This is a genomic window from Gemmiger gallinarum (genome assembly GCF_014982805.1).
In the GTDB taxonomy this organism is placed as follows: domain Bacteria; phylum Bacillota; class Clostridia; order Oscillospirales; family Ruminococcaceae; genus Gemmiger; species Gemmiger gallinarum.
The window spans coordinates 226,718-284,022 of sequence record NZ_JADCKC010000002.1 but is presented as its reverse complement, the minus strand read 5'-3'; the positions used below and the strand labels follow the sequence as shown (position 1 = coordinate 284,022).

The window sequence follows — 57,305 nt, the reverse complement described above, 5'->3', positions numbered from 1 at the left end:
GCAGCGGCAGGGGAGCCGCCTCTCGATCACACCATGACGGGACAGGTCAAGCTGGACCTGTCGGCGGGCCTGGACAACGAGCATACCATGACGGGACAGGTGCGCCTGAACGATGCGCCTCCCGAGAGCGATACCAAGGATTTTGACCTGGATCTCGGCCCCGAGATCGAGGAAAAGCCCAATACCGCCCAGTTTGTGCGGGGGATCGAGCAGACCCTCAACGCCGGGCTGGACGATACCGGCGATACGTCCGCCGACAGCGGCCGCTTTGCCGAGGCTGCCGCCCGCCTGACTCAGCAGGAGCCGGACGACGGGGAGGAGGAGCCTGCCCGCAAAAAGCGCAGCCGCATGCGGTTTGCGGGCCGTCCCGACGATGAGCGGGATACCCCCGAGACCGAGGGGCCCTTTGCCGCCGCCGTGCACCACCACAAGGTGGACTATGAATCGGCGGAGGATGCCCCCAAGGTCCGGCAGGAGCTGGACCGCCAGAATCTGATCGCCACCATCACCACCATTGTGTCGGGGGCGGCGGCTCTGGTCATGCTTTACCTGGGCACTGCGGCCATCGGCGGCCTGCCCATGCCCGGAGCCCTCAACCCCGATGTTTCCTCCGGCCCCCTGATGGTGGTCATGCTGGTGCTGCTGCTCATCACCTGCGGCCTCAACTGGCGTACCCTGCTGGAAGGCGGCCTGGGCCTGGCCCGGTCGCCCTCCCCCGACACCATGCCCACCCTGGCCGCTGCCGGCGCTCTCATCCAGCTGCTGGTCTTTCTGATCCAGCCCGAGTGGTACGATGCCTCCAAGTTCTGCCTGATGGCGGGCCCGGCGGCGCTGCTGCTCTGCTTCAACGCCGCGGGCAAGATGCTGGACGCCCGCACCGTGCGCGCCAACTTTGATCTGGTCAGCGCCGGGGTGGACCACGCCGTGGCCTACCGCCTGCGGGATGCCGCCGTGCTGCGCACCGTCACCCGGGGTCTGGGCGAGACCAAGCCCTGCCTGCTGGTCAGCCGTCCCACCGTGCTGCTCAAGGGCTTTTTGGCGGGCAGCGGCGCTCACCGCACCTCCGACAAGAGCCAGCAGCAGTTCAGCTGGGCGCTGGGGGCCTGCGGCCTCATCAGCCTGGTGTTTACCCTGCTTTACCGCGGCGACGCCGGAATGGCCTTCTCTGCCATGGCGGCGGTGCTCTGCCTGGGCACCCCCCTCTCCGGCACCCTGATCTCGGCCCTGCCTGCCCAGCTCATGCAGCGCAGCGCGGCCCGGGTGGGCGCCGTCATTCCCGGCTGGAAGGACATCCGCCAGCTGGGCCGTACCAACATCATCCAGATCACCGCCCGGGATCTCTTCCCCACGGGATGCGTCACGCTGGCGGGCATCCGTCCCATCGGCAAGGAGCGCATCGATCTGGCCATTCCTCTGGCGGCCTCCATCCTGTCGGAAGGCAGCGCCACCCTGCGGGATGTCTTTCTGGGCATGATCGGCAACGACCGCAAACTGCTGTTCAAGGTGGACGACCTCAAGACCGTCTACGGCAAAGGCTACGTGGGCTGGATCAACGGCGGCCGTGTGCTGGTGGGCAACCGTTCCCTCATGGAGGAATACGGCGTCAACGTCCCCAGCGCGGAGTTTGAGCGCCGCCACTCGGTCAATCAGCGCCGGGTCATCTATCTGGCCGTGTCGGGCAACCTGATCGCCATGTTCCAGGTGGCCTACCAGCGCGACCCCGATACCGCCGCCGTGCTGGAAAGCCTGCGCCGTGCGGGCATGTCCATCATTGTGGACTGCGACGATTTCAACTGTGACGTTAACCTGGTGGAGGCTGTTTACGGCCTGCCGGGGGATTCGGTCAAAGTGCTCAACGCCCAGGAGCGGGAGGCTCTGGCCCCCGCCACCGCCTGGCTGCCCGAGAGCGAGGGCAACATGCTGCATCTGGGCAGCTTTGCCAGCTTTGTGGGCGGTCTGGAGGCTGCCGCCGGTGCCGCCGAGGGCGAGCACAAAGCCAGCATCGTGCTGGCCGCCTCGGTGCTGATCAGCTGCGTGCTGGCGGTCATCATGTCGCTGGCGGGGGGCATCGTGTCCCTGCCGCTGCCCGCCATGGTGCTGTACCAGGCCGGCTGGGCGGTGCTGGCACTGGTGTTCCCCATGACCCAGCGCTACTGAGCCATTTGGGGCTTTGCGCCCTTGGATACTATGTGAAGGAGGGCCTTGCCCTGTGTACCGAGCCAAAGACAGCCAGATGAGCGTTTACGATTATATCCCGCCCTTCCACGGGGAACTGTCGCACTCCAATCGCTGGGTGCGGCTGGCCGCCGCGGTGGACTGGGACGCCTTTGAGCGGGAGTACAGCGCTCTGTTTGCCCGGGGCGGCAAGGTGGCCATTCCGGCACGGGTGGCGCTGGGCAGTCTCATCATCCGGGAAGCCTGCGGCGTCTCCGACCGGGAGACGGTGGCTCTGGTACGGGAAAGTCCCTACCTGCAGTATTTTCTGGGCCTCAAGTCCTTTGAGGACGAGGCTCCCTTCTCGGCCCGCAGCATGGAAATGTTCCGGCGCCGCATTCCCCGCGCCGTGGTGCGCGACGCCGTGCGGCTTCTGCGCGGCTTTGAACGTGAGGACCGCCCGGACTGACAACCGTCCCAACGTCCCGACCAATCTGATGATATAGAGGGTGTATATGGAAATTATTTTGCATTCTGTCATCCACGCGCTGGAGGACAGCGTGCGGATGCTGCCGTTTTTGTACCTTGCCTACCTGCTGATCGAGTGGCTGGAACGCCACCACGGGGAGCGCATTGAAAGGGCGCTGGCCGGCGGCGGCCGTTGGGGCTTTGCCCCCGGCGCACTGCTGGGCTGTGTGCCCCAGTGCGGATTTTCCGCCGTAGCCTCCAACCTGTATGCCAGCCGGGTCATTACCCCCGGCACGCTGCTGGCGGTGTTTCTGGCCACCTCCGACGAGGCTATCCCCCTGCTGGCTGCCGAACCCGGCCAGTGGCCGTCCCTGCTGGCCCTGCTGGTGTTGAAGGTGCTGTTTGCCATGGGGGCCGGCTTTGTGCTGGATGTGCCTCTGCGCCGGTTTCTGCCCAAGTCGCTGTACGGCGGCTACTCCGGCAGCTCGGAGGAGATCGACTGCCACGAGGAACACGAGCCCCACAGCGGCATCTGGCTGGCCGCCCTGCGCCACACGCTGGAGATCTTTGCCTTTATCCTGATCTTCAGCTTTGCCATCGGCCTGATCTTTGAGCTGATGGGAGAGGAAAACGTGGCTGCCGCCTTCACCGGGCTGGGCATCTTCCAGCCCATGGTGGCCGCTCTGCTGGGCCTGGTGCCCAACTGCGCCGCCAGCGTGCTGCTGACCCAGCTGTATGTGGAGGGGGTCATCTCCTTCGGCAGCCTGTTCGGCGGCCTGTGCGCCGGTGCGGGCATCGGCCTGGCCGTGCTGTGGCGGGTCAACCGCAGCGTCAAGCAGAATCTCTTCATGACGGGCCTGTTGTGGGCTGTGGGTGCGGTGTGCGGCATCGTGCTGCAGTTCTTGCCCCTGTGACCCGCGCCCAAGGAGGCCACATCTATGCTGGAAGCACTGAAACAACAGGTCTGCGCCGCCAACCTGGACCTGCCCCGGCTGGGCCTTGTGACCCATACCTGGGGCAATGTGTCGGGCATTGACCGGCAGACCGGACTGTTTGTCATCAAGCCGTCGGGGGTGCCCTACGACGCCCTGACCCCTGAGACCATGGTGGTCATGGACCTGGAGGGCAACCGGGTGGAGGGAACCCTCAACCCCTCCTCCGACACCAAGACCCACCTGGAACTCTACCGGGCCTTCCCCCAGATCGGGGGCATCGTGCACACCCACAGCCCCTACGCCACCGCCTGGGCCCAGGCCGGGCGGGACATTCCCTGCTACGGCACCACCCACGCCGATTACTTCTACGGCCCGGTGCCCTGCGCCCGCATGCTCACCCAGGCCGAGCTGGACCTGGATTACGAGAAGAGCACCGGCCTTGTCATCGCCGAGCTCTTCCGGGAGCGGAAACTGGACCCCGTGGCTGTGCCCGGGGCCCTCTGCCGCTGCCACGGGCCCTTTGCCTGGGGCAAGGACCCGGCCCAGGCCGTCTATCATGCCTCGGTGCTGGAGGAATGCGCCAAAATGGCGATGTGGACCCTTCAGCTGAACCCGGAGGCCCAGCCGGTCCCCCAGTATCTGCTGGACAAGCACTATTTCCGCAAACACGGGCCGGGGGCCTACTACGGCCAGAAATGACCCGTCTGTCTGAACGAACTGAAAACGAACTGAAAACCGCCGCAAGGTGCCCGGGGCCGCAAGGCCGGCCGGGAGAATAGGGAAGCGGGTGCAAAGCCCGCGCGGGACCGCCGCCGTAAGGGAGCAGCCCCGGCCAGCACAGCCACTGCCCACGGGCGGGAAGGCGGGCCGGGACGCCGATGCCCGAGCCGGAAGACCTGCCCTGCGGTGCACACTGCCGGAAAACCGGGCAGACTCCGCGCCGCGGACGGACCAAACGCAGGCACGGCACGCATGCTGTGGGCGGGTACCTCTGTGCCTTGCCGCCAGACCATGCCTCCCGGCCCTTTTCCGCAAACCCTGCGGAAAGGGGCCTTTTTTCTGCCCTTTCCCCTCAGCACAACAGGAGGATTCCCAACCCATGAAACAGGCACTTTTGCTGGTCAGCTTCGGCACCGCAGCCCCCGGCGCACAGAACAGCATCACGGCGGTGGAAAACGCCCTCATTGCCGCGGCCCCCGACAGGGCGGTGTTCCGGGCCTACACCAGCCCCACCATCCGGCGGATTCTGGCCCGGCGGGGCGTGGAAATGCCCGACCTGACCACCGCCCTGGAAACTCTGGCCGCCCAGGGGTACGAGGATGTGGCCCTCCAGACCACCCATGTCATCCCCGGTTTTGAGTACGACCGCATCAAGGCCGAGGCCGACCGCTTTGCCCCGAAGTTTGCCCGCCTGCGGCTGGGTACGCCCCTTTTGTATGAGGTGGCGGACCTCACCCAGCTGGCCGAACATGCGGCACAGTGCTGGCTGCCGGAGGAGGGGGCCCTGGTGCTCCTGGGCCACGGCACCGAGCACCGGGCCGACCTGATCTACCCGGCTCTTGCCGGTGCTCTGCGCTGTGCCGGGGCGGACAATGCCCTGGTAGGCACGGTGGAGGGCTGGCCCGGCTTCGACGCCGTGCTGGCCATGCTGCGCCGGGGTGGCTGGAAGCAGGTCTGCCTGCGGCCGCTGCTGCTCACCGCCGGGGAGCACGCCCGCAGCGATATGGCGGGAGAGCACCCCGAAAGCTGGAAAAGCCGTCTGGAGGCGGCAGGCTTTGGGGTCAGCTGCTGCCTGGAGGGCATGGGCTCCGACGAGGCGGTGCAGGAAATGTACTGCCGCCACCTGCGGGCCATTCTGTGAGGATACATCCCCGCAAAAGGAGGAGTCAGCGCCATGTTTGAGCATTACATCCAGTCGGGCGGGCGGCGGCTGCGCTGCGGCTACACCACCGGCACCTGCGCGGCCCTGGCGGCCTGGGGGGCGGCCACATTGCTGCTCACCGGGCACGCCCCGGCCCAGGCCTCGCTGATTACCCCCAAGGGCTTGCCCGTCACTGTGCCCCTGCTGGACTGCCGCGCCGACGGTCATACCGCCCGGTGCTCGGTGACGAAAGACGCCGGGGACGACGCCGACGTGACCGACGGCATGCCCGTCACCGCCGCAGTGGAACGGACGGATGCCCCCGGTATTGCCATCGACGGCGGGGAAGGGGTGGGCCGGGTGACGCTGCCGGGCCTGGACCAGCCGGTGGGGGCTGCCGCCATCAACTCGGTGCCCCGGAAAATGATCGCCGAGGCCGTTGGCCGCGCTGCCAAGGATGCGGGATATGCGGGCGGATTGAAGGTTGTTATCTCGGTGGCCGGGGGAGAGCAGGCCGCAGCAAAAACCTTTAACCCCCGGCTGGGCATTGTGGGGGGCATCTCCATTTTGGGCACCTCCGGCATTGTGGAGCCCATGAGCGAGCAGGCTCTCATCGACACCATCGCCCTGGAACTGCGCCAGGCCGCCGCAAGGGGGGCGAAGCGGGTCATCTTGACCCCCGGCAACTACGGCATGGACTTTTTGCAGGCGGAGGGGCTGGACCGGCTGGCCCCGGTGGTCAAATGCTCCAACTACATCGGGGACGCCCTGGACGCCGCCGCAGCGGCAGGGTTTGAGGAGATCTTGCTGGTGGGCCATGCGGGCAAGTTGGTCAAGCTGGCGGCGGGGGTCATGAACACCCACAGCCGGGTGGCCGACGCCCGGGCGGAGGTCTTCTGCGCCCACGCGGCCCTCTGCGGCGGGGAGAGAGAACTCTGCCGCGCCCTCATGGATGCCCCCACCAGCGATGCCTGCCTGGACCTGCTGGACGCCGCCCATCTGCGGCAAGAGGTCATGGAGAGCATCCTCAAGTCAATCGATACAAAACTCACCGCTCGCCTTTGTGCAGGATGCCGGGCCGGGGCGGTGCTGTTCACCAATCAACACGGACTTCTGGGGCAGACCCCCCAGGCAAAGGAGATTTTGAAGGCATGGCAATAACTGGCGTTTTTTACGGCGTGGGCATCGGCCCCGGCGACCCCGAACTCATCACTGTCAAGGCGGTGCATACCCTGCAGCGCTGTCCGGTCATCGCCGCGCCGCGCACTGCAAAGGGCAACATGCTGGCCCTGGACATTGCCCGGCAGGCCGTGGACCTGGGGGGCAAGACCATTCTGCCCCTGGACTTCACCATGGCCCCCGACCCCGCCGACCGGGAGGATTCCCACCGCGCTGCCGCCGATGCCATCGCCCGGGAGCTGGCGGCAGGTCGGGACGTGGCCATGCTCAACCTGGGGGATGTGGCGCTGTTTTCCACCTTCGGACACCTGAAAAAGCTGCTGGCTGCCCAGGGCTTTGACACCGTCATGGTGCCCGGGGTGCCCAGCTTCTGCGCCATCGCCGCCCGGCTGGGGGAGCCCCTCACCGACGGCGACACCCCCCTCCATGTGCTCACCGCCGCCGATGCCGACCTGGACAAGGCCCTGCGCCTGCCCGGCACCAAGGTCCTGATGAAGAGCGGCCGCACGGCCAAGGTCCGGAAGGCGCTGGAGGAGCAGGGGCTTCTGGATCACGCAGCCCTGGTCACCAACTGCGGCCTGCCCGGGGAGACCATCTGCCCCGGCCTGGAGGGTGCCCCCGACCGGGCGGGCTATTTCTCCACCATTGTGGTAAAGGAGTGAGCAAAATGGTGCATTTTGTGGGCGCCGGACCCGGTGCCACCGATCTCATCACGGTGCGGGGGGCTGAGCTGCTGCGCAACGCAGACGTGGTCATTTACGCGGGCAGCCTGGTCAACCCGGCCCTGCTGGGGCTCTGCCGCCCCGGGGCAGTCCTCTACAACAGCGCTCAGCTGACGCTGGAACAGGTGCTGGACATCACCCAAAAGGCCGACGCCGCCGGGCAGCAGATCGTCCGCCTGCACACCGGCGACCCCTGCCTGTACGGGGCCATCCGGGAGCAGATGGATGCTTTGCAAAAGCGGGGCATCTCCTTTGACCTGACCCCCGGGGTGTCCAGCTTCTGCGGGGCAGCGGCGGCCGCCCAGGCGGAGTACACCCTCCCCGGCGTCAGCCAGACGGTCATCATCACCCGCATGGCGGGGCGCACCCCCGTGCCTGAGGGGGAGAACATTGCCTCCCTGGCTGCCCACGGCGCCACCATGGTGATCTTTCTGTCGGCGGGGCTTTTGGACGGCTTGCAGGTGGAGCTTCTCAAAGGCGCCTACACCGCACAGACCCCCGCGGCCCTCGTCTACAAGGCTACCTGGCCGGAGGAAAAGGTCCTGCGCTGCCCCCTGGGCGAACTGGCCGAGACCGGCCGCCGCCACGGCATCAGAAACACGGCCCTGGTGCTGGTGGGGGACTTTCTGGCGGCGGGGTATGACCGCAGCCGCCTGTACGACCCCACCTTCACCACCGGCTTCCGGGAGGCATCCCAATGACCGGCCTGCGGTGTATCGCCTTCACAGACAAGGGCTTTGCCCTGGCCCAACGCCTGGCCCATGCCCTGGACGGCACCGCCCTGCGCTGCGGCGGGGACATCACTCTGGCGGGCTGGACGGCGGAAGGCTTTGCCCAGGCTAGGGCGCTGGTCTTTGTGGGGGCGGCGGGCATCGCGGTGCGGGCCTGCGCGCCCTATCTGAAAGGTAAGGACACCGACCCGGCGGTGGTGGCGATGGACGAGTGCGCCCACTTTGCTGTGCCCCTGGTGTCGGGGCATCTGGGCGGCGCCAACGACCTGGCCCGGCAGATCGCTGCCCTGTGCGGGGCCCAGGCGGTCATCACCACCGCTACCGATGCCAACGGCGTCTTTGCAGTGGACAGCTGGGCGGTGCATCAGGGCTGTACCGTCAGTCCGGTAATGGGCATCAAGACCGTCAGCGCAAAACTCCTGGCGGGGGAACCCATCCGCTTGCGCAGCGACTGGCCCATCCCGGGCACACCCCCGGCGGGCGTCCTACCGATGACGGACGGTCCCTGTGATGTTGCCCTCACCCTTGCCGCCCCGGCGGAGGGAGAGAAAGCACCCTTGCGGGTCATCCCCAGGATTCTGCTGGCGGGGATCGGCTGCCGCAAAGGTACCCCCATGGCGGACATCGAAGCCGCGGTGCTGGCAGCTTTGCAAAAGGCGGGGGCCGATCCTCTGGCGGTGCGGGGGGTGACCTCCATCCACTGCAAGGGGCAGGAACCCGGGCTTGTGGAACTCTGCTGGGTTCATGGGTGGAGCTTTACCACCTTCTCCCCGGAGGTTCTGGCGGCCCAGCAGGGCAATTTTACCGACTCGGAATTTGTGCGCAAAACCGTCGGCGCCGGCAACGTCTGCGAGCGCAGCGCCGTGGCGGCGGGGGGCACACTGATCTTACAAAAACAGGCGGGAAAGGGCGTCACCGTGGCATTGGCCCGGATGCCCTTCTCGCCGGACTGGCGGTGGCAATATGAGTAAACTGTTTGTGGTGGGCCTCGGCCCTGGGGAGGCATCCCAGCTCACCGGCGCGGCCCGGGCGGCGCTGGAGCAGGCCGACCTGCTGTGCGGCTATACCACCTATATCCAGCTGACCCGGGCGGTCTGCCCGGATACCCCCACCCTCTCCACTCCTATGACGAAGGAGATCCAGCGCTGCCGCATGGCGCTGGATGCGGCGTCGGAAGGTAAGACGGTGGTCATGGTGTGCAGCGGCGACGCAGGGGTTTACGGCATGGCGGGGCCCATTTTGCAGCTGGCCCCGGAGTATCCCGGCGTGGACATCGAGGTCATCCCCGGCGTGACGGCGGCCCTCTCGGGGGCGGCGGTGCTGGGCGCGCCCTTGGCCAACGACTTCTGCGTCATCTCTCTCTCCGACCTGCTCACCCCCTGGCCGGTCATCGAGCGCCGCCTGGACGCCGCCGCAAAAGGGGACTTTTCCATCTGCCTGTATAACCCGGCTTCCCGGCGGCGCACCGGCCATCTGCGCCGGGCCTGCGACATTCTGCTCGGGACCCGCCGCCCGGATACCGTCTGCGGCTGGGTGAAAAACATCGGCCGGGAGGGCCAGCAAAGCCGGGTCCTCACCCTGGCCGAGCTGCGGGAGGAAACTCTCGATATGTTCACCACTGTGTTCATCGGCGCCGATTCGACGCAGGTCATCGACGGCCGCATGGTCACTCCCAGAGGATACGAGGCCAAACAATGAAACTGCTGATTTTCGGCGGCACCACCGAGGGCCGCGTGCTGGCCCGGCGGCTGGCGGAGGCGGGGGCGCAGGTCACCGTCAGCGTGGCCACCCCCATGGGGGCGGAGGAACTGGCGGGTATTCCCAACCTTACCGTGCTCACCGGGCGGCGGGATGCCGCTGCCATGCAGGCCCTTTTGCAGGAGTTCGACCTCTGCATCGACGCCACCCACCCCTATGCAGCCGAGGCCAGCGCAAACATCCGCACCGCCTGCACCGCTGCCGGGGTATCTCTGCGCCGGGCTGCCCGCCCTGCCTCCGCCGTCACAGAGGCTGCTTTTACAGCGGATACCACGGCGGAAGCGGCGGCTTTTCTGGCCAGGACAGAGGGCAACATCCTGCTCACCACCGGAGCCAAGGAGCTGCCCGCCTTTGCCGCCCTGGACAAAAACCGCCTGTTTGCCCGGGTGCTGCCCACCCACGAGGGCATCTCCGCCTGCGAGGCCCTGGGCATCCCTCACCGTAACATCATCGCCATGCAGGGGCCCTTCGGCACCGCCCTCAACTGCGCCTTGATGGAGCAGTACCAGATCGCCTGGCTGGTGACCAAGGACGGCGGTCGGGCGGGAGGCTTTGCCGAAAAGCTGGAGGCCGCCCGTCGCACCGGGGCCAAGGTGGTTCTCATCCGCCGTCCCGCCGACGCGGGGGAGGCCCCGGAACAGCTGTTGCAGCAGCTGCTGGCCGATCTGGCCGACCAAAATCCTGAGAGGAGGACATCCCAATGACCGTGACCCTTGCGGGAATGGGCGGCGGCACCGCCGCCACCATGACGGAAGAACTGCGCCGGGCCATGCAGGACGCCCAGCTGATCGTGGGAGCCCAGCGCCTGCTGGATGCCCTGCCCCGGGGCCTTTCCTCCGCCACGGCCGCTGCCGTCGCACCGGGGGAGATCCTGCGCCTGGTCAAGGCCGCGGCCTGTGAGGAGGTCCTCGTGCTGTACAGCGGGGACAGTGGGTTCTACTCGGGGGCCCGGGGACTGCTGGCTCTTTTGAATGAGGAACACATCCCCGCCCGGGTACTGCCGGGGCTTTCCAGCGTACAGCTGCTGGCCGCCAGACTGGGCCGCCCCTGGCAGGACTGGACCCTCTGCTCCGCCCACGGGGTGGACTGTGACCCGGTGGCCGAGGTCTGTGCCGCCGGAGGGCCCGTCTGCTTCCTCACTGGCGGGGCGGGGAACAACGCCGCGGACCTCTGCCGCCGCCTGGCCGAGGCGGGACTGGGGGAGCTGCCCGTCACAGTGGGGGAAAACCTCTCCTACCCCGGGGAACGCCTCACCACCGGCACCGCCGCCCAGCTGGCCGAGGAACAGTTTGCCTCTCTGGCCCTGCTGCTGACCGGGGCAGTCAAGCGTCCCCGCCGTGTGCCGGGCATTCCGGACGGGGAGTTCATCCGGGGCAAGACCCCCATGACCAAGCAGGAGGTGCGCTGCGCCGTGCTGTCCAAGCTGGCCCTGCGCCCCGGGGATACCTGCTGGGACGTGGGCGCCGGGACAGGCAGTGTCTCAGTGGAGATGGCTCTCTTTGCCAAAAAGGTCTGCGCCGTGGAGCGGGACGCCGACGCCTGCCAGCTGATCGAGCAGAACCGGGCGGCCTTCGGGGCGTGGAATCTGACTTTGGTGCAGGGCACCGCCCCCGAGGCCTTGGGCGGCCTGCCTGCCCCCGACGCTGTCTTTGTGGGGGGCAGCGGGGGAGAGCTGGAAGCCATCCTGAAGGCCGCAGTGGCCGCCAACCCCCAGGTGCGGCTGTGCGTGTCCGCCATTGCCCTGGAAACGCTGGACGCCGCCCGCCATGCCTTTGAGGCGTTGGGCATCGACTGGGAGGTCACACAGATTTCAGTAGCCCGGTCCAAAGCTGCGGGCAAACTCCACCTGATGATGGCTCAGAACCCGGTCTTTCTCATTTCGGGAGGCGGGAGATGAAGGCGCTGATGCTGGCCGCTATGCAGAGCGGCAGCGGCAAGACCGCCGTGACCTGTGCCCTGCTGGCGGCGGCCCGGCGGCGGGGGCTGGAGGTCCACCCCTTCAAGACGGGCCCCGACTACATTGACCCCATGTTCCACACAAAGGCGGCGGGGCGGCCCAGCCGTAACCTCGACCTGTTCTTGCAGGGGGAGGCGGGCGTCCGCCGGACATTGGCCACTGCGGGGGCCACCGCCGGGGAGGGCCTTGCCCTCATCGAGGGGGCCATGGGCTACTACGACGGCATGGCAGGGGGCACCGACGCCGGGGCCTGGGCGGTGGCGGATGCTTTGGGCATTCCCGCCGTTCTGGTGCTACGCCCGGAGGGGCAAGGCGTGACCCTGGCAGCGCAGCTGTACGGCATGCTGCACTTCCGCAGCCCCAGCCACATTGCCGGGGTGCTGTTCAGCGGCTGCAAAGCCTCCCTGGCCGACTACCTGGCCCCCATCGTGACCCGGGAGACAAGCCTGCCGGTGCTGGGCACCCTGCCCCCCTGTGACGCCGCAAAGTTTGACAGCCGCCATCTGGGCCTGCAGACCCCCGGGGAGATCGCCGACTTGGACGCCCGCTTTGCCGCCCTGGCCGAACTGTTTGAGCAAAATTCCGACCTGGACAAGCTGCTGGCCCTGGCCGCCGACCTGCCGGCGGAGCACCCCGCCCAGACCCGGACAGACAGCCCGGCCTGCCGCATTGCCGTGGCACGGGACGAGGCCTTCTGCTTTACCTATGCCGACAACCTAGATGCCCTGCAAGAGGCGGGGGCGGAACTCTGCTTTTTCAGCCCGCTGCACGACGAGGCATTGCCCAAAGATTGCGGCGCCCTCTATCTCTGCGGCGGCTACCCGGAACTCCACGCCGAAGCACTGGCCCGAAACGCCCCCATGCGTCAGGCGGTGCGGCAGGCGGTCACCTCCGGTATGCCCACCGTGGCCGAGTGCGGAGGCTTTCTCTACCTGGGCCAGGCGCTGGAGGATACCGGCGGCAAAAGCTTTGCCATGGCGGGGGCGCTGCCGGGGGAAGGCTACCGCACCGACCGTCTGCGGCGGTTCGGCTACCTGAAATTGACGGCGGACACCGACAGCCTGCTTCTCCGCAAGGGGGAGACTCTGCCCGCCCATGAGTTCCACTACTGGGAGGCCCGGCAGCCCGGCGGCGACCTGACGGCCCACAAACCCGGCCGGGACAAAAGCTGGCAGTGCTGTTTTGCGGGGCCGACGCTTTACGCCGGGTTCCCGCACCTGCATTTCGGGGGCAGCCTGCCCCTGGCAGAACGCTTCGTGGCGGCGGCCGCCACTTACCGCCAAAGAAAGGCTGAATGACCATGTATTTTTCGTCGATTTCCTCCCTGCTGGATGCCATCCCCGCCCCGGACGAAACCGCCCGGGCCGCGGCCCTGGCCCACTGGGATGCCCTGGCAAAGCCGCTGGGGAGCCTGGGGACCCTGGAGGAGGACATCGCCCGCATTGCCGCCGTCACCGGTGACCCTGATGTCCGCCTGCAAAGCCGCACCCTGCTGGTGCTCTGCGCCGACAACGGCGTGGTGGCAAGGGGCGTCACCCAGACCGACAGCAGCGTCACCGCCGTGGTGGCCAAAGCCCTGGCGGAGGGCAACAGCACCGTCTGCCACATGGCACGGCAGGCAAGCTGCCGGGTAGTGCCGGTGGATATGGGCATGCTGCCCCACGAGCCCATCCCCGGCCTTGTGCACTGCTGTGTCCGCCCGGGGACCGACGACATCACCAAAGGCCCCGCTATGACCCGCCCCCAGTGCGAGCAGGCAGTGCTGGCCGGGGCCAACTTGGCTGCCCGGGCGGCGGAACAAGGGGCGGATATCCTTGCCACCGGGGAGATGGGTATCGGCAACACCACCACCTCGGCGGCGGTGGCCTGCGCCCTGCTGGGCCTTGTCCCCGAGGAGGCCGTGGGCCGTGGGGCGGGCCTTTCCGACGCAGGCCTTGCCCGCAAGCGGACCGCCGTGAAAGAAGCCCTCGCCCTCAACCGCCCCGACCCCGCCGACCCGCTGGACGTGCTGGCTAAAGTAGGCGGACTGGACATTGCCGGGCTGTGCGGCGTCTTTCTGGGGACGGCGGCCTGCCGGATGCCGGTGCTCATCGACGGCGTCATCAGTGCGGTGGCGGCTCTCTGCGCGGCAAGGCTCTGCCCCAATGCCCGGGAGGGTATGCTGGCCAGCCATGTCTCGGCGGAACCCTGCGGCCGGCGGCTGCTGGAAGCGCTCAAACTCCATCCCCTCATCTGCGCCGGCATGCGGCTGGGGGAGGGCAGCGGCGCGGTGGCGGCTTTGCCACTTTTGGATTTGGCCCTGGCCGTCTACCACGGCGGGCGGACCTTCGGCGCTCTGGGCATGGAGGCCTACACCCCCCAGGAGGATAAGCCATGATGACACTGGTGATCGGCGGCGCGGCCTCGGGCAAGAGCGAGTTCGCCGAGGTGATGGCCCGGCAGTTTGCTGCCCCCCGGGTCTATATTGCCACCATGCAGCCCTTCGGGGAGGAGGCCCTGGCCCGCATCCAAAAGCACCGGGACCGCCGCGCCCGCATGGGCTTTGAAACACTGGAATGCTACACCGGCCTGTCTGTCGCCTGTGAGGCTCTGCCGGAGAATGCGTCGGTGATGCTGGAATGCTTGGGCAATCTGGTGGCCAACGAGCGATACAGCCCCGACGGCGGCGGGAAAGGCGTCGCTCTGGCTGGGGTGCTGCGCCTGGCCGACTGCTGCCGTGACCTGGTGGTGGTGACCAACGAGGTCTTTTCCGGCGGGTCGGACTATGAAGGGGACACTCTCGGCTATCTGCGGGAGCTGGCGCAAGCCAACCGCGCTCTGGCTGCCCGGGCCGATCGGGTGGTGGAACTGACGGCGGGCCTGCCCAACTGGCTCAAGGGCGGGCCGACGCAATCGGAGGAGGCAACACGTTGAAACAGGCTCTGCGCGCGGTGGCCGCCGCGTTTTCCATGTTTTCGGCCATTCCCATGCCCCAGGTGGACTGGGACAAGGGCGGGCTTAAATATATGCTGTGGGCCTTCCCCCTCATTGGGGCGGTGATGGGCGGGCTGTGCACCCTGTGGGCGCTGGCGGCGGATGCCCTGGCGCTACCTGCTGTGCTGCGGGGGGCGGGCTTCTGCCTGATTCCCCTGGCGGTGACAGGCGGGGTGCATCTGGACGGCTTTGCCGACACCTGCGACGCTCTGGCCAGCTACGCCCCGCCGGAGAAGCGCCGCCAGATCCTCAAGGACCCCCACATGGGCGCCTTTGCAGCCATCCGGCTGTGCGGGTGGTTCGTGGCGGACTTTGCCCTGTGGGCGGCCCTGCCTCAGTTTCCCGCCATTGCCGTGACGCTGGGATTCTGCCTGTCCCGGGCACTGTCCGGGCTGGCGGTGGCCCGATGGCCTCTGGCCAGCGATACGGGACTGGTCCATACCTTTGCCGCAGCCAGCGACCGCACCGCCACCGGGCGGTTTTTGACTGTCATTGCCCTGCTGCTCACGGCAGGGCTGGCGGCCTGCGGGGCGCAGGGCATTGCTATGGCGGTGGCTGCCTACGGGGTGTGGCTCTATTACCGGCGGATGGCCCGGGTGCAGTTCGGAGGCATCTCGGGGGATCTGGCCGGATGGTTTGTGCAGACCTGCGAGGTCTGGATGCTGGGGGCGTTGTGTGCGGTGCAGTATCTTGTAGCTGCATGGCATTGACAGGGAGGAAAAAGAAGCTATGATGTTTGTGACGGGTCCGCTGTTTGCAGGCAAGCGGGACTATGTCTGCCGCGCCCTGGGCTGGACGCAGGAAGAACTGGCCGCCCGGGCGGTGTGGGACGTGCAGAATCTGGCCGCCGATGCCCCGGACGCCGGGACGCTGGCCCGGCTGGCCGACCGCCTGGCCGGGTATGAGGTGGTCATCGCCACCGAGGTGGGCGGCGGGGTGGTGCCTGTGGACGCCAAGGAGCGCGCCGCCCGGGAAGCCGCCGGACGCCTTGCCTGCCTGCTGGCCGAACGCGCCGAGACTGTTGTGAGGGTCGTCTGCGGACTGCCGCAGACCCTGAAAGGAGATTCATCATGCTGGTCTATCTGATCCGCCATGGACAAACCGTATACAATGCCGAGAAACGCTACCAGGGTACCCGGGACATCCCCCTGTCCGACGCAGGCCGGGCCGGGCTGCACAAGGCCGATTTCACCCCCGATGCCCTTTATGTTTCCCCCCTGACCCGGGCCCGCCAGACGGCGGAGATCCTCTTCCCCGGGGTGCCCCAGATTCCGGTGCAGGACCTGCGGGAGATGTGCTTCGGCAGCTTTGAGGGCCGCAACTACGTGGAGATGGAGCACGACGCTGAGTATCTGGCCTGGGTGGCCTCCAACAGCGAGACCGCCTGCCCCGACGGCGAGCGCAAGGCGGATTTCTGTGAGCGCACCTGCAAGGCCTTTGCGGGGGTCATCGACGAAGCCCTGGCCAAAGGGGTAGAGCGTCTGGCCATTGTGGCCCACGGCGGCACCCAGATGGCCTCCCTGGAACGGTTTGCCCGTCCCGCCCGGGGCTACTACGACTGGTGTGCGGGCAACGGCGGCGGCTTTGTGCTGGATGCCGCCCGCTGGAACACCGACCGGGTGCTGGACCTGGTGGGAACCGTGGATTACGGCAGCACTCCCGTCAAGGAGGCAAAGTGACGGTGGTATATGCCGCGCTCTGCGGCTTTGTCATCGACCTTTTGCTGGGGGACCCGGCCTGGATGCCCCATCCTGTGGTGTTCATGGGGCGGTGCATCTCGGCGCTGGAAAAACTTCTGCGCCGCATCTTCCCCAAAACGCCAAAAGGAGAACTGGCCGGTGGTGTCATTCTGGCGGCGGTGCTGCCTCTGGGCACCCTGGCCCTTACCGGGCTCTGCGTGTGGGGGCTGGGCCTTATTCACCCGGCTCTAAGCTTTGCTTTGCAGGTGCTCTGGTGCTGGCAGGCGTTGGCCGCCAAAGGGCTGCGTCAGGAGAGTGACAACGTCCGCCGCGCTCTGGTCACCGGTACCCTGGACGATGCCCGAAAGGCCGTCAGCCGCATTGTGGGGCGGGATACTGCCGCCTTGAGCCGTGAGGGAGTCATCCGCGCCGCAGTGGAGACGGTGGCGGAAAACTTCTCCGACGGCGTGGTGGCGCCCCTGTTCTGGATGCTCCTCGGCGGGGCGCCCCTGGCCCTGGCTTACAAGGCAGTCAATACCATGGACAGCATGGTGGGCTACAAAAACGACCGCTATCTCTACTTCGGCCGGGCGGCGGCAAAGCTGGACGATGCTGCCAACTGGCTGCCGTCCCGGCTGGCGGCGCTTCTGCTGGTGGCGGCGGCTCCCCTCATCGGACAGAACGCCGGAAGGGCTTTTGCTATCTGGCGCCGGGACCGCCGCAAACACGCCAGCCCCAACTCCGCCCAGACCGAATCCGCCATGGCGGGGGCGCTGGGGGTGCGGCTGGCGGGGCCTGCCAGCTATTTCGGCAAGATTCACCAAAAGCCCTGGATCGGGGACGACACCCGGCCCATTGAGCCGGAGGACATCACCCGGGCGGGGCGGATGCTCTACGCGGGCAGCGTGCTGGCCCTGTTGCTTTTGTGCGGGGCACGGCTGGGCATCCTGGCCCTGATTCTGTAATGTTATAAGGACACCACACCTGGAAAGGAGACCGCCATGCAGCTGACCCACGGAGGAGACTGGGAGGGCTATCGCCGGGAGTACGGCGGGATGCCGCTGGATTTTTCGGCCAATGTCAGCCCCCTGGGCATGCCGGAAGCCGTGTGCCAAGCCGCCGCAGATGCCCTTGCCGACGCCTGGCGCTACCCGGACCCCCTCTGCCGGGAACTGCGGGATGCTCTGGCCGCCTATCATCAGGTAGATGCCGGGCAGATCGTCTGCGGGGCGGGGGCGGCGGACCTGATCTTCCGACTGGTGCTGGCCCGGCAGCCCCGGCGAGCGCTTGTCACTGCCCCTACCTTTGCCGAGTATGAGCAGGCCCTGGCCTTGGCGGGCTGTGAGGTGGAGCACCTGACCTTGCGGGAGGAAACCGGCTTTGTGCCGGGACAGGACCTCCTGGACGCCGTGCGCCCCGGCATGGACATGGTCTTTCTGTGTGAGCCCAACAATCCCACCGGCCGCACCTCCCCCAAGGCGCTTTTGCAGCAGGTTCTGACCCGCTGTGCCGGATGCGGGGCGCTGCTGGTGGTGGACGAATGCTTCAACGAGTTCCTGTCCGACCCGGCGGGGCATACTTTACTGGGAGAGTTGTCCGGGCCATACGGCAAAAACCTGGCGGTGCTGCGGGCTTTCACCAAGAGCTTTGCCATGGCCGGGCTGCGCCTGGGCTATGTGCTGTGCGGGGACGCTGCCCTGGCGGAACGACTCTATCACTGTGGCCCGCCCTGGGCGGTGTCCGGGCCTGCCCAGGCGGCAGGCGTAGCGGCTTTGGAGACTGCCCCCGACTGCCTGCCAAAACTTCGGGCGGTCATCGGGGAGGAGCGCCCCAAGCTGGCCGCGGCCCTGGAAGAAATGGGCTGCAAGGTCATCCCCGGGGAGGCAAACTACCTGCTCTTTTATCACGCCCGGTCCGACGGCCGCCCGGACGGAACGCTGTCCGCCCGCCTGCGGACAAAGGGCGTTCTGCTGCGGGACTGCTCCAACTATGCAGGACTCGGTCCCGGCTGGTACCGCACGGCGGTGCGCGGGGCGGAGGAAAATAAGGAAATGCTCAGACGGCTGAGGGAGGTTCTGTGATGGTAAAGTGCATCATGGTGCAGGGCACCATGTCCGGGGCGGGCAAAAGCCTGCTGGTGACGGGTCTTTGCCGGGCCTTTCTCCGCCGGGGGCTGCGGGTGGCGCCCTTCAAGAGCCAGAACATGGCCCTCAACAGCTATATCACCAAGGACGGGCTGGAGATCGGCCGTGCCCAGGCTGCCCAGGCTGAGGCCGCCGGGGTGGAGCCGGATGTGCGCATGAACCCCATCCTCCTCAAGCCCAGCAGCGACACCGGCAGCCAGCTCATCGTCAACGGGGAGGTCCGGGGCGACTACCGGGCCGCCGACTATTTCAAGCTGAAAAAAACATTGATCCCGGACATTCTCGCCGCCTACCGGAGCCTTGCCGCCGAGAACGATGTTATCGTCATTGAGGGGGCAGGCAGCCCGGCGGAGATCAATCTGCGGGAGGGCGACATCGTCAACATGGGGCTGGCCCAGCTGGTGGACGCCCCCGTGCTGCTGGCCGGGGACATCGACCGGGGCGGGGTGTTTGCCCAGCTTTACGGCACGGTAGCCCTGCTGGCTCCCGAGGAAAAAGCCCGGCTCATCGGCACCGTCATCAACAAATTCCGGGGGGATGTGTCCCTTTTGCAGCCGGGCCTGACCCAGCTGGAAGCCCTCACCGGCCTGCCGGTACTGGGGGTGATCCCCTGGCTGGATGTGGACATCGACGATGAGGACAGCCTCTCCCAGCGCCTGACCCGGCGGGAGGGCGGCCGCCCGGTGGACATTGCGGTCATCCGCCTGCCCCGCATCTCCAACTTTACCGACTTTTCCCCTCTGGAGGAACACCCGGCCCTGGGAGTGCGGTATGTGGGGGCGGTGAAAGACCTGGGCCGCCCCGACCTGGTCATCCTGCCCGGGACCAAGAGCACCATGGCCGATCTGGCCTGGATGCGGCAGAACGGGCTGGAAGCCGCCGTCCGCAAGCTGGCAGCCTCCGGCGTGCCGGTGCTGGGGGTCTGCGGCGGCTATCAGATGCTGGGGCAGACTCTCGACGATCCCGACGGTGTGGAGGGCGGCGGCAGCATGGCGGGCATGGGGCTTTTGCCCTGTTCCACCGTCTTTGCGGGCAGCAAGACCCGCACCCGGGTCACCGCGGCGGTGGAGGGCGGCCCCTTTGCCGGGGCAAAGCTGGACGGCTACGAGATCCACATGGGCCGCACCCGCCCCCTGACCGCAGATGCCGCCCCCTTTGCCCGCCTGGCCGACGGCCGGGAGGAGGGGGCTATGTCCGGGCAGGTGTTCGGCACCTACCTGCACGGGCTCTTTGATACGGGGGCGCTCACCGCCGCTCTGGCAGACTGGCTTTTGCGCCGCAAGGGCCTGGACCCGGCGGCCATGCCGAAACCCGTCGACCGCAACACCTACCGTCAGCAGCAGTATGACCGGCTGGCGGAGGCGCTGGAACAACATCTGGACCTGTCTGCCATCTGGCGGGCAATGGAGGAACGCTGCCATGGATAAAGGACTCATCCATCTCTACACCGGGGACGGCAAGGGCAAGACCACGGCCGCCATGGGTCTGGCCCTGCGGGCACTGGGCAACGGTCTGCGGGTGACGGTGGTGCAGTTTCTGAAAGATGGCCGCAGCGGGGAGCTGGAACCCCTGCGCCAGTTGGGGGCAACGGTCTACACCGGCCGCCCGGGAACGAAATTCGTCTTTCAGATGAACGAGGCCGAAAAGGCCCAGGTCCGCGCCCTGCAAAACGCCCAGCTGGCCGAGGCCCTGGAAACGGATTGCGACCTGCTGGTGCTGGACGAGGCCTGTGCCGCCCTGCGGCTGGGCATGGTGGAGGAGGACCTTCTCCGCCGTGCGGTGCTGGACCGCCCCGAGACCCGGGAAGTGGTCCTGACCGGGCGGGACCCGGCCCCCTGGCTGATGGAAGCAGCCGACTATATCACCGAGATGCGCTGCGAGCGGCACCCCTACCAGAAGGGCATCCCGGCCAGAAAGGGCGTGGAATACTGATGGTACAGCACAAAACCCCCGGTGACATCGAGCGCACCAGCATGGGCATCATTCTGGAGGAGCTGGCCGGGCTGGGGCTGACCCCGCCCCCGGAGCACCAGGCTGTCGTCTGCCGGGTGGTGCACGCCACGGCGGATTTTGACTATGCCCGCAACCTGGTCTTCACCCCCGACGCGGTACAGAAGGGAATCGATGCCCTGCTGGCGGGGGCGCCTGTCATCACCGACACCAACATGGCCAAGGCGGGAGTCAGCCGCCCCTGCCTGCAAAAGCTGGGGGGAGAGGCCCTCTGCTTCATGGCGGACGCCGAGGTGGCTGCCGTCGCCCGGGAGAAAGGCACCACCCGGGCCGTGGCAGCGGTAGACAAGGCCGCTGCCCAGCATCCCGGCGCGGTGCTGGCCTTCGGCAACGCCCCCACAGGCTTGCTGCGTCTGGCGGACTGGATCGAGCAGGGCTACCGGCCTGCTCTGGTCATTGGGGCGCCGGTGGGCTTTGTCAATGTGGTGGAAAGCAAGGAGCACGCCCTGGAGGTCTGCCGCAGGGCGGGGGTCCCCGCCATTCTGGCCATGGGCCGTAAGGGCGGCAGCGGTGTGGCGGCGGCCATCTGCAATGCCCTGCTCTATACCGCCTGCGGCACTCTCGACCCCGCCGCCCGGGGCTGGAACTGAACCAAAAACAAATACAACAATACCCCGTAACGGGCCGTAACCGGCAAACCGTTCCGGGGTATTGTTTTGTTCAGGAGAGGGATTCAGGCAGGGGCGGGGGCAGATGCCGGGCCTTGCGGTAGAGGACAAGGCCCACCGCCGAGACAATGGCTTCGGTGACGGGGAAGGCGCACCAGACGCCGGTCAGTCCAAAGGCCGCCGCCAGGGCAAAGGCCATGGGCAGAATCACCAAAAAGCCCCGCAGCAGGGCAATGACCTGGCCGGGAACCGGCTGCTCGATGGAGGCAAAGTACACCGACAAAATGATGTTGACCCCCGCAAAGGGGCAGCCGATGAAATACAGCCGCAGACCTGCCTCGGCGATCTCCTGGAGCCGGGCGTTGCCCTCGCTGTTGAACAGGGTGGTCACCGGCCCCGCCCAGAGGAAGGTGACGACGTAGACCGCCGCCGCAATCATCACGGCGGATACCAGGGCATAGCGCAGAATAGCCCCCAGCTCCCGGCGTTGGCCGGAACCATAGCGGCGGCTGAGCAAAGGCTGGATGCCCTGGGAAATGCCGGTGAAGATGGCAATGACCACCAGGGACAGGTTGGCAATGACGCCGTAAGCCGCCACCCCCACACTGCCGCAGATGGAGAGCAAAATGGCGTTGAAGGCGATCATGACCACGCCGGAGGAAAGCTCCGTGATGAGGGAGGGCACCCCCGCCGAGCAGATGCCCCCCAGCAGCCGGGCTTTGGGCAAAAACCGCCGCAGATGAAAACGGCAGCGTCTCCGGATTCGGTGGGCGGACAAAATCATCATGCTGACGATGGGGGCCACGCCGGTGGCAAGCGCCGCGCCGAAGATGCCCAGCCCCAAGGGGAAGATGAACACATAGTCCAGCACCACATTGGACAGACTGCCCAGCACCATGGCGGTCATGGCCAGCTGGGGTGCGCCGTCGTTGCGGACAAAGCAGAGAAACAGGTTGTTGAACAAAAACATGGGGGCAAACAGCAGGATGACCCGCAGATAGGTGGCGGTCATTTCAAACACGGCGCCGTCGGCGCCCAGCAGCCGGGCCAGCGTGCCGGGCAGCAGCAGTCCTGCTGTGAAAAACACCACCGCAAACCCCGCAGCCAGCAGCACCGAGGCGGAAAAAGCCCGGTCAGCCTCCTCCGGCTCCCCCTGGTTTTGGCGGATGGAATACTTGGTGCCGCCGCCCATGCCCACCATCAGGCCGCTGCCGTGGATAAAGCTGTACACCGGAATGGCCAGATTGAGGGCGGCCAGACCGTCGGCCCCCATGCCCAGGGAGATAAAGTAAGTGTCTGCCAGAATATAGCAGGACAGGCCGATCATGCCCAGTACGTTGAGGGACGCATAGCGTGCAAACTCCCGAAAACAGGACGGTTGTTTCACAGGCCGAACCTCCTTTGATTTTTTGAAAAACCGCAGACTGCCGCACAAAAAAACGCCTTGTCCCTCTCTCTTCTAAAGGCCTGCGAGAGAGGGAAAAGGCGTTTGCCCGGCGGCAAATGATTTCAATGCCACGATTGTACCAGCCGGGGAACAGTCTGTCAACCCCGGGGAGAGCGGCAAGTATTTACAGAGAATACAGTTCGGAATATTTCTTCGTCAAATACTCAATGTAATATTTGGGATCGAAGGTGCCGCCGCACAGGTTTTCGATGAGCCAGGCGGGCTCCTTCATGCAGCCGTACTGCCACAGACGATTGGTCAGGGCGGTCTTGAGCGGGGTCAGGTCGCCCTTTGCCAGCATGGCGTCCAGGTCCATCTCGGCGGCAAGGCTGGCCATGGCCTGGGCCGCGTAGGCACTGCCCAGGGCGTAGCTGGGGAAGTAGCCGAACTCGCCCCAGGACCAGTGGATGTCCTGCAGTACGCCGTGGGCGTCGTCGGGCACATCCACGCCCAGGTATTCCTTGTACTTGGCGTTCCAGGCGGCGGGCAGCTCGGAGACCGACAGCTCCCCGTGGAACAGGGCTTTTTCCAGCTCATAGCGGACCATGATGTGCAGCCCGTAGGTCAGCTCGTCTGCCTCGGTGCGGATCAGGCTGGGCTCGGCACGGCTGGCGGCGCGGTAGAGCTCCTCCTCGCTGACGCCGGACAGCTGGGCGGGGAAGAGGGTGCGCAGCGTCGGCCAGATCAGATGGATGAAGCCCCGGCTGCGGCCCACCATGTTCTCAAACAGACGGCTCTGGCTCTCGTGCAGGCCCATGGTGGAGCCGCCCGCCAGCACGGTATAATTGAGGGACGGGTCCACGTTCAGCTCATACAAGGCATGACCGCCCTCATGGGCCACCGAGTAGAGGCTGGACAGCATATCCCGGGGCATGTAATGGGTGGTGATGCGCACGTCCTTGCTGTTGAAGCCGTTGGTGAAGGGATGTTCGCTCTCGGCCAGAGAGCAGTGAGCGGGGTCCAACCCCCACAGGGACATGATCTTGTTGGCCAGAACGCGCTGACCCTCGATGGGCCAGTCCTGATCCAGAAAATCAGTGCGCACGGGGGTGCCGTGGTCGGCGATGGCCTGGAGCAGGGGCACGATGGCAGCCCGCAGCTGGGCAAAGAAAGCATCGCAGCGCTCAATGGTCAGGCCGCGCTCAAACTGGTCCAGCAGCACCTCGTAAGGGTCCCGGTCGGGTGCGATCTGGGAGGCCTGACGGCGGCGGGCAGCGATGAGCTTTTCCAGATAGGGAGCGAACAGGGAAAAGTCGTTGCTGCGCTTGGCCTTGCCCCATACCGACACCGATTCCTGGGTCAGGCGGGTGAAGGCGGCGTACTCATCGGCGGGGATGGGACGGATGCGGTCAAGGCTGATGCGCAGCTCCCGCACCTCGGCCTTTTCCTGTTCGGTGTCGGCCTCGGCTTCGGCGGCGTCCAGCAGGGCGTCAGTGGAGGGCTGGACCAGAGTGTTGAACTGGGCACGGCTCAAAACCTCGGCGGCTTCGGCCCGGCCCTCGGCACTCTCGGCGGGGGCGGCGGTGGCCTCGTCATAGGTCATGAGCCCCAGGGCATAATTATAGGCGTAGAGGTTGCGCTCCAGCGTGCGCAGCTCGGCAATATGTTCTTTCATAGATGATCTCCTGTGCTGCCGGCAGAACCGGCTTCGGGCGGTGAAAACCGCGGTAAATGAATGACGAATAGAATCAGTATACCACGTTGTTTTTTTCAGAGCAATGCGATATGATAGAAAACAGGAATGAACAAGGAAACACCGGACATTGTGTTCCGGCCGGATTTTGTGGGAGGAGGAGCCCTATGGCACAGCAGCCCCTTGTCAGTGTGATCGTGCCCATTTACAACGCCCAAAATCATATTGCACGCTGCGTCGAGAGTATCCGCAAGCAGAGCTATTCCAATCTGGAGATCCTGCTGGTCAACGACGGGTCCAAGGATGTCAGCCTGCAGGTATGTGAGATGTATGCCAAAGTGGACCCGCGCATTCTGCTGGTGGACAAGCCCAACAGCGGCGTGGCGGCCACCCGCAATCTGGGACTGCGGCTGGCGTCGGGCAAGTATCTGCAGTTTGTAGACGCCGACGATACCCTGCAGCCCGACGCTACCCGGCTCATGGTGGAAAAGGCGGAGGAGCACCAGGCCGACCTGGTCATTGCCCACTACAACCGGGTCACACCCCCGCCGGAAAAGCCCAGCCTGCCCAAGGCGGTGCGGGACACCGCCCTGGGGGAAAAGTTCGACGAAACCATGGAGCGGCTCATGCCCTCCGACGACCGGGTCAAGACCTTCGGCTTTCTGCCCGAGGGCTTCATGACCAAGGCGGAGTTCGCCAGGGGCCTGATGCAGGAGCCGGCCTCCTTCTACTACGGCGTCATGTGGAACAAGCTCTACTGCGCCGACATCGTGCGGGAGCATGAGGACGTTATCTGCAGTGAGGAACTGAACTGGAGCGAGGACCTCTACTTTAACCTCAGCTTCATCCGCTATGCCCAGCGGTTCTACGCTCTGGCGGTGCCGGTGTACAACTATCTGCAAAATAAAGAGAGCATCTGCCATACCGCCCTCAACCCCATCAATGTGGTGACCACCCGGGCCTCGCTGTTCAAGTATTACAAGGACCTGTACGAGTCCATGGGCCTGTATGAACAGTACAAACCCCAGATCTACAAGTATCTGGTTTCCACGGCGGAAAGCTGACCTCCGCCCCGCATACGTGCATACGATATAAACAAACCGCCCCGGCGGCCTGTGTGTTCAGGCTGCCGGGGCGGCATTTTTTGTTTTGTGCGGGGAAAAGGCCGTTACCGGGCGATGGGGGCGGTCTTGGCGGCCAGCCAGCTGCGCTCGGCGTCGGTCAGGCGGGGAGACAGCACCTCATAGACGTTCTTGTGGTAGGCGTTGATCCAGTCGATCTCGCTGCGGGTCAGCTCGTCCACCAGCACGGGGGACAGATCGATGGGCACAAAGGTCATGGGCTCAAAGCCCAGCCAGTGACCGTACTGGTTCTCACCCTTGTCCACGCAGACCAGCTCGTTTTCAATACGGATGCCCACCTCGTCGGTCTCGTAGACGCCGGGTTCGTCGGTGATGGTCATGCCGGGACGGAAGATGACCGGGTTGTTGGGACGCAGGCTCTGGGGGCCCTCATGGACGCTGGACATAAAGCCCACGCTGTGGCCGGTGCCGCAGCGGTAGTTGATCCTGTGCTTCCACAAAGGACCCCGGGCAAAGCTGTCCAGAGCAAAGCCGGTGCAGTAATCCAGCCAAACCGCCTGAGCAATGCCGATGTGGCTCTGCAGCGTCCAGGTGTAGTAGCGGCGCTCGTTGTCGGTGAGGGGGCCCACCGGGTAGGTGCGGGTGATGTCGGTGGTACCGCAGTCATACTGGCCGCCGCAGTCCACCAGCAAAAAGCCGTGGGGCTCGATGGGGCTGTCGGCGCCGGGCCTGGCCTGATAGTGCATCATGGCCGCGTTGGGGCCGTAGGCTGCGATGGTGCCGAAGCTCTCCTCATCAAAGCCGGGCTGTTCGGCACGGCGGCGGTGCAGCATGGTGTCGATGTCGCACTCCCGCAGGGGCTTGCCCTCGGCCAGAGCCTGCTCCAGGTCCATCTCAAAGCGGACCATGGCCACGCCGTCCCGGATGTGGCACTCCCGCAGGTTGGCCAGCTCCACCTCGTTCTTGACACCCTTGAGGGCGGTGATGGGGTCGGTGCCGGGCAGTACGGTGAGGGCGGGGTTGGCCTCCAGGGCAGCGTAGAGGTCGTAGTTGGTGGCTTCGGGGGCGATGAGCACCGTCTCCTTGCCGGTCAGGCCGCGGACAAAGTCCAGCAGCGAGTTGTAGGGGCGGATCTCCACACCCTGAGCGGTGAGTACGTCGGCGTCATCGTCGCACAGACGGCCGGGGGCCAGAAAGAGGGTGCAGCTGTCCATGGTCACGAAAGCGTAGGCGATGGCCAGGGGGGTGCAGGGCAGGTCGTGGGCCCGCAGGTTGAGCAGCCAGCCCACGCAGTCCAGCTGGGTCACGGCCAGGGCGGTGGCCCCTGCCTTTTTCAGCTCGGCGCGCACGGCGGTGAGCTTTTCCGACGCAGTGGCGCCGGTCTGTTCCCGGCTCAGCAAAAAGCAGGGCGTGTCGGGCAGGGCGGGGCGGACATCGGCCCAGAGGGGGCTGACCACGTCCTGGCTCTTGAGGGCTGCGCCGCAGGAGGCCAGGGTATTCCGGTACTGTTCAAACACCTTGGTGGGCATGCAGGAGCCGTCGGTGACGAAGGTCTGGCCCGCCTGAACGTTGGCCTTGAGGTATTCCTCCACGGTGGGGACACCCGCCGCGCCGGCATGCATGGACTGGATTTCGGTACCGGCCAGCTGCTTGTCCGCCTGGACATAGAAGCGGCCGTCCACCCACAGGGCGCTGCCGGTCCCGGTGACCACCAGGGTGGAATTCTCGCCGGTAAAGCCGGAGAAATGGGTCAGGCTGCAGTAATGCGCGGGCAGATACTCCCCCGAATGGGGGTCGCTGGTCATGAGGATGACGCCGTCGGCGCCTGCCGCCTGAGCAGCGGCGCGCAGGGCGGCAATCTTTTCGTTGGTCGTCAAGGGAAACCCTTCCTTTCTGAAACAGGGCCGCAAGGGGGCCCCGGCTGATTTTCTGTCTGTATTGTAGCACGTTTTGCCAAAAGGTCAAATGGAGGGCCGGGCAAAGGAAAGGGGCGGGCCTGCCTGGACAGGTCCGCCCCTTCCGGACGGGAAAACGGGGATTCAGCGCTTGACGATGCTGTAATATTTGCGGGATGTCATGGCGTAGACCGCCACATAGCACAGGGCAAAGCCTGCCAGGGTGATGAGGCAGCAGAGGAGGAACAGTCTGGTGTTGGTCACGCCGAAGGCCGACACCATGCGCATGAGAATGGGGAAGGCCGCGGCCAGATGCACCGCCGCCATGACCAGGGGCAGGAAAAAGACCATGAGCACCTGCACCCGGATGGTGCTGCGGACCTCGTCGGCGCTCATGCCCACCTGCTGCAGGATGACGAAGCGGTCACGGTCCTCGTAGCCCTCGCTGAGCTGCTTGTAGTAGATAATGAGCACGGTGGCCATGGTGAACATGATGGCCAGGAAGATGCCCAGAAAGACAAAGCTGCCGTTCATGTTGTAGAGCTCCGCCCGCATACCCTCCCGGGAGTAGACGTAGGACCGGGAGGTGAGCCAGTCGGGGGAGGGGGCGGGGTTGGCGGCGGCCTCCAGAGCGTTGGCACACTCGTCTATAGCAGCGGCGTCCAGTTTGTCGGTGTTGAGGTTGAGGTAGCGCCGCACGGTGGGAGCATATTCACTGTCCTGCACAAGCATTTCCCGCAGGTTGACCAGGGTGTTGGTGCCGGGCACCACAATGCAGACAGTGCAGGGACTGTAGCCGCCGTTGACAGCGGGAAACTCCTCCGCCTCCCCGACCACATGGTAGGTGGTATCCCCGATGGTAAGGCTGTCGGTGGAATCGTAGAGCCCCCGGGCCAGGATTTCCCCCTCGGCCAGAGTGACAGTCTGCCCGGTGAGACGGCTGTAATCGTCGGCGGTCATGAAGAGCAGGTTGGGGGTGTCCGCGGTCTGGGACTCGGCGGAAAGGGCAGGGGTGTAGACGTTGCCCGCCGCAGCCTGAGCGCCGAAGGCAAAGAGGTAGAAGCTCTCCATCTCTCCGTCGGTGACGCCGTGGTCGGCGGCAGCCTGGCGGATGGGAGCCTCCCAGGCGTCCGCGTTTTCCTGGGTCAGACCGTCGTCGGAAAAGTTGACCGACAGGGTCAGGTCGTTGGGGTACATTTTCTCGATGGTTTCCCCGGTGCCGGCATAGAGGCAGACGGTGGTGGCCACGCTGACCAGCACGGTGGTGGCCAGAATGCAGATGTTGGCCAGGCCCCGGGCGTTCTGGTTCATGCGGTAGATGAGGCCCGAGATGGCGGTGAAATTCCGGGGCCGGTAGTAGAGGGCCTTGTTTTTGCGCAGGGCCTTGAGCACCACCACGCTGCCTGCCCCGAACAGGCAGTGAGTGCCCACAATGACCAGGGCCACCGCCGCAAAAAAGAGCAGGATGACAAAGAGGAAGTTGGTGGTGAAGAAGGAAATAGCATAGCCTCCCGCCAGGGTCAGCAGCCCGAAGAGGGCCAGCAGAATGCGGCTTTTGGGCTCCCGTTCACCCATGGAACCGGTGTGGAGCAGCTCGATGGGGCTGGTTTTGCGCACCACACGGAGGTTGCGCAGATAGAGAAAGAGAAACAGCAGGGCAAAGGCGGCAAAAGTCTCGGCGGCCCCCGCCGTGCTGAAGGAAAAGCCCATGGTCACCTCAAAGCGGACCAGCCGCAGCAGCAAAAGTAGCACCAGCTTGGAGAGCAGCGCCCCGCCGAAGACCCCCAGGGCGGTGCCGGCCAGATAGAGAAACAAAGTCTCCAGCCCCAGCACGGCGCCCACATTGCGCTTTTCCATGCCCAGAATGCCGTAGAGGGCCAGCTCCTTGGTGCGGCGCCGGATGACAAAGCCGTTGGCGTAGGACATGATCCAGACCACCAGAAACACCATGATGAAGCTGCCCAGCCCCAGCATCAGCTGGACATAGGCGGAGCCCCGCATGGTGGACACCAGATCGTTGTAGCCGAGGAACCGCATGATGTAGCACATGGCAGCGCACCCGGCGGCAGTGAGGAAGAACGGCCCGTAATACTGCCGGTTTTTGAAGAGGTTGCGGGTGGCAAGGCGCAGGTACAGCCCCAGCTTATTCATCCTGCTCACCTCCCGAAAGGGCGGTCAGGGTGTCGGAGATGCGGGCAAACATGGACTCGGTGCTCATGCCGCCGCGGTAGAGCTGGTGGTAGACCTGGCCGTCCCGGAGAAAGAGCACCCGTCCCGCATGGCTGGCGGCCCTGACGCTGTGGGTGACCATGACGATGGTTTGCCCGGCCTCGTTGATCTTGCCGAAGAGGTGGAGCAGACTCTCGGAGGAGCGGGAGTCGAGGGCACCGGTGGGCTCGTCGGCCAGCACCAGCTCCGGCCGGGTGATGAGGGCCCGGGCCACGGCGGCACGCTGCTTCTGGCCGCCGGAGACCTCATAGGGGTATTTGTCCAGCAGTTCGGCAATGCCCAGCTGCCGGGCGATGGGCCCCAGCCGCAGGGACATCTCCCGGTAGGGGGTGCCTGCCAGCACCAGGGGGAGGAAGATGTTGTCCTTCAAAGAAAAGGTGTCCAGCAGGTTGAAGTCCTGAAAGACAAAGCCCAGGTGATCCCGGCGGAAGGCGGACAGCTCCCGGTCGCTGATTTTGGTGATGTCCCGGCCGCTCAGGCAGACCGAGCCGCCGGTGGGACGGTCCAGGGCGGCCAGAATGTTCAACAGGGTGGTTTTGCCTGCCCCCGACTCGCCCATGATGGCCAGGTACTCGCCCTGTTCCACCGTGAAGCTCACATCGGACAGCGCCTCCACCTTGACCCCGCCGAAGCGGGTGGAATAGATTTTTTGCAGATGGCTGATCTCCAGCAATGACATGGTACATGCTCCTTTTGCAAAGGCCCCGCGGGAAACGAAAGGCGGGGCGGTATCCTTTGTTCGGCGGACGGAGGGGACCCTGTTCCTCCATCCTGCCATCCAGTGTACCGCCCGGCGGGGGTCTGCCGCCATGGATGTACCTTACAAAGCCCGGGGCGTACCTAACAGTTTTGTCACATTGGCTGTCAGAGAGGCGGGACCGTCACTCGTAGAGCGGCGGCTCAGGGGGAAAGAGCAGCTCCACCCGGGTGCCCTGCCCCGGCGTGCTGGAGGCGTGGATGGTGCAGCCCAGCTTTTTGGCTGCCTGGGCGCAGAGGTAGAGCCCCAGCCCCGAGGAGGTCTGCTCCACACGGCCGTTGCAGCCGGTGTAGCCCTTCTCAAAGATGCGGGGCAGGTCCTCCGGCCGGATGCCCATGCCGGTATCGGTCACCGACAGACAGCGCCCGTCGGCGGCGATGGTGACCCGGCCGCCCGCGGGGGTGTACTTGACCGCGTTGGAGAGCAGCTGTTCCAGAATGAACCCCACCCACTTAGCATCGGTGACGGGGCGGGCGTCGGTGCCCTCGTAGCAGAGGGTCAGTTTTTTCAGAATGAACATCCGGGCAAAGCGCCGGGCTCCCGCCCGGATCACCGGGTCCAGGGCGGTGGGGCGCAGCACCAGGTCGTTCTGATCGCTGCCCAGGCGCAGATAGCCCAGCACCATGCCCACGTAGCCCTCGGTGGCAAAGAGCTCCCGCTCCAGCTCCGCCCTAGGCGGGGCTTCCTCCCCCTGCAACAGCAGCCGCATGGCCGCCAGGGGCGTCTTGACCTGATGGGCCCACATGGTAAAGTAGTCTAGCAGGTCGTCCCGCTGCTCCCGGGCCAGGTGGTCCCGCCGGGCGTGGGAGTCGGCCAGGGCGCGCAGGCTCTGCTGGTAGGCGGCCTCCAGGCCGTCGGGGCCGCCCTCGGGCGGGGCAAGGTCGGGGCAGGCGCCGGGGGTCTCGGCGGCCAGTTCAGCGTCCCGGCAGCGCCGGGCATAGGCAGGATAGCCCGCCCCCAGCAGGATGATGCCCGCCACCCCCGACAGCGCCATGGCGTAGCCGAAGGGCTCAAAGGGCAGGCCGTAGAGGTTGGTGACGGCGCCGGTCACCGCCGCCGTCACCGCCCACAGGATCACCGCCCGCCGCTGGGTATACAGATAGGCAGCAAATCGGCTCATGGGATGCAGTAACCCTCCCCTTTTCTGGTATGGATCAGCCCCGGCAGCCCGGCGGCCTCCAGCTTTTTGCGTAGCCGCCCCACATTGACGGTGAGGGTGTTTTCGTCTACAAAACAGTCGGTGGCCCACAGCGCCGTCATCAGGGTGTCCCGGGAGACGGTGTGTCCCCGGCGGGCCAGCAGCGTCTGTAAAATGCGCAGCTCGTTCTTGGTCAGCTCGGCGGAGAGCTCCCCGTTTTTCACCACGCCGGTGCCCAGGTCCAGCACCGCCCCGCCGCCGCAGTCCACCAGATCGGCGGGTTTGGCGTAGGCGTAGGCCCGGCGCAGAATGGCCTGCACCTTGGCGGCCAATACTTCCAGGTCGAAGGGCTTGGGAATGTAGTCATCGGCCCCCAGGTCCATGGCGGTGACGATGTTCAGGTTGTCCGCCGCCGAGGAGAGAAAGAGGATGGGCAGGTCGGAGACCTCCCGCAGACGCCGGCACCAATAATAGCCGTTGTGGTAGGGGAGCGACAGGTCCAGAAGCACCAGCTGGGGGGCAAAGGCGGTGAACTGGGGCAGAATGTCCTGCAACTGTTCGGCACAGGCGGTCTCGTAGCCCAAGGCGATGAGATGGCGGCTCACCTCCCGGGCAATGACGGGATCGTCCTCCACAACAAAGATACGGTACACGGCGGTCGGCTCCTTTCCGGCTGTCCCGCTGCAAAAGGCGGGGCGGGAATTTCTGCAAACAGTATATTATCTCATACGCGCGGGCCGGGAAAAATTTTGCAAAAAGTTCAAAAATACGCCCGAAAAAGCCCCCCGGACCCCCTTGACGACTTTGTTATAATGGTATTAGCAGTTCAAAACCAAGATTGCTAATCCACGGGGAAGCATCCCCAACGTTGAGAAATAGAGGTAGACAACCATGGCACAGACCAAAACCAAAATTGATATTTTCTCCGGCTTTCTGGGCGCCGGCAAGACGACCCTCATCAAGAAGCTGATCCAGGAGGCCTTCGGCGGCGAGAAGCTGGTCCTCATCGAGAACGAGTTCGGTGAGATCGGCATCGACGGCGGCTTCATGCGGGAGGCGGGCATTCAGGTCAACGAGCTCAACTCCGGCTGCATCTGCTGCTCCCTGGTGGGCGACTTCCGGGAGGCCCTCAAGAAGGTGGTGGAGACCTACCATCCCGACCGCATCCTCATTGAGCCTTCCGGTGTGGGCAAGCTGTCCGATGTCACTCGCGCCGTGGAGGGCGTGGCCGAGACCCTGCCCGTGGAGCTCAACAGCTTTGTCACTGTGGCCGATGTCAACAAGGTCAAGCTGTATATGAAGAACTTCGGCGAGTTCTACAACGATCAGGTCAGCCACGCTTCCTGCCTGATCCTCAGCCGCACCGGCAAGGCATCCCAGGACAAGATCGCCGCTGCCGTGGCCATGCTGCAGGAGAAGAACCCCACCGCCACCATCGTCACCACCGACTGGATGGCCCTCAACGGCAAGCAGATCGTGGCCGTCATGGACGGCAAGCGCGACCTGGTGGCCGAGCTGCTGGCCGAGGCCGCTGCCTCCAACCAGGCCCATGCCGGTGAGGAGGAGCACCACCATCATCACCATCACCACGACCATGACGGCGAGGAGTGCTGCTGCCACCACGATCATGACCATGAAGACCATGATCACGAGGACCACGACGAGCACGACCACTGCCATCATGACCACGACGACCATGATCACGAGTGCTGCCACCATGACCACGATCATGAGGAGCACGAGCATCATCATGAGCATCACTACGATGAGCACGGCGTCTGCAGCTGCGGCCACCATCATCACGACCACGACGCCGACGAAGTGTTCACCAGCTGGGGCCGGGAGACGGCCCGTCGCTTCACCCGCGAGGACCTGGAAAATGCCCTCACCGCCCTGGACAGCGGCGAGTACGGTCAGATCCTGCGCGCCAAGGGCATTGTGGACGGTGGCAATACCTGGTATGAGTTCGACATGGTCCCCGGCGAGCACGAGATCCGCCAGACCACCCCGGATGTCACCGGCAAGCTGTGCGTCATCGGCTCCGAACTGAAGGAGGACGCCGTGGCTCAGCTGTTCGGTGTCTGATGGAATCACACAGAAAAGATACAGGAGGCTGCTATGGCGGCAAAACAAATCCCGGTATACCTGTTTGTAGGCATGCTGGAAAGCGGCAAGACCCGCTTTATCCAGGAAACCATGGAGGACCCCCAATTTGACTCGGGGGACAAGACGCTGCTGCTGGTCTGCGAGGAAGGCGAGGAGGAGTATGACTCCGACAAGTTCGGCTTCGGCGGCGTGACGGTGGCCACGCTGGAGGACAAGAGCGAACTCACCCGCGAGAATCTGGAAAAACTGGCCGCCCAGAGCGGCTGCGGCCGTGTGGTCGTGGAATACAACGGTATGTGGCTGATCCAGGACCTGGTGGATGCCATGCCGGACAACTGGCTGATCTATCAGTGCCTGGCCACGGCGGACGGCACCACCATCAAGACCTACGCCGGCGACAACGCCATGCGCTCGCTGCTGCTGGACAAGCTGCGGGTCAGCGAGCTGCTGGTGGTCAACCGTGCCGAGCAGGTCAACGACGACGAGAGCCGCCAGCTCATCCACAAGCTGGTGCGTCAGGCCAGCCGCCGCTGCGACATTGCCTACGAGTTCGCCAACGGCTCGGTGGCCTACGACGACATCCCCGACCCGCTGCCCTTCGATGTCAACGCCCCGGTCATCGACATCCCGGAAGAATGCTTCGGCGTCTGGTATATGGACTGCATGGACGACATGCAGAAGTATGACGGCAAGACGGTGAAGTTTTTGGCCCAGGTCTGCCAGACTTCCCGGGCGGGCAAGAACAGCTTTGTCCCCGGCCGGTTCGCCATGACCTGCTGCGTGCAGGATATCCAGTTCGTCGGCTTCCCCTGCCGGTATGACGCCTACAAGGCGCTGAAGCAGCGGGACTGGATCACCGTGACCGCCAAGGTCAACGTCAAGTTCCACCCCATCTATAAGGGCCAGACCCCCGACGCCACCGGCCCGGTGCTCACCGCCCTGTCTGTGGAGCCCGCCAAGGCACCGGTGCAGGACGTGGTCATGTTCAGCTGAAAAAGTTGATTTCTATGGAGAAAAGCGCGGCTGTGTTTCGTACTATGAACGGGATACAGCCGCGTTTCTCTGTTGTTAGGACAAAATAAAAATGGTATAATAAATAAACCAGTTTTGCGGTCGGTATCAGACTGTGTGCAGAAAAGTACTTCAGAATATTACGGGACCAGATTCCCGAAACCGGAGGAAACGCAATGTATGTATGCTATGCAGCTGATAATAACTTCAGCATGCTGACGGGAGTCAGTATGCTGTCGGTGCTGCAGTCGACACGGGAACGGCCCATCTGCTTTTTTGTTCTGGACGGCGGCATCACCCCGGAAAATCGGGATACCCTGCAGCGGATCGCAGACCGCGGCGGCGCGCAGATTGGTTTTATTGATATTGACCGGCAGATGCAGCAGATCCGCGCCATCGGGCAAAAGGCCTGGGGAGATTTTCCGTCCCATGTGACTTGGGCGCGGCTGTTTCTGCCGGAACTGCTGCCGCCGGAAGTGGACCGGGTTTTGTACCTGGACGGCGACACCTTGGCGGCCGGGGATTTGTCGGAACTGTATCATATCGACCTGGACGGCAATATCATTGCCGCGGTGGAGGACTGTGTCAATGCACAGTACAAGGCAAATTTGGGGCTGCAAAAACAGGCGCGGTATGTCAACGCGGGCATGATCCTGTTTGATCTGGATGCATGGAGAAATTCCGGTCCGAGAAACTGGATCACAGACCTGATGCAGCCGGGCAAAGTGTATGAAATGGCAGACCAGGATGTTCTCAATCTGATGTTTTTGAATCAGATTCGGTTTTTGCCGCTGAAATATAACTGCAGCACCTGGTTCCGTGTACTGTATCTGGGGGGACTTCGCCTTCTTCTGGAGGATAGGAAGATGACAGCCTTTTCCGCTGCGGAAGTACATTTGTGCGAGACCGAAAAGGTCATTGTCCACTACAACAGCTGCAGGCTGATCGTGCGCCCGTGGTATCGGAATTCCACAGACCCGGACGGCAAACTCTGGCAGCAGATATATGCACAGAGTCCATGGGCGCAATGCCCGCTGGCCGAGGAGCCGGTGTGTTTGAGCCGGGGAGAGCGGAGGGACCGCAGGCTGTACCAGCTGTTTGGGAAAACGTGGTATCCCCTGGTACATGCGGTGGATTATCAGCTCAGAAAAAAAGTCCAGACCCTTTTGAAAAAACTGCTGAAAGGAAAGAAAACACCGTGATCACAGTGATCGTCCCGGTCTATTGTGTGGAGCCCTATCTCCGGATCTGCACAGCCAGTATCCTGGCACAGACCTTTCGGGATTTTGAGCTGCTTCTTGTGGATGACGGCAGCCCGGACGGCTGTCCGGCCTTGTGCGATGCCATCGCAGCGACGGATGCCCGCGTAAGAGTCATCCATCAGGAGAACGGCGGCGTTTCCGCAGCGCGCAATGCGGGCATCCGGGCAGCCAAGGGCGAATATCTCACCTTTGTGGACGCGGATGACTGGATCGAGCCCGATTACCTCAGCTGCCTGCTGGAGGCAATGCGGCAATCCGACCTGGCTGTCTGCGGAGTGGATGCGGATGAGATCCTCTGCCCGGAAGAAGCGCGGATCTCTGCCATGCAGCTGCGCACAACTCCGTCAAAATATGCGGCCAACCTGTATACCAACTGGGTCTACAACAAGCTGTACGTCACCGATCTGGTGCGCCGGTCGGGGGCAATCTTTCCCGAGCAGATGCGCCGGGGGGAGGATGCCTGCTTTGTGGCGGCGTATCTGGAACATTGCAAAGAGATCGCGCTGTGCGGCAAGGTGCTGTACCACTACCGGCAGACGGACGGCTCGGCCATGCACCGCTTTTACACCGGGGTCTGCGAGGATGAAGTCCCTCTCATGAAGATCCAGTACGATCTGTTTCACCCCCACGGCCCGGACAGTCTGGACCCGGCAGAGGAGGAAGCCTTTCAAAGATGGCAGCACGGCAAGGTGCTGGCTATTTTGCGCTATATCGCCGGTTATGCCCCGGACAGAAAGACGCAGCTGAAATATACCCGCGGCATGCTGGCCGAACCGCTGGCCCACAGCAGTATTTTGAATCCGCCGGCGGGGATCGGCCTGCGCGGAAAGCTGGCGGCATTTCTGCTGCGCCATGAGCTGTGGCAGCTGCTTCTCATACTGCTGAAACGCATCTGACCTGCCGCCAAAACCGAAAATCAGACAGCCCCCTGACGGATGGAACCGTCAGAGGGCTGTTTTTGGTATGGGGAAGGTTTCAGCCTCCCGGGGATGGTCACTGTCCGTCCCCGGAGGCCTTGCGGGCAAACTCCGCCAGCGGAGGAATACGGCCTTTGGTAATTTTGTCGGCCAGCAGCAGGCTGTCCGCAAATTCAGGGGAGCGGGCAAAGATCACAAGATACAGCAGGTTGGGCAGGACCACGCAGACTCCGGCCCGGAAGAAGAAGGTGGGCCATGCCGACCAGTGAGGAATGCTGCACACAAGGCAGGTCACGATGCAGATGGCCGCCGTAACGACGGTGTATCCAGCCAGGGTGCGGAGATAACCGGACAGACGTTTGCGGTCGAACAGAGTGGTAAAGATGTTGTGCAGAAGCCAGGGCATGCCGATGAAGAGGGTGGACAGCACGGTGGAGAGAATCACGCCGTACAGCCCCCAGAACTGTACCGTCAGCAGGTTCATGGCCAGATTGGACAGGGCGGTGACCAGGGGGCGCCAGCGGTCCTCGTGCCAGAGGCCGGCGGCATCCTTATAGATGTTGAGCAGGCGGTTGATCTCCAGCACATAGAAGTAGACGCCCAGACAGATCACAATGCTGTAGTCGAGGCAGTACTCGCTGCCGACCCAGATTTCCATGAAGGGCTGGTAGAGACAGAGCATGGCCGCGGTGCAGAAGCCGGAGATCCACATGATGATGAAGGTGAATTTCTTCAGGTCATGGAAGTTTTTGGCCTCAGTCTCCACGATGAGGCTGTTGCCGATGCCCGCCGAGCAGGAAGAAAAGATGATGGCGATGAAGCCGGCGATGGAAGAAAGGATGTAGAAATAATTTTGATAGACGGCCAGCACCGTCAGCCCCAGAAAGGCGGAGATGACGATGGTGTCCGCCGAATCCACAATGACCGACCCCACTTTGGAAGTGAACAGGTCCCGGACCTTGCGGTTGATGGCACGGATCTCATCGGAGGGGAGGCGTCCCTCAGGGCGGTAGAAGGGATAGGTTTTGGAGGCGCACAAAGCCACCACCAGGTTGACGGCGATGCCGCAGACCAGCGAGACGATGAGATAGGCGTAGTAGTTCTTGAAGAGGAGCAGCAGGGCGGCCTGGACCAGATACTGCACCGTGTTGACGGCAAAGGTCACCTTGCTGATGACATCGTTGCGCTGGTGGGCCATGAACAGCGAGCTCTTGTAGGCATAGAGCAGATAGGTGCACACCGTGGCCAGCAGGTTGAGCAGGTAGAGCACATAGAGGTTGATGCCGTCGGGCACATCCCCCTTGACCAGATTGGGGATAAAAGGCAGGATCGCCAGCCCGATCGCCAGAATGGCGCACCCGATGATGCGGTAGTACAGGTGGTACAGCTGCAGAAGGGCACAGATCTTTTTCCGGTCATTTTCAACGATGGGGCGGTACATGCTGTAGACCATGGCGCTGCCCACGCCCAGCTCGGCCAGATTGAGCACCTGCAGTACCGAGGAAAACAGGGTATTCAGGCCGAGATACTGGATGCCCAGGGTATAGATCATGACGGTGCGCATCAAAAACGGCACAATGATCTGGTACAGCTTGAGGCTTACCCCGGCAATGATGTTTTTGGTTGCGTTTTGTGTGCGTTCAAATTTCATATCAGTTCTGTCCGGACACCTGCGCCGGGGCAGGCGGTCCAAAATCGCGGTCAAAGGCGGCAAAGTGCTGCTCTGCGTCGGCGGCAGCCCGGCGGATCGTTTCCAGGGCCGCCGCCGGGAGAGGATGACTCAAAGCATCCAGCACCTGCCGGGCGGTGAGGTGATCCAGCTGCTGCGGCGTGCAGTGGGGGATGCCGCAGTCCAGATCCTCGATCACGTGGGTGAGCTTGTCGCTGTAACAGAGGGCAAACACCGGCCGCTCGTACAGCAGGGCCAGAATCATGGCGTGATACCGGGTGGCCAGCACGGCGTCCGCTCCCGCCAGATAGCCCGCAGCCTCCCGGACCGACAGGCGGGGATAGTCCACCAGCCGCACCCGGGAGGAATCCTCCAGCCCGGCGCAGATGGCCTCGGCCACCGGGCGGTCCTGCTCCTCGCAGAAACTGAGGAGCACCACCGAACGCCCCCCGGCCAGCGTTTGCCGGACAACTTCCCGGTGGAGGGCAAGATACCGCTCCTCCCAGGGGGCAAGGTCGGACCGGCCGTCCTTGGAAAGAGGGGCGGGGCAGAGCAGCAGATAGCCTTTCTCCGGCGGGTCGGTGCGCTCTTGCCTGGGGTAGGCAAACACGATGTCGGGGGCACAGGCGGCGTTGGGCAGCTGCCGGAACAGGGCATAGGAAAAGCGGTCCCGGAAGCACACCACTCTCGGCCGGGCCAGAATCTGCCGGTAGGTCTCCAGATACTCGTCAGAATGATAGGGACCGAAATTGCAGCCCATCACATAGGAAGGTTCCCGGAGAAAAAAGTCGTGCCAGGCAATCATCTCCGGCCCGGCCTGCTCCATGAAGCAGGACCCGGAAATCAGCAGCCGGGCATCGCAGCGCTCCACATACCAGTCGGAGCGGGTCCCCCGCAGCCGTTTGCGGAGAAAATTGACCCCGCGATACAACAGCCCGGACAGGGTGAACCCGTCGTTTCGCAGCAGATGGAGATTGTCCAGGCTTTGAACGATGGGAAGGGCGGCAGCACCGCTGCGCACAAAAAAGTGCAGGCGGGGATACCGGCGGCAGAGGATGGTCAGGAACAGATCATCCCCCAGGTTGGAGTTGAGGTAGGCATCCACGGCGATTCTTTTCATTCTCGTGTCACAAACGGCCCTGCCCGGACCAAAACTCCTTTCCCCGTATGGTGTGGAAGGGGGCAGATCAGACTTCGCCCCGCTGCATGGCGGTCTCGTAGGCGGTGCAGACCTCGTCGGCGGGACCATCCCCCCGCACCACGCCGTGGTGCAGCCAGATGGCCCGGCTGCAGAGCTCCCGCACCTGCTGGGAATTGTGGGAGACAAACAGCAGGGTGGTGTCCCCCGCCAGCATGTCCGCCAGACGTTTCTGGCATTTCTGCTGGAACATGAAGTCGCCCACGCCCAGCACCTCGTCCACCACCAGCAGGTCGGCCTTGACCTCGGTGGCCACGGCAAAGCCCAGGCGGGCCAGCATGCCGGAGGAGTAGTTCTTCACCGGCACATCCACAAAGTCCTTGAGCTCGGCAAAGTCGATAATGGAATCAAAATGCTCCTGCATGTAGGCCCGGTCGTGGCCCAGCACCGCACCGTTGAGGAAAATGTTCTCCCGGGCGGTGAGCTCCATGTCGAAGCCGGCGCCCAGCTCGATCATGGGGGCAATCTCCCCGTTGACCCGGACGCTGCCCTGGCTGGGGTACATGACACCGGCAATTACCTTGAGCATGGTGCTCTTGCCGCTGCCGTTGCGGCCGATGAGTGCCACCGACTCGCCCCGCTCCACCTGAAAGCTCACGTCCTTGAGGGCGTAGAACTCGTTGAACATCAGCTGGCCGCGCAGCAGTTTGACGGCGTATTCCTTGAGAGTCTCGGTTTTCTCCTGCGCCAGATTGAAGCGCATCGACACATGGTCGACGGTAATGATATTCGCCATGGTGGCGCCTCCTCAGATATACAGGATGAAGTTCCGCTGCAGTTTGCGGAACACCCACAGGCCCAGCACCAGCATGACCACACTGCTGACGATGCAGGCGATCCAGGTGTTGGGGCCGGGAATGTTGCCGTAGATGACCAGGTTGCGGAACAGGTTGATATAGTGATACATGGGGTTGAACTTCATCAGGTTCTGGGCAAAGGGGGGCAGCTGTTCGATGGGGTAGAAGATGGGGGTGGCATACATCCAGGCCATGGTCAGGATGCCGAACAGGTACTGGATATCCCGGAAATAGACCGCCAGGGCCGACAGCAGCAGGGCGATGCCGCAGCAGAAGAAGAACTCAAAGATCAGCGGCACCCAGAACAGAAGCAGGGTGGGGTAAAGGGTGGCGCGGGTGAAGAGCATGACCAGCAAAACCGCCGCCAGACTGAACACCATGGTCACAAAGCTGGAAGCCACACGGCTGAGGGGGAAAATATATTTGGGAATGTAGACTTTTTTGATGAGCGATGAATTGCCCAGCACCGACGCCATACCCATGTTGGCGCTCTCGTTGAAGAAAGTGAAGAGGGTGTTGCCGCAGATGAGGTAGAGGGGATAGTTGGGAATGTTGCTGCTGAACATATAGCTGAAGATGATGGTCTGCAGCGCCATCATGAGCAGCGGATTGAGAATGCTCCAGACGTAGCCGAGGAAGCTGCGGCGGTATTTGACCTTGAGATCCCGGGTGACGAGCTCCCGGATCAGGGGCTCATACTTGCGGAATCGGGCAAGGGTTTGCCGCCGTGGGCTTTGCTGCGTGTCCTGCATGATTGAAAACCTCCAGGCATTTTTTCGTCCGGGAAAGCCCCGGCGCAGACAAATTCATTTTATTATAGCACATACTGTTCTGTTTGGCGACACCAAAACCGAAAAATTACAGCGGGGCGGCAAAAAAAGAGCCCGGGCGGCCAGGGAGGAATATTGGACCCCCCGGCACCGCGCTGTACAACCCGCCGCCCCGTGCGCTATAATAAAAAAATACGATAAAACAGGGGAAGGAACAGAACTATGAAAAGGCTGGTCATCGGCATATTGGCCCACGTGGACTCGGGCAAGACGACGCTGAGCGAGGCGATGCTCTACCACGCGGGGGCGCTGCGCAAGCTGGGACGGGTGGACCACCGGGACGCCTTTTTGGACACCGATGCTTTGGAGCGGGCCCGGGGCATCACCATTTTTGCCAAGCAGGCGGTGCTGCGCCTGCCGGATACCGAGATCACCCTGCTGGACACCCCCGGCCACGTGGACTTTTCCGCCGAGGCCGAGCGGGCTTTGCAGGTCATGGACTATGCCATTCTGGTCATCAGCGGCACCGACGGCATCCAGAGCCACACCGAGACGCTCTGGCGGCTGTTGGAACGCTACCGGGTGCCGGTGTTCGTTTTTGTGAACAAGATGGACCTGGCGGGGGCCGACCGGGCTCTGCGCCTGGCCGAGCTGCGCCGCCGCTTCGGGGACGGCTGCGTCGATCTCACCGACCCCGCCTGCGCCGACGATCTGGCCCTCTGCAATGAAGAACTGCTGGAGACGGTCACGGCGGGCAAAACGCCCACCAAAGACCAGCTGGCCGCGGCCATCGCCCGGCGGGAGGTCTTTCCCTGTTATTTCGGCGCTGCCCTGCGCCTGGAGGGGGTGGACGCCCTTACCGACGCCCTGGATACCCTCACCCGGCAGCCGGAGGCACCGGCGGAATTCGGCGCCCGCATCTTCAAGATCACCCGGGATGACACCGGCTCCCGCCTGACCTGGCTGAAGGTGACGGGGGGCGAACTCAACGTCAAGGCGGAGCTCTCCTCCCGCCCCGACGCCCGCACCCCCTGGCAGGGCAAGGCGGACCAGCTGCGGCTCTACTCAGGGGCCAAGTTCCAGCCCATCGGCAAGGCGCTGCCGGGGGCGGTCTGTGCCGTCACCGGCCTGGCCGACACCTACCCCGGGGAGGGGCTGGGCTTTGAGCCCGACGCTGCAGCCCCCGCTCTGGAGCCGGTGCTGCGCTACCGGGTCCACCTGCCCGAAAGCTGTGATGTTCACACCGCCCTGCGCCAGCTGCGGGAACTGGAACAGGAGGACCCCCTCCTCCACGTGGTGTGGGACGAACGGCTGGGAGAGGTCCATCTCCAGCTCATGGGCGAGGTGCAGATGGAAATTCTGCAGAGCCTGCTGAAACGCCGCTTCGGGCTGGAAGTCACCTTCGACGAGGGCGGCATCCTGTATAAAGAGACCATCAACACCCGGGTGGAGGGGGTGGGCCACTATGAGCCCCTGCGCCACTATGCCGAGGTACACCTTCTGCTGGAACCCGGCGAGCCGGGCAGCGGCGTCCGGCTGGATTCTTCCTGCCGGGAGGATGCCCTGGCCCTCAACTGGCAGCGGCTGATCCTCACCCATCTGGCGGAAAAGACCCATCTGGGCCCCCTGACCGGTGCGCCTCTCACCGATGTGCATATCACCCTGGCATCCGGTCGTGCTCACCCCAAACACACCGAGGGCGGGGACTTCCGCCAGGCCACCTACCGGGCGGTGCGGCAGGGTCTGCGCACCGCCCAGGCGGCGGGGAGCTGCGTGCTGCTGGAACCCTGGTACGAGTTCAAACTTCGCCTGCCCCAGGAGAACGTGGGCCGGGCTCTGGCCGATATGCCCCGCCTCTGCGCCCAGTTTGAGGCGCCCCTCTCGGAGGGGGAGACGGCGGTGCTTTCCGGCAAGGCGCCGGTGTCGGAGCTGAGGGGCTACGCCCGGGAGGTGGCGGCCTATACCCGGGGCCGGGGCCAGCTGACCTGCCTGCCCTGCGGCTACGCCCCCTGCCACAACGCCCAGGAGGTCATTGAAGCGGCAGGCTACGATGCCGACGCCGATACCGACAATACCGCCGACTCGGTGTTCTGCTCCCACGGGGCGGGGTACAACGTCCACTGGGACGAGGTCCCCAGTCATATGCACCTGCCCAGCGTGCTGGACCGGGATACCCGCATGGCCCAGAGCATGGCCCGGGAGGGGGACCGCAGCGCCCGGGCCGCCCGGGCGGCAGCCTACCGGGGCACTCTGGCCGAGGACAAGGAACTCATGGCCATCTTTGAGCGCACCTACGGACCCATCCGCCGGGATGCCCGCCAGGCCATGCGCCCGGTGAAAAAGCAGCCTCCCGCTCCGGCGGCACCACGAACGCCCGCCGCGCCCCGCCCCGAAGGCCCCGAGCACCTTCTGGTGGACGGCTACAACGTGATTTTTGCCTGGGATGAACTCAAAGCCCTGGCTGCCGACAATCTGGACGCTGCCCGCCGCAAACTCATGGATATCCTCTGCAACTATGCGGGCTACCGCAAATGCGTGCCCATTCTGGTGTTCGATGCCTACAAGGTTAAGGGCGGCGGCCGTGAGGTGGAACAATACCACAACCTCTACGTGGTCTACACCAAGGAGGCGGAGACCGCCGACATGTACATTGAAAAGGCCACCCACGAGATCGCCAAGCAGTACCGTACCCGGGTGGTCACCTCCGACGGCGCCGAGCAGCTCATCATTCTGGGCAACGGCGCCCTGCGGGTGTCCTCCAAGGCCTTCCGGGAGGAGGTCCGGGCAGTGGAGGCCGAGATCCGGGAATTCCTGACCCAGTAATTGACAGAAAACAAAAACCGCAGAGCCGGTCCGGCTCTGCGGTTTTTGCGCTGCGAAAAAAGGCGTTACTTGTTTTTGTGGATGCGGACCACCAGACCCGACAGGGCCAGCAGGCCGATGAGGTTGGGAATGACCATCAGGCCGTTGAAGAAGTCGGACAGCTCCCACACCAGATCCACCTTGAGGGCGGAGCCCACCAGCACAAAGATGACGACGATAACGCTGTACACCGGCAGCATCTTTTTGCCGAAGAGGGCTTTGAAGTTGACTTCGCCGAAGAAGTACCAGCCGATAATGGTGGAGAAGGCGAAGAACAGCATGCAGATGGCGATGAACACATCGCCGAAGGCGCCGAAGGACTGGTTGAAAGCCCCCTGGGTCAGGGCAGTGCCCTGCAGGCCGGTGGGGATGAGCCCCGAGGTGATGACCACCAGGGCGGTGAGGGTCAGGATGACGAAGGTGTCGAAGAAGACGCCGATCATGGCGATGACGCCCTGGTCCTGGGGGTGTTCCACCTTGGCAAGAGCATGGGCGTGGGGGGTGGAGCCCATACCGGCCTCGTTGGAGAAGAGGCCGCGGGCAACGCCGTAGCGCATGGCCTCCCGGACGGTGACGCCTGCGATGCCGCCGGCGATGGCCTGAGGCTCAAAGGCCAGCACAAAGATCTGGGCGAAGGCGTTGGGGATGAGCTGCCAGCGCATGACCAGAATGATCAGGCAGCCCACAATGTAAAAGACCGCCATGAAGGGAACCAGCTTTTCAGTGACGGAAGCCAGGCGCTTGACGCCGCCCAGGAAGATGAAGGCGGCGATGATGGCCACCACCACGCCCACGGCCAGCTTGTTGACGCCGAAGGCATTGTGGAAGGCATCGCTGATGGAGTTGGACTGGACCATGTTGCCCATAAAGCCCAGAGCCAGCACAATGGCCACCGAGAAGAACCCGGCCAGGAACTTGCCGAACCTGCCCTTGAAGGCGGCGCGGATGTAGTAGGCGGGGCCGCCGGTGACCTGGCCGTCCACCGTGGTCTTGAAGGTCTGGGCCAGAATGGCCTCGGCGTAGATGGTGGCCATGCCGAAGAAGGCGGACATCCACATCCAGAAGATGGCGCCCGGGCCGCCGCCCGCCAGGGCGGTGGCGCAGCCGGTGATGTTGCCGGTGCCCACCTGGGCGGCCACAGCGGTGGTCAGCGCCTGGAAGGAGCTCATGCCGTCCTTGCCTGCCGCCTTGCCGTGAAGGCTGAACTCACTGAACATGCCCCGCATGCCGCTGCCGAACTTGAAGATCTGTACAAAGCCCAGCCGGATGGTAAAGTAAATGCCGGTGCCGCACAAAAGAAACAGCAGAATGTTGTTCCACAAAAAATCGCTGGCAGTGCTGACCAGCTGCGTAAATTGTTCCATTCTTCCCACTCACTTTCTGTTTTGCTGACCTTCCCGCACCGCAGCGGGAATGGTCTGCACCGCTCCCAGATTCCCGGCGGGCAGCGGCGCGTCGAAACATAGCGTATCATGTTTCTTTGATAAAGTCAAGTGTATGCCTGTGGCGCACACATCTGCTTGCAATGGAATCGGCAATATGCTATTATCAGAAAAACGACAGGACCCCACAAAAAAGCACAGGGAGGCGTACAATTATGAAAAGCATCAAGCCGGGCCGCGGTTCATCCGCCATGGAAGTGGTTTTTGGCATCTTCGGCATTGGATTCGGCGTGTTCTGGACCATCCTGGCCGCCTCCATCACTCAGGGAGCGGGCATTGTGGGCCTGATTTTCCCCCTGTTTGGTGTGGCTTTTATCGTTCTGGGCGTCATCCGCACCGCGTATTCGGCGCAGAACGCTTTCGGCAAAAACCGCTACTCGGAGTACGACATCACCGAGGACGGGGAGGAACCGGACCCCTTTGACCCCCGCAACGCCCACCGGGAGGACCTGTACCGGGATACGTCCTCCCGCTCCGCGCCCCATGAGGGCCAGGCCTCCGCCCCGGAGGGCGGCTTCTGCCCCTACTGCGGCGCGCCGCTGCAGGCTGACTATGCATTCTGCCGCCGCTGCGGCAAAAAAGTGTCCTGACAGGGCACTGCCACACACAAAGAAACAAAACCCGCCCCGCCAGGCTTTTCTCGCCTGACGGGGCGGGTTTTTGTATGGGGGCGCGGGAGGGCTTTACCCGGCATTGGAATCTTCAAACTGGGCACGGTAGAGAGCGCAGTAAGCGCCGCCTTTGGCCAGCAGTTCTTGGTGGGTGCCCTGTTCGGCCACACGACCGTTCTGCAAAAGCAGGATCTGGTCGGCGTTCTGGATGGTGGACAGGCGGTGGGCAATGACAAAGCAGGTGCGGCCCTGCATCAGGGTGAGCATGGCTTTCTGGATCTGCTGCTCGGTACCGGTGTCCACATTGGAGGTGGCCTCGTCCAGAATCAGCATGGGGGCGTCCAGCAGCATGGCCCGGGCGATGGTCAAAAGCTGGCGCTGGCCCTTGGAGATGTTGGCGCCGCCGTCCTGCAATACCGTGTCATAGCCCTGGGGCAGGGACAGAATAAACCGGTGAATGTGGGCGGCCCGGGCGGCGTTCATGACCTCCTGCCGGGTGACGCCCGGCTTGCCGTAGGCCAGATTTTCATAGATGGTGCCGGTGAACAGCCAGGTGTCCTGCAAAACCATGGAGTAGGCCAGCCGCAGGCTGGCTCGGGTCAGATGCCGGATGTCGTGTCCGTCCACCGTGATGCTGCCGCGGAGGGGATCGTAGAACCGCATGAGCAGGTTGATGATGGTGGTCTTGCCCGCACCGGTGGGGCCCACAATGGCAATGGTCTGGCCGGGCTTTGCCCGCAGATTCAGGCCCTGCAGCACCGGAGCGTCGGGGGAATAGCCGAAGTCGATGCCGGTCAGGACGACCTCGCCCCGGACGGAGGCGGGGGCCAGCACCTGGGCGTCAGGGGCGTCGGGGGCTTCCTCCGGCTCATCCAGCAGGGTAAAGACCCGCTCCGCCGCCGCCAGGGTGGACTGCAATTCGCTGAACAGATTGGCAAACTCGTTGATGGGGCCTGAAAATTTGCGGGAGTAGAGCACAAAGGAGGATACACTGCCCAGGGAGATCCAACCCGCCATATACAGCACGGCGCCCAGGGTGCTGACCAGTGCCAGAGACAGGTTGTTGATGAATCCCACCGAGGGCCCCGTCATGCTGGCAAAGCAGTCGGCGCGGTAGTTGGCCTCGCAGGCCTGGGCGTTTTTGGCATCGAAGCGGTGGAGAAAGACATTGCCCCGGCCATAGGCGCGGATGGTTTCCAGCCCTCCGGTCATCTCCTCGGCGTAGCCGTTCAGGGCGCCCAGGGCCGCCGAGCGGTCCCGGTAAAGGGGACGGACCTTCCGTGCCCGGTAGCGGGTAAAGAGAATGGAGGCCGGAATGGTGACGAGAAAGGGCAGAAACAGCAGGGGAGAGATGGTCAGCATCATGATGAAGGACCCTGCCACCGTCAGCAGGTTGGTCATCATCTGAATAAGGTCGGTGGACAGCATGGTGCTGATGGTATCGATATCGTAGGACAATACGCTCAGGGCGTCGCCGATGGCATGGCTGTCATAAAAGCGGACGGGCAGCTTCATGAGATGTTCAAACACATCCCGCCGCAGCCGGTAGACCACGTCCCGGGCGATGCGCACCATGAGAGTGGCCAGCAGATAGCTCAGGGCAGCCGACACCAGATAGGCGACCAGCATCCATTTGGCATAGAAGAATACCGCCTCAAAGTCCACCTGTCCCTGTCCGGGGCGCAGGGCGTCCACAGCGTAGCCGCTGAGCTTGGGTCCCACCAGGGCCAGCAGATTGCTGGCAATGCTGATGACGATGGCCAGTGCCACCAGACGCCGGCACCCGGCCAGATAGGTCCACAGCCGTTTGAGAATGACGCCCGCACTCTGTTTGGGCCGCTCGAAAGACTTGCCGTCGTTTCCCGCCGGTCCTCCCAAACCTTTGCTTTCCCGCATGTCAATCCACCTCCCCCATCTGAGCCTCGGCAATGGCACGGTAAGCCGGGCAGCTCTGCATCAGTTCCTCGTGACGGCCCTGACCGATGACGCTGCCCTCGTCCAGCACCAGGATGCAGTCGGCATGGCGGATGGCGCTGACCCGCTGGGCCACAATGACCTTGGTCACACCGCTGAATTCATGGGCCAGCGCCCGGCGCAGGGCGGCGTCGGTCTTGTAGTCCAGAGCCGAGGAACTGTCGTCCAGAATGAGAATTTCAGGGCTGCCTGCCATGGCCCGGGCAAGCAGCACTCTCTGTTTCTGTCCGCCCGAAAGGTCGGCTCCACGGGCTGCGATGCGGCCGTCCAGCCCGCCGGGGCGGGTACTGATAAACTCGGCCTGGGCATTTTGGGCAGCCCGGCAAAGGGCATCCCGTTCCAGGTCCCGGCCAAAGTCGATGTTGTCCGTCAGGGTGCCGTCAAAGAGAAAGTCGTTCTGAAAGACGACGCCGAACATTTTGTGCAGTTCCTGGGAGGGAATGCTGAGCAGGTTCCGGCCATGGATCAGAATACGCCCGGCGTCCGGGTCGTAGGCCCGCAGCAGCAGGCGCAGCAGGGTGGACTTGCCGCAGCCGGTGGGACCGATGATGCCCAGAGTCTGCCCTGCCTGCAGAGAAAAGCTGATGTTGTACAGATCTTTTTCCGCCTTGCCGTAGGAAAAGCTGACCCCTTCAAAGGCAATGTGTGCATGGTCGGGGCTGGCGGGGATGGGGCTTACCAGCATGTCGTCGGGAGCCTGCAGCACCTCCGCCACCCGGCGTCCGCTGGCAATGCCCTTGGACAGCATGACAAAAATGCGGGAGACCATCATCAGGGCGTTGAGGATCATGGTGAAATAGCTCAGAAAGGCAATGATGGCCCCCGGCTGGCTGGCGCCTGCGTTGACCCGCAGGGCACCCACCACCACAACGCCGGTGAGTCCTGCGTTGAGGATGGCGTTGATGAGGGGATTGGTGGCGTTCATCAACAGCCCGGCCCGGTATTCCCGCTGAGCGGTCTCCCGGTTTGCCTGGTCAAAACGGCCGGTTTCGTAGTCGATTTTGGACAGGGCCTGAATGACCCGGATACCCGCCATGCTTTCCTGGGCACGGCGGACCATGCCGTCCACGGCGGTCTGGGTGGCGGTGTACAGCCGAATGCCCTGGCGGGACAATGCCCATACACCCGCCACCATCAGCGGCAGGGGCAGCACCAGCACGCAGGCAAGCACCGGGTCGAGAAACAGCGTCATGGCCACGCCGCCCAGCAGCATAATGGGGGCGCGAACCGCCATCCGCTGCATACGGTCGATCATCTCGTGCACATGATAGGTGTCTGAGGTCAGGCGGGAGATGAGGGAGGGTGTGGTGAATTCGTCCACCTGGGCGCCGGAAAGCCGCAGCACCCGGCGGAAGAGATCAAACCGGATCTGGCGGGTGACCTGCCGGGAAATCCCGGTGGACATACGGTTGGCAATGATGTTGAAGACCAGGCCCGCCGCCGCGCAGACCACCATGCCGCCGCCCCACAGCAGAATGGCGTTCAGCCGCTTTTCGGGCACAAGATCGTCCAGAATGACCTGCAGCATCCAGGGCAGCAGCAGCTCGGCCAGGGTGCCCAGAATCTTGATGACCATTTCCAACGCGATGCTTGCACGGTATGGCGCCAGATAGGAGACAATGTGTTTCATGAAATCCCCTCGAAAGGTTGCAGTCAAAAGGTCGGGAAGAGATGCCCGCCGGACGGGTTCAGACCAGAGATACGGCCCGGTCGGCCAGGCGTGCCAGCAAATGGTCCAGCGCTTCCCGCTCGGCGTCGGTCACGTCCTCCAGCAGCAGGGAACGCCACTTCCGGCGGGCTTCCCGCACGGCAGGCAAAACGGCCTGAGCCTTGTCGGTGGGGTAGACCTCCACCGCCCGGCGGTCATCGGTGCTGCGGCGGCGGATGACAAAACCGTTTTCCTCCAGAGAGGTCAGCTGCCGGGTCACACTGCTGCGGTTGACATGCAGCTGCCGGGCAATCTGGTCCTGGGTGATGCCGGGATGGGTGCAGATGATGGGAATATATGCGCTTTGATAGGAGCTCAGCCCGGCACTCTGCAAGGCTTCGTCGTGATAGAGGTTTGCACACCGGGCAATGGTGTTGATGTAAAGCATGGTGTGGTATTCCATGGCAGTCCCTCCGCATGCGAAAATTGTTGCACATGCAATTATTATGCACGCAACAATTCCCCTTGTCAAGCCCGGGGTCAAAGGATCAGATAATTACGGCAGGGCAGCAGGGCAGGCACGCTTGACAGTCTTTGGTTGCCTATGGTAAACTGATGCTGTTAGCAAAAACTAACTCCCGCGGACACAACCTGCTCCGGATCAAGTGCACTGGAGGAAGGTCTTCCCTTTGCCCGGCAGCGCAGGCGTGGCCGCGCTGCTTTTTCTCACGCGGTTAGCTTCTTCTAACAATATTGCGCACAATATTTCACCGTCGGTTTTGGACGGTTCTCACAAAATTTATGATTCCAAAGGAGGTCCCCATGCTGGAAGCCTGTCTCATCACCCACTGTGCCCCCACCTTGGCCAACCTCAAGACGGCCAGTTTGTTCCGCTGTCCCTGCCCGGGCCCCGGCGAGCTGGAGGCCTGGCGCACAGCGCTGAATCATAAGGGCATCGAGCTGACGGTGCTGCGCTGTGACGGTACCCATGCACTGATCTATGTTTACCGTCCGGCCCGGCTGCGGGCGGATCTGGACCGGCGGGGAGCGCGATGCCTGCTGCAGCCCTACGGCTACACCTCTGCCGACCCGGAGGATGCCCTGCGCCGCCTGCGGGAGCGACTGACAGGCAGCGGGGATTTTCCCCATGAGATCGGCATATTTCTGGGGTATCCCCTCTGGGATGTGGCGGGGTTCATCCACCACGGGGGCAAAAACTGCCGGTGCATGGGCTGCTGGAAGGTCTACTGCAACGAGTGCGAGGCCCGGCGCACCTTTGCCCGGCTGAAAAAATGCAGCGAGGTATACAGCCGTCTGTGGCGGCAGGGGCGCACCGTGTCCCAGCTCACCGTGGCGGCCTGAACCCAAACAAAAACACCCCAAAACGGCGAGGTCCGGACAGGGCAAAAAAGCCCCGGACCCCGCCGTTTTGCACTTTTCAGGGGCAGGAAAAACCGGATACAAATCGGACGAATTTGGCCGTATAATAAAAGGTGAAAAGACAGGAAAAAGGAGAGAAAAACGCCGTGAAACCCATTCTTGTTGTGGATGACGAAGAACCCATTGCCAACCTCATCAAGCGCACCCTGACGGATGCGGGCTACCCCTGTGTGGCGGTGACCAGCGGCGTGGAGGCCGCCGACCTGCTGGAAGAAAAGCATTTTGATCTGGTGGTGCTGGATGTCATGATGCCGGAGGTGGATGGCTATGATCTTTTGCGGTATATCCTGCCCACCGGCACCCCCACCATCTTTCTGACGGCCAAGGGGACCCTGTCCGACCGGGTGCGTGGGCTGCAGATGGGGGCGGATGACTATATCGTCAAGCCCTTTGAGCCCGCCGAACTGGTGGCCCGGGTGGAGAGCGTTCTGCGCCGGGCCGGGCGGGGGACGGTGGGCTTTACAGCCTGGGATGTGCAGGTGGACACTGCCGCCTGCCGGGTGACCCGGGCGGGCAAGCCGGTATCCCTCACCCCCAAGGAGTACGACCTGCTCATGCTGCTGCTGCGCAACCGGGGCAGTGTGCTCTACCGGGATTATCTGTATGAAACGGTCTGGGGGGAGGACGAGATGCTGGACAACACCCGCACCCTGGACACCCACATCCAGCGTCTGCGCAAAAAGCTGGGCTGGGAGAACAAAATCACCACCATCCACCGGGTGGGGTACCGACTGGAGGGGGAGGACAGATGAAACAGATAAACCTTTCCAGGCTGGCAATGACGTTGGGGCTGCTGCTTGCCCTGTCCGCCTGCACGGCGGGAGGGCAGACCACCCCTTCCGCCGGTCCCGCTGCCCCTGACGGGACTGCCCAAACCGCCGAGACAGCCGCCGCCCCCACCCAATCCCCAGCCTCCGTGGGAACACTGCACATGGTCTGGGAGGGCAGTGATATCCCCAGTGCCTCCGGCGGACAGCTGTATGAACCGGACTCCACCTATCTCTATGACCCCCGCTGCCTCACCGCTGTGGACCTGCAGACGGGGATACAGCGAATGCTCTGCAGCAAAATCGGCTGCGCCCACAACAGCTCCGACTGTGACGCCTGGGTGTGTGAGGCAGGGCTGAGCCTGGCCCAGTGCGGCGGATTTGCGGAGGACGGCAGACTTTACCGGGTCTGCGTCACCGACCCCCACCACGGCATGGGCGGGGCGCTGCTCTCCCGCGTGGAGGTCAGCCGGCCGGACGGCAACGGCCGCACCCTGCTGTGTGAGGATTTTGTCCCAGACGGCAGCTGCATCGACATCACCTGGCTGGCCGACGATTCGTATCTGTACGCCTGCATCCAGTCCAACCCCGGGGTGAATGAGAAGGGGGAGACAAAGAACCGGTTCACGGTACAGCGCATCCCCAAAACGCCGGGCAGCCCGGCGGAGCTTCTCTACCAGTGGCAAAGCACCCGCACCGGCAACATGGCCGAGAGCCTGCAGGTGGCGGGGGTCAGCGGCGGGCAGCTGCTGGTGACGCTGACCGAGCTTCCCGCCGAACACACCGGCAGCCTGGCCGGAGACTATGCCGCCAGCACCACCACGCTGCACGTCCTGGACCTGAACACCCGCACCCTGGGGGAACCCCTGGACAGCTGGACCGGGGACGGCAGTCTTTCCTTCCAGCAGATGACCGGCGGCCTGCTGTGGACCATCGACGGGGAGGGAACCCTCGCCGCTGTGGACCCCCTCACGGGGGATACGGTAGAGCAGTGCCCCGACCTCTGGCCGGAGGAAATGGAGCCGAGAGGCATTTTCGGGCTGTACGGCCGCCGCCTGGTGGTGGACGGCTATGACCGGGCATCTGACCGGGAACACCGGTACGTCTTTGACCTGGACACCGGCACCCTGCAGCGGGAACTGCCCGCTACCTGGTATAAGGAGGCGGTCCAGCCCCGTTTGCCCGCCCTCATGGCCGACGACGGGGAACACCTGATGCTCAAGGTGGAGGAACGCCCCGTCACCCGCACCACGGTGGGACAGGACGGCGCGGTGGTACAGTATCCCTCCAGCGACTCGGTGTTCGCGGTCATCCCGGCGGAGGACTACCTGGAAGGCAGCGAGGACTGGACCACCTGCACCCTGCTGCCTGCTGAGGAAAACTGACGCAAAACCGACACATTCCGGCGACAGTGCGGACGAATTCCCGCTGCAGTGCCGACACATCCCCGGGATACCATAAAGACAAAGGAGGGACCCCGGATGAAACAACGGAATCATCAGAAACGTCTCATGCAGGCAGTTTGCCTGCCGCTGACCCTTTGCCTGGCCTTCGGCCTTGCCGGCTGCGGGCCGCAGACACCGACCGACTCTCAACCGCCCGCCTCCGGCTTTGAAACGACGGAACCGGACGGCGGCACCACCCAGACCCCGGATACAGCCCAAGGGGAGGTCCGCATTCTCACAAGCGGCGCCCTCCATGCCTCGGCGGGGGAGGAGGGCTTTTACCTGCCCCAGGTGGTAGGGGATGCAGTGCTGGGCACGGTGGTGGATTTTACTACAGGGGAACAGCAGGTGCTCTGCATCCAGCCCGGCTGCACCCATGACAGCCCCGACTGCGGGGCCTGGCTGCGCAGCACCGGAGACCTGGGGGACCAGGCAGCCGACAGCTGCGCCCTGCTCCGGGACGGCGACACCCTGCTCTGGCTGGTCTTTGACGATCCGCTCTCGGAGGGGGAGAGCTATGCCGACCTCAGCGCCGCCGACGGCAGCGGCCGCACCCGGCTGGCGGACAGCCTGCCGGTGCTCTGCCCGGCCTGGTCCAACTGGCCCAACGGTTTTTTCTCGGACGGGGAAAGTTGGTATTTCCTCACCTCTCAGGACGGTTCCGATGCCTTTCTGAGCTGCCTGGACCCGGATACCGGCGCCCTCACTGTCACTGAACTGCCCGACGGCAGTCCCGGCACCATGATCGGCACTGACGGCGGCAGCGTCCTCTTCCGGCAGGAAGGCCCCGACGGCTCCCGGCAGCTGCTGGCCCTGGACCCGGCTGCCGCCCGGGTGGAGGCGCGGGACAGCTGGCTGTCCGGCCCCCACGTGCTGGGGGCCGCTGCCCGGGACGGAACCCTCTATGGGGTGGTACGCCAGGGGGAGAGCCTTCTCCTGCAGGCGGGCCCGGCGGATGGCGAACCTGAGACGATGGCCGAACTGCCCGCCTCCCCCGACGGCGCCCGGGCCGTGGCGGCCTCCCTGACCGGACCCTTTGAAGATACTCTGATGGTGGACCTTTACTTCCCCAACGCCGCCGACGGGGCCTCCACCCCTGCCCTGCGCTGCGGGGTGGAGCTGGACACCGGTGCCTGCCATGTGATGGAAGCCACCTGGCAGACGGATAACAGCCCCGATCCGCCGCTTCTGCTGGCGGCGGGGCAGGACACCCTCTGGCTGGCCGTGAGCCACAGCCCGGCGGAAAGCCTCACGGTGGACCCTGAGGGCACACCTTCCCGCCAGGAGACCAGCACTGCCCGGACGGTGCTGGCCCGGGCTGCTGCCTACCTGACCGGCAGCGATGAGAACCGCCCCGTCACCATGCTGACCGGGAAATTCACCGCCCACATCCCCCATTGACCCCATTCCCAGGACGAAAGGAGTGCCCCGGCCATGAAGTTTTCCACCAAGCTCAGCCTGAGCTTTGCAGCGCTGCTGGCGGCCGCCCTGTGTGCGGTGGGCCTTGCCATGGTGGGCCGCAGCTTTGCCGACGGCATGGCCTCGGCGGAAGAGACCTTCAGTGCCCGGCAGTACGCCGAAAAGTATTCCATCGAGAACACCATCCTCACCCAGCTGGGAACTTCCGGGGGCGTCTACACCACCTCCGCCATGAGCAGCGCAGTGCAGAGCTTTGCCGAGCAGACCCCCGGCAGCTGCATGGCCCTCTATCTGGACGGCCGCAATAGTGTTTACTCCAACCTGCCTCAGGGGATCTCCCGCACCGATCAGCTGGCGGTGCTGGAGGCCGGCACCGGGCAAAGCAGCTATCTCCGTGCGGAGGGGCAGACCTGGCTGCTTCTGACCGTGCCCCTCAACATCCCCGGGGTGGACGCGGTGCTGCTCAGCGCCTACGATGTGACCAGCGTCTTTGCCAGCCGGGACGCCCAGCTGACCGCCTGGTTCGTGGCGGCGGTGGTGGTGCTGGCGGCGGGGGCCGGGGCGGCAGGAGCCGTCAGCCGGTCGCTGACCCGCCCCCTGACCCGGCTGCAGAGCGCCAGCAGCCGCATTGCGGCGGGGGACTACACCCAGCGCACCCAGGTCTCCACCGACGACGAGATCGGCGCTCTCAGCCGCAGCTTTGACGAGATGGCCGGGGCGGTGGAGAGCCGCATCGCCGCCCTGGATACAAACGTCCGCCAGCAGAAGGACTTTATCGCGGCCTTCACCCACGAGATCAAGACCCCCATGACCAGCATGCTGGGCTACGCCGACCTCATGCGGGCAAAGCCCCAGAGCGCCGAGACCCAGCGGGAGGCCGCAAACTATATCTTCCGGGAGACCCACCGGCTGGAGGAACTGAGCCGCAAGCTGCTGGCCCTCATGGGGCTGGAAAACCTTTCTGACGGGGAGGAGAGTGCTATCTGCAAGGCGCCCGTCACAGACCGGGCCCTCTTTGCCCGGCTGGACCGGGCCATGCAGACCGCCGCCCCGGAGGCGGTGCCCATCCGCTGGCAGCCGGGGGGCTGCACCGTGCTGGCTGACGCCGCCCTGCTGGACGACCTGCTGCGCAACCTCATCCTCAACGCCCGCCGGGCCTGTGCGGGCAAACCCGATGGCTGCGTCACCGTCTCCTGCCGGGCCGACGGAGCCGATGCCGTCTTTGCGGTGCAGGACAACGGCTGCGGTATTCCGGCGGAGGACCTGCCCCGGGTGGTGGAGCCATTTTACATGGTGGACAAGTCCCGGGCACGGGCAGGAGGCGGCAGCGGCATCGGGCTGACCCTCTGCCAGCGCATTGCCCAGCTCCACGGCAGCCGCCTGGAATTTGCCAGCACGGTGGGGCAGGGGACCACCGTGTCCCTGCGCCTGCCCCTGCAGTCTGACCTACAGCGAGAGGAGGCCGACCATGCGTCTGAATGAGACAAAATGGATGCGCCGGTTTGCGGCGCTGGAACCCAAGACACGGCGGGCGGTGCGGTTCTGCGGGGCGGCGGTGGTGCTCTGCCTGGTGCTGCCTCTGGGAGTGTTTGCGGCATGGGACGGCCTGCTGCTGGGCAATCCCCGGCCCCGGCCTGACCCCGAGGGCACCCGGCCCCTCTCCGACGCGGGACGGCAGAACACCACCGCCTGCCTGCTGTACGACTGCGCCCATCTTCTGGGCATCGACCCGGCCCGGAGCAGCATTTATGACGGCTGGACCGAACAGCCGCTGGAGGGGGCTGACTTGGAATTGGCCCAGGCCCGCTGCCGGGCTGTGGTGGTCGAGGCAGGGGAACTGGGCCTGCTGGAATCCTGGCAGACAGAGGACATTCTCGACCTCTTTGATGACAATGCCTATACCCTGACTGCGACCACCGCCCCGGCGGGCCTGACCGCCTACACGTTGGAATATACCGGCCGCCCGGCGGAACCGGCGGATGTCGCTACCCCCGAAACGGCCGCCACTCCCGAGACCGCCCAGCCCTCCCGGTCGGTCTGGCTTTCCATGACGCTGACGGCGGAGGGCACTCCTCTGACCCTGAGCTGGCAGGACAGCTGGGCTCCCTGGGGCGCAGAACTGCCGGAGGATGCCCTAGACGGGGCTCTCACCCTGATGGGGGTGGAGGGCTTTACCGACTGGCAGCTGCTGGACTGGTCCCACCGCCTGCCCGATGCGGGACAGTGTGCCTACTCGGCCCAGGCCCAGCTGTATGTGAGCGTCAACCGGAACAACGGCCTGAGCATCACCGCCGCCAGCATGACGGAGGCGGAACTGGCCGGCATCTATGGGGAGGAGGATTCCCGATGAAACGACCCGTTGTCACTCTTTTGTGCACCATGATGGCTGCGGCGCTGCTGGCGGGCTGCGGCCCGGACAGTGACGCCACCCCGGCCACCCCCGAATCTGTCCCCGCGGCCACGGGGGAAAATGCCCCTGCCGCCGGACCCTCCGGCACAGAGGCACCGGCGGAGCAAAAGCCTGCTCTGCGCCCCCTGACCCAGGGGGCGGACCATGCCTACTATACTTTCGGCCAAGGGCAGGGGGAGGACGGGATGCATCTCATC

Annotated in this window: 52 protein-coding genes and 1 riboswitch (2 of these 53 running past the window's edge); of the genes, 37 read left to right on the top strand and 15 right to left on the bottom strand. The window is 64.3% G+C overall.

The window, feature by feature from the left end; all coding sequences use genetic code 11:
* The 23 genes from INF35_RS06930 to INF35_RS06820 all read left to right on the top strand — a co-directional run.
* Positions 1–2,157: the 3' portion of a hypothetical protein gene (locus tag INF35_RS06930; protein WP_193500932.1), read on the top strand. 1,758 nt of this gene lie to the left of the window's left edge; only the last 2,157 of its 3,915 coding nucleotides appear in the window; its start codon lies beyond the left edge, outside the window; the stop codon is at positions 2,155–2,157.
* 52 nt (positions 2,158–2,209) lie between these two features.
* Complete coding sequence (locus INF35_RS06925; protein WP_193500930.1) at positions 2,210–2,623, top strand: transposase; 414 nt, start codon at positions 2,210–2,212, stop codon at positions 2,621–2,623.
* Positions 2,624–2,669: 46 nt separating this feature from the next.
* Positions 2,670–3,536, top strand: coding sequence for a putative manganese transporter (locus tag INF35_RS06920; RefSeq protein ID WP_193500928.1), 867 nt, complete (start codon positions 2,670–2,672; stop codon positions 3,534–3,536).
* A 24-nt stretch (positions 3,537–3,560) separates the two neighbouring features.
* Positions 3,561–4,256 carry an L-ribulose-5-phosphate 4-epimerase gene (locus INF35_RS06915; protein ID WP_328740546.1) on the top strand — a complete coding sequence of 232 codons (696 nt, stop codon included), beginning with the start codon at positions 3,561–3,563 and terminating at the stop codon, positions 4,254–4,256.
* Positions 4,257–4,283: 27 nt separating this feature from the next.
* Positions 4,284–4,475: riboswitch (cobalamin riboswitch) on the top strand.
* Positions 4,476–4,656: 181 nt separating this feature from the next.
* The gene (locus INF35_RS06910) at positions 4,657–5,418 is read left to right on the top strand and encodes a sirohydrochlorin cobaltochelatase (RefSeq protein WP_193500926.1); all 762 of its coding nucleotides are present in this window, start codon (positions 4,657–4,659) and stop codon (positions 5,416–5,418) included.
* A 33-nt stretch (positions 5,419–5,451) separates the two neighbouring features.
* A complete protein-coding gene (gene cbiD / locus INF35_RS06905; RefSeq protein WP_193500924.1) occupies positions 5,452–6,579 on the top strand; it encodes a cobalt-precorrin-5B (C(1))-methyltransferase CbiD in 1,128 nt (375 codons plus the stop codon).
* Positions 6,570–7,259 (top strand): precorrin-2 C(20)-methyltransferase, encoded by a 690-nt coding sequence (gene cobI, locus INF35_RS06900; RefSeq protein ID WP_193500922.1) that lies wholly within the window; start codon positions 6,570–6,572, stop codon positions 7,257–7,259. Before cbiD ends, cobI begins: the two co-directional genes overlap by 10 nt.
* Positions 7,260–7,264: 5 nt before the next feature.
* Positions 7,265–8,020 carry a precorrin-4 C(11)-methyltransferase gene (cobM, locus tag INF35_RS06895; RefSeq protein ID WP_193500920.1) on the top strand — a complete coding sequence of 252 codons (756 nt, stop codon included), beginning with the start codon at positions 7,265–7,267 and terminating at the stop codon, positions 8,018–8,020.
* On the top strand, positions 8,017–9,021 hold the full coding sequence (locus tag INF35_RS06890; RefSeq protein WP_193500918.1) for a cobalt-precorrin 5A hydrolase: 1,005 nt from the start codon (positions 8,017–8,019) through the stop codon (positions 9,019–9,021). The genes cobM and INF35_RS06890 overlap by 4 nt, the downstream gene beginning before the upstream one ends.
* Positions 9,014–9,748, top strand: a complete 735-nt coding sequence (cobJ, locus tag INF35_RS06885; RefSeq protein WP_193500916.1) for a precorrin-3B C(17)-methyltransferase — start codon at positions 9,014–9,016, stop codon at positions 9,746–9,748. Before INF35_RS06890 ends, cobJ begins: the two co-directional genes overlap by 8 nt.
* Entirely contained in the window at positions 9,745–10,512 is a 768-nt protein-coding gene (gene cobK / locus INF35_RS06880; protein ID WP_193500914.1) for a precorrin-6A reductase, read from the top strand. The genes cobJ and cobK overlap by 4 nt, the downstream gene beginning before the upstream one ends.
* Positions 10,509–11,705: a precorrin-6y C5,15-methyltransferase (decarboxylating) subunit CbiE gene (gene cbiE, locus INF35_RS06875; protein ID WP_193500912.1), complete on the top strand. Its 1,197-nt coding sequence runs from the start codon at positions 10,509–10,511 to the stop codon at positions 11,703–11,705. The genes cobK and cbiE overlap by 4 nt, the downstream gene beginning before the upstream one ends.
* Positions 11,702–13,063 carry a cobyrinate a,c-diamide synthase gene (locus INF35_RS06870; RefSeq protein ID WP_193500910.1) on the top strand — a complete coding sequence of 454 codons (1,362 nt, stop codon included), beginning with the start codon at positions 11,702–11,704 and terminating at the stop codon, positions 13,061–13,063. The genes cbiE and INF35_RS06870 overlap by 4 nt, the downstream gene beginning before the upstream one ends.
* Positions 13,060–14,142 (top strand): nicotinate-nucleotide--dimethylbenzimidazole phosphoribosyltransferase, encoded by a 1,083-nt coding sequence (gene cobT, locus INF35_RS06865; protein ID WP_193500908.1) that lies wholly within the window; start codon positions 13,060–13,062, stop codon positions 14,140–14,142. Before INF35_RS06870 ends, cobT begins: the two co-directional genes overlap by 4 nt.
* Entirely contained in the window at positions 14,139–14,678 is a 540-nt protein-coding gene (locus INF35_RS06860; RefSeq protein WP_193500906.1) for a bifunctional adenosylcobinamide kinase/adenosylcobinamide-phosphate guanylyltransferase, read from the top strand. Before cobT ends, INF35_RS06860 begins: the two co-directional genes overlap by 4 nt.
* Entirely contained in the window at positions 14,675–15,448 is a 774-nt protein-coding gene (locus INF35_RS06855; protein WP_235983155.1) for an adenosylcobinamide-GDP ribazoletransferase, read from the top strand. Before INF35_RS06860 ends, INF35_RS06855 begins: the two co-directional genes overlap by 4 nt.
* Before the next feature lie 19 nt (positions 15,449–15,467).
* On the top strand, positions 15,468–15,824 hold the full coding sequence (locus tag INF35_RS06850) for a bifunctional adenosylcobinamide kinase/adenosylcobinamide-phosphate guanylyltransferase (RefSeq protein WP_193500904.1): 357 nt from the start codon (positions 15,468–15,470) through the stop codon (positions 15,822–15,824).
* On the top strand, positions 15,809–16,417 hold the full coding sequence (locus tag INF35_RS06845) for a histidine phosphatase family protein (RefSeq protein ID WP_193500902.1): 609 nt from the start codon (positions 15,809–15,811) through the stop codon (positions 16,415–16,417). Before INF35_RS06850 ends, INF35_RS06845 begins: the two co-directional genes overlap by 16 nt.
* Positions 16,414–17,382 (top strand): adenosylcobinamide-phosphate synthase CbiB, encoded by a 969-nt coding sequence (cbiB, locus tag INF35_RS06840; protein ID WP_193500900.1) that lies wholly within the window; start codon positions 16,414–16,416, stop codon positions 17,380–17,382. The genes INF35_RS06845 and cbiB overlap by 4 nt, the downstream gene beginning before the upstream one ends.
* Positions 17,383–17,418: 36 nt before the next feature.
* A complete protein-coding gene (locus tag INF35_RS06835; protein WP_193500898.1) occupies positions 17,419–18,498 on the top strand; it encodes a pyridoxal phosphate-dependent aminotransferase in 1,080 nt (359 codons plus the stop codon).
* A complete protein-coding gene (locus INF35_RS06830) occupies positions 18,498–19,988 on the top strand; it encodes a cobyric acid synthase (RefSeq protein ID WP_193500896.1) in 1,491 nt (496 codons plus the stop codon). Before INF35_RS06835 ends, INF35_RS06830 begins: the two co-directional genes overlap by 1 nt.
* Entirely contained in the window at positions 19,981–20,493 is a 513-nt protein-coding gene (locus INF35_RS06825; RefSeq protein WP_193500894.1) for a cob(I)yrinic acid a,c-diamide adenosyltransferase, read from the top strand. The genes INF35_RS06830 and INF35_RS06825 overlap by 8 nt, the downstream gene beginning before the upstream one ends.
* Positions 20,493–21,161 (top strand): precorrin-8X methylmutase, encoded by a 669-nt coding sequence (locus INF35_RS06820; protein WP_407925636.1) that lies wholly within the window; start codon positions 20,493–20,495, stop codon positions 21,159–21,161. The genes INF35_RS06825 and INF35_RS06820 overlap by 1 nt, the downstream gene beginning before the upstream one ends.
* 70 nt (positions 21,162–21,231) lie before the next feature.
* Here INF35_RS06820 and INF35_RS06815 read toward each other — a convergent pair whose 3' ends face one another.
* Together INF35_RS06815 and INF35_RS06810 are read right to left on the bottom strand one after the other, a co-directional pair.
* Positions 21,232–22,566 (bottom strand): MATE family efflux transporter, encoded by a 1,335-nt coding sequence (locus INF35_RS06815; protein WP_328740542.1) that lies wholly within the window; start codon positions 22,564–22,566, stop codon positions 21,232–21,234.
* A 184-nt stretch (positions 22,567–22,750) separates the two neighbouring features.
* Positions 22,751–24,241 (bottom strand): carboxypeptidase M32, encoded by a 1,491-nt coding sequence (locus INF35_RS06810; protein ID WP_193500892.1) that lies wholly within the window; start codon positions 24,239–24,241, stop codon positions 22,751–22,753.
* A gap of 185 nt (positions 24,242–24,426) precedes the next feature.
* Between INF35_RS06810 and INF35_RS06805 the strand changes: the two genes are divergently transcribed.
* Positions 24,427–25,323: a glycosyltransferase family 2 protein gene (locus tag INF35_RS06805; protein WP_193500890.1), complete on the top strand. Its 897-nt coding sequence runs from the start codon at positions 24,427–24,429 to the stop codon at positions 25,321–25,323.
* A 104-nt stretch (positions 25,324–25,427) separates the two neighbouring features.
* On the opposite strand, the gene INF35_RS06800 is transcribed toward INF35_RS06805, so the two are convergent.
* The 5 genes from INF35_RS06800 to INF35_RS06780 form a co-directional block, all read right to left on the bottom strand.
* Positions 25,428–27,218, bottom strand: coding sequence for an aminopeptidase P family protein (locus INF35_RS06800; RefSeq protein WP_235983154.1), 1,791 nt, complete (start codon positions 27,216–27,218; stop codon positions 25,428–25,430).
* A gap of 162 nt (positions 27,219–27,380) precedes the next feature.
* Entirely contained in the window at positions 27,381–29,387 is a 2,007-nt protein-coding gene (locus INF35_RS06795; protein ID WP_193500888.1) for an FtsX-like permease family protein, read from the bottom strand.
* The gene (locus INF35_RS06790) at positions 29,380–30,144 is read right to left on the bottom strand and encodes an ABC transporter ATP-binding protein (protein WP_193500886.1); all 765 of its coding nucleotides are present in this window, start codon (positions 30,142–30,144) and stop codon (positions 29,380–29,382) included. Before INF35_RS06790 ends, INF35_RS06795 begins: the two co-directional genes overlap by 8 nt.
* A gap of 202 nt (positions 30,145–30,346) precedes the next feature.
* Positions 30,347–31,342: a sensor histidine kinase gene (locus tag INF35_RS06785; protein ID WP_193500884.1), complete on the bottom strand. Its 996-nt coding sequence runs from the start codon at positions 31,340–31,342 to the stop codon at positions 30,347–30,349.
* Complete coding sequence (locus INF35_RS06780; RefSeq protein WP_193500882.1) at positions 31,339–32,013, bottom strand: response regulator transcription factor; 675 nt, start codon at positions 32,011–32,013, stop codon at positions 31,339–31,341. Before INF35_RS06780 ends, INF35_RS06785 begins: the two co-directional genes overlap by 4 nt.
* 238 nt (positions 32,014–32,251) lie before the next feature.
* Here INF35_RS06780 and INF35_RS06775 point away from each other — a divergent pair, with 238 nt between their 5' ends.
* The 4 genes from INF35_RS06775 to INF35_RS06765 all read left to right on the top strand — a co-directional run bounded on the left by INF35_RS06775 (position 32,252) and on the right by INF35_RS06765 (position 36,635).
* On the top strand, positions 32,252–33,445 hold the full coding sequence (locus INF35_RS06775) for a CobW family GTP-binding protein (RefSeq protein WP_193500880.1): 1,194 nt from the start codon (positions 32,252–32,254) through the stop codon (positions 33,443–33,445).
* A gap of 33 nt (positions 33,446–33,478) precedes the next feature.
* Positions 33,479–34,459 carry a TIGR03943 family putative permease subunit gene (locus INF35_RS06770; protein ID WP_193500878.1) on the top strand — a complete coding sequence of 327 codons (981 nt, stop codon included), beginning with the start codon at positions 33,479–33,481 and terminating at the stop codon, positions 34,457–34,459.
* 194 nt (positions 34,460–34,653) lie between these two features.
* A complete protein-coding gene (locus INF35_RS13785) occupies positions 34,654–35,679 on the top strand; it encodes a glycosyltransferase family 8 protein (RefSeq protein WP_235983153.1) in 1,026 nt (341 codons plus the stop codon).
* Complete coding sequence (locus INF35_RS06765) at positions 35,676–36,635, top strand: glycosyltransferase family 2 protein (protein ID WP_328740536.1); 960 nt, start codon at positions 35,676–35,678, stop codon at positions 36,633–36,635. Before INF35_RS13785 ends, INF35_RS06765 begins: the two co-directional genes overlap by 4 nt.
* Positions 36,636–36,732: 97 nt before the next feature.
* On the opposite strand, the gene INF35_RS06760 is transcribed toward INF35_RS06765, so the two are convergent.
* The 4 genes from INF35_RS06760 to INF35_RS06745 all read right to left on the bottom strand — a co-directional run bounded on the left by INF35_RS06760 (position 36,733) and on the right by INF35_RS06745 (position 41,072).
* Positions 36,733–38,307, bottom strand: coding sequence for a lipopolysaccharide biosynthesis protein (locus tag INF35_RS06760; RefSeq protein ID WP_193500874.1), 1,575 nt, complete (start codon positions 38,305–38,307; stop codon positions 36,733–36,735).
* A 1-nt stretch (position 38,308) separates the two neighbouring features.
* Positions 38,309–39,445, bottom strand: a complete 1,137-nt coding sequence (locus INF35_RS06755; protein WP_193500872.1) for a polysaccharide pyruvyl transferase family protein — start codon at positions 39,443–39,445, stop codon at positions 38,309–38,311.
* A gap of 67 nt (positions 39,446–39,512) precedes the next feature.
* On the bottom strand, positions 39,513–40,259 hold the full coding sequence (locus INF35_RS06750) for an ABC transporter ATP-binding protein (protein ID WP_193500870.1): 747 nt from the start codon (positions 40,257–40,259) through the stop codon (positions 39,513–39,515).
* Positions 40,260–40,271: 12 nt separating this feature from the next.
* The gene (locus INF35_RS06745) at positions 40,272–41,072 is read right to left on the bottom strand and encodes an ABC transporter permease (protein WP_193500868.1); all 801 of its coding nucleotides are present in this window, start codon (positions 41,070–41,072) and stop codon (positions 40,272–40,274) included.
* A 240-nt stretch (positions 41,073–41,312) separates the two neighbouring features.
* Between INF35_RS06745 and INF35_RS06740 the strand changes: the two genes are divergently transcribed.
* The gene (locus tag INF35_RS06740) at positions 41,313–43,913 is read left to right on the top strand and encodes a translation factor GTPase family protein (protein WP_193500866.1); all 2,601 of its coding nucleotides are present in this window, start codon (positions 41,313–41,315) and stop codon (positions 43,911–43,913) included.
* Between the two features lie 65 nt (positions 43,914–43,978).
* On the opposite strand, the gene INF35_RS06735 is transcribed toward INF35_RS06740, so the two are convergent.
* Entirely contained in the window at positions 43,979–45,316 is a 1,338-nt protein-coding gene (locus INF35_RS06735) for an alanine/glycine:cation symporter family protein (protein ID WP_193500864.1), read from the bottom strand.
* Positions 45,317–45,549: 233 nt separating this feature from the next.
* On the opposite strand from INF35_RS06735, the gene INF35_RS06730 reads away from it, so the two are divergent.
* Positions 45,550–45,984, top strand: a complete 435-nt coding sequence (locus tag INF35_RS06730) for a zinc-ribbon domain-containing protein (protein WP_193500862.1) — start codon at positions 45,550–45,552, stop codon at positions 45,982–45,984.
* Positions 45,985–46,077: 93 nt separating this feature from the next.
* Here INF35_RS06730 and INF35_RS06725 read toward each other — a convergent pair whose 3' ends face one another.
* The 3 genes from INF35_RS06725 to INF35_RS06715 are packed head-to-tail and all read right to left on the bottom strand — an operon-like array spanning position 46,078 to position 50,090.
* Positions 46,078–47,901 carry an ABC transporter ATP-binding protein gene (locus INF35_RS06725; RefSeq protein ID WP_193500860.1) on the bottom strand — a complete coding sequence of 608 codons (1,824 nt, stop codon included), beginning with the start codon at positions 47,899–47,901 and terminating at the stop codon, positions 46,078–46,080.
* A 1-nt stretch (position 47,902) separates the two neighbouring features.
* Positions 47,903–49,609 carry an ABC transporter ATP-binding protein gene (locus INF35_RS06720; protein WP_193500858.1) on the bottom strand — a complete coding sequence of 569 codons (1,707 nt, stop codon included), beginning with the start codon at positions 49,607–49,609 and terminating at the stop codon, positions 47,903–47,905.
* Positions 49,610–49,667: 58 nt separating this feature from the next.
* The gene (locus INF35_RS06715; protein ID WP_193500856.1) at positions 49,668–50,090 is read right to left on the bottom strand and encodes a MarR family winged helix-turn-helix transcriptional regulator; all 423 of its coding nucleotides are present in this window, start codon (positions 50,088–50,090) and stop codon (positions 49,668–49,670) included.
* Between the two features lie 359 nt (positions 50,091–50,449).
* On the opposite strand from INF35_RS06715, the gene INF35_RS06710 reads away from it, so the two are divergent.
* From INF35_RS06710 to INF35_RS06680, 7 genes are all read left to right on the top strand, one after another.
* A complete protein-coding gene (locus tag INF35_RS06710; RefSeq protein WP_193500854.1) occupies positions 50,450–50,989 on the top strand; it encodes a DUF3793 family protein in 540 nt (179 codons plus the stop codon).
* Positions 50,990–51,153: 164 nt separating this feature from the next.
* Positions 51,154–51,819: a response regulator transcription factor gene (locus INF35_RS06705; protein ID WP_193500852.1), complete on the top strand. Its 666-nt coding sequence runs from the start codon at positions 51,154–51,156 to the stop codon at positions 51,817–51,819.
* Positions 51,816–53,219, top strand: coding sequence for an SMP-30/gluconolactonase/LRE family protein (locus INF35_RS06700; RefSeq protein WP_193500849.1), 1,404 nt, complete (start codon positions 51,816–51,818; stop codon positions 53,217–53,219). Before INF35_RS06705 ends, INF35_RS06700 begins: the two co-directional genes overlap by 4 nt.
* 96 nt (positions 53,220–53,315) lie before the next feature.
* Positions 53,316–54,680 (top strand): hypothetical protein, encoded by a 1,365-nt coding sequence (locus INF35_RS06695; RefSeq protein ID WP_193500847.1) that lies wholly within the window; start codon positions 53,316–53,318, stop codon positions 54,678–54,680.
* Between the two features lie 33 nt (positions 54,681–54,713).
* Positions 54,714–56,180, top strand: coding sequence for a sensor histidine kinase (locus tag INF35_RS06690; protein WP_193500845.1), 1,467 nt, complete (start codon positions 54,714–54,716; stop codon positions 56,178–56,180).
* A complete protein-coding gene (locus INF35_RS06685) occupies positions 56,167–57,048 on the top strand; it encodes a hypothetical protein (protein WP_193500843.1) in 882 nt (293 codons plus the stop codon). Before INF35_RS06690 ends, INF35_RS06685 begins: the two co-directional genes overlap by 14 nt.
* Positions 57,045–57,305, top strand: partial view of a hypothetical protein gene (locus tag INF35_RS06680; protein WP_193500841.1) — the 5' end (the start) only. The gene runs 1,116 nt beyond the window's last position; 261 of the gene's 1,377 nt are visible here — the first part of the coding sequence; the start codon lies at positions 57,045–57,047; the stop codon falls past the right edge of the window. The genes INF35_RS06685 and INF35_RS06680 overlap by 4 nt, the downstream gene beginning before the upstream one ends.

Excerpts from the sequence above, each read along its gene's own strand:
- INF35_RS06920 (WP_193500928.1), top strand. The coding sequence starts at position 2,670 with ATGGAAATTATTTTGCATTCTGTCATCCACGCGCTGGAGGACAGCGTG.
- INF35_RS06915 (WP_328740546.1), top strand. The coding sequence starts at position 3,561 with ATGCTGGAAGCACTGAAACAACAGGTCTGCGCCGCCAACCTGGACCTG.
- INF35_RS06910 (WP_193500926.1), top strand. The coding sequence starts at position 4,657 with ATGAAACAGGCACTTTTGCTGGTCAGCTTCGGCACCGCAGCCCCCGGC.
- cbiD (WP_193500924.1), top strand. The coding sequence starts at position 5,452 with ATGTTTGAGCATTACATCCAGTCGGGCGGGCGGCGGCTGCGCTGCGGC.
- cobI (WP_193500922.1), top strand. The coding sequence starts at position 6,570 with ATGGCAATAACTGGCGTTTTTTACGGCGTGGGCATCGGCCCCGGCGAC.
- cobM (WP_193500920.1), top strand. The coding sequence starts at position 7,265 with ATGGTGCATTTTGTGGGCGCCGGACCCGGTGCCACCGATCTCATCACG.
- INF35_RS06890 (WP_193500918.1), top strand. The coding sequence starts at position 8,017 with ATGACCGGCCTGCGGTGTATCGCCTTCACAGACAAGGGCTTTGCCCTG.
- cobJ (WP_193500916.1), top strand. The coding sequence starts at position 9,014 with ATGAGTAAACTGTTTGTGGTGGGCCTCGGCCCTGGGGAGGCATCCCAG.
- cobK (WP_193500914.1), top strand. The coding sequence starts at position 9,745 with ATGAAACTGCTGATTTTCGGCGGCACCACCGAGGGCCGCGTGCTGGCC.
- cbiE (WP_193500912.1), top strand. The coding sequence starts at position 10,509 with ATGACCGTGACCCTTGCGGGAATGGGCGGCGGCACCGCCGCCACCATG.
- INF35_RS06870 (WP_193500910.1), top strand. The coding sequence starts at position 11,702 with ATGAAGGCGCTGATGCTGGCCGCTATGCAGAGCGGCAGCGGCAAGACC.
- cobT (WP_193500908.1), top strand. The coding sequence starts at position 13,060 with ATGACCATGTATTTTTCGTCGATTTCCTCCCTGCTGGATGCCATCCCC.
- INF35_RS06860 (WP_193500906.1), top strand. The coding sequence starts at position 14,139 with ATGATGACACTGGTGATCGGCGGCGCGGCCTCGGGCAAGAGCGAGTTC.
- INF35_RS06850 (WP_193500904.1), top strand. The coding sequence starts at position 15,468 with ATGATGTTTGTGACGGGTCCGCTGTTTGCAGGCAAGCGGGACTATGTC.
- INF35_RS06845 (WP_193500902.1), top strand. The coding sequence starts at position 15,809 with ATGCTGGTCTATCTGATCCGCCATGGACAAACCGTATACAATGCCGAG.
- INF35_RS06835 (WP_193500898.1), top strand. The coding sequence starts at position 17,419 with ATGCAGCTGACCCACGGAGGAGACTGGGAGGGCTATCGCCGGGAGTAC.
- INF35_RS06830 (WP_193500896.1), top strand. The coding sequence starts at position 18,498 with ATGGTAAAGTGCATCATGGTGCAGGGCACCATGTCCGGGGCGGGCAAA.
- INF35_RS06825 (WP_193500894.1), top strand. The coding sequence starts at position 19,981 with ATGGATAAAGGACTCATCCATCTCTACACCGGGGACGGCAAGGGCAAG.
- INF35_RS06820 (WP_407925636.1), top strand. The coding sequence starts at position 20,493 with ATGGTACAGCACAAAACCCCCGGTGACATCGAGCGCACCAGCATGGGC.
- INF35_RS06810 (WP_193500892.1), bottom strand. The coding sequence starts at position 24,241 with ATGAAAGAACATATTGCCGAGCTGCGCACGCTGGAGCGCAACCTCTAC.
- INF35_RS06805 (WP_193500890.1), top strand. The coding sequence starts at position 24,427 with ATGGCACAGCAGCCCCTTGTCAGTGTGATCGTGCCCATTTACAACGCC.
- INF35_RS06795 (WP_193500888.1), bottom strand. The coding sequence starts at position 29,387 with ATGAATAAGCTGGGGCTGTACCTGCGCCTTGCCACCCGCAACCTCTTC.
- INF35_RS06790 (WP_193500886.1), bottom strand. The coding sequence starts at position 30,144 with ATGTCATTGCTGGAGATCAGCCATCTGCAAAAAATCTATTCCACCCGC.
- INF35_RS06785 (WP_193500884.1), bottom strand. The coding sequence starts at position 31,342 with ATGAGCCGATTTGCTGCCTATCTGTATACCCAGCGGCGGGCGGTGATC.
- INF35_RS06775 (WP_193500880.1), top strand. The coding sequence starts at position 32,252 with ATGGCACAGACCAAAACCAAAATTGATATTTTCTCCGGCTTTCTGGGC.
- INF35_RS06770 (WP_193500878.1), top strand. The coding sequence starts at position 33,479 with ATGGCGGCAAAACAAATCCCGGTATACCTGTTTGTAGGCATGCTGGAA.
- INF35_RS13785 (WP_235983153.1), top strand. The coding sequence starts at position 34,654 with ATGTATGTATGCTATGCAGCTGATAATAACTTCAGCATGCTGACGGGA.
- INF35_RS06760 (WP_193500874.1), bottom strand. The coding sequence starts at position 38,307 with ATGAAATTTGAACGCACACAAAACGCAACCAAAAACATCATTGCCGGG.
- INF35_RS06755 (WP_193500872.1), bottom strand. The coding sequence starts at position 39,445 with ATGAAAAGAATCGCCGTGGATGCCTACCTCAACTCCAACCTGGGGGAT.
- INF35_RS06750 (WP_193500870.1), bottom strand. The coding sequence starts at position 40,259 with ATGGCGAATATCATTACCGTCGACCATGTGTCGATGCGCTTCAATCTG.
- INF35_RS06745 (WP_193500868.1), bottom strand. The coding sequence starts at position 41,072 with ATGCAGGACACGCAGCAAAGCCCACGGCGGCAAACCCTTGCCCGATTC.
- INF35_RS06740 (WP_193500866.1), top strand. The coding sequence starts at position 41,313 with ATGAAAAGGCTGGTCATCGGCATATTGGCCCACGTGGACTCGGGCAAG.
- INF35_RS06735 (WP_193500864.1), bottom strand. The coding sequence starts at position 45,316 with ATGGAACAATTTACGCAGCTGGTCAGCACTGCCAGCGATTTTTTGTGG.
- INF35_RS06730 (WP_193500862.1), top strand. The coding sequence starts at position 45,550 with ATGAAAAGCATCAAGCCGGGCCGCGGTTCATCCGCCATGGAAGTGGTT.
- INF35_RS06725 (WP_193500860.1), bottom strand. The coding sequence starts at position 47,901 with ATGCGGGAAAGCAAAGGTTTGGGAGGACCGGCGGGAAACGACGGCAAG.
- INF35_RS06720 (WP_193500858.1), bottom strand. The coding sequence starts at position 49,609 with ATGAAACACATTGTCTCCTATCTGGCGCCATACCGTGCAAGCATCGCG.
- INF35_RS06715 (WP_193500856.1), bottom strand. The coding sequence starts at position 50,090 with ATGGAATACCACACCATGCTTTACATCAACACCATTGCCCGGTGTGCA.
- INF35_RS06710 (WP_193500854.1), top strand. The coding sequence starts at position 50,450 with ATGCTGGAAGCCTGTCTCATCACCCACTGTGCCCCCACCTTGGCCAAC.
- INF35_RS06700 (WP_193500849.1), top strand. The coding sequence starts at position 51,816 with ATGAAACAGATAAACCTTTCCAGGCTGGCAATGACGTTGGGGCTGCTG.
- INF35_RS06695 (WP_193500847.1), top strand. The coding sequence starts at position 53,316 with ATGAAACAACGGAATCATCAGAAACGTCTCATGCAGGCAGTTTGCCTG.
- INF35_RS06690 (WP_193500845.1), top strand. The coding sequence starts at position 54,714 with ATGAAGTTTTCCACCAAGCTCAGCCTGAGCTTTGCAGCGCTGCTGGCG.
- INF35_RS06685 (WP_193500843.1), top strand. The coding sequence starts at position 56,167 with ATGCGTCTGAATGAGACAAAATGGATGCGCCGGTTTGCGGCGCTGGAA.